Origin of the sequence: Stenotrophomonas sp. GD03777 (assembly GCF_029842485.1) — a bacterium.
Taxonomy (GTDB): domain Bacteria; phylum Pseudomonadota; class Gammaproteobacteria; order Xanthomonadales; family Xanthomonadaceae; genus Stenotrophomonas; species Stenotrophomonas sepilia.
The window spans coordinates 1-45,712 of record NZ_JAOCGL010000022.1; the positions used below are offsets into that span (position 1 = coordinate 1).

Below are 45,712 nucleotides of genomic sequence, written 5' to 3' on the forward strand. Positions count from 1 at the left end.
CCGTCAGGGTGCTCGGCCGGCAGGTCGAACACGCCGCGGAACTGCGGCTGCTGTTCGGCATGCAGCGCGTAGTCCGGCACTGCCACCTCGCCGGGGGCCGCCTGCGCGAGCAGCTCATCCTGCGCTGCGGCGGCCGGCGTGGGATCATCCTCCTGCGCGGGCACCGGCTCGTCCCAGCGCGGCAGGTCGGTCACTGCCTCGGGCAGCTCCACTACTTCGTCATCGCGCAGCGTCTGCGCCTGCCAGTCAGCCTGGGCGGCGACGTCGGCGACCGGTTCGGCAGCCACGTCATCCTGCCCCCCGGTTTCGCTCGCCCAAGCCGGCATCGCCGGCTCCTGGCGGCCCGCTTCGGGCACCACCGACGACCACGAGGACTGCTCGGCCAGGGTATCCAGCGCCGCGCCCGCCGGTACCGCAGCGGTCAGACCGGCGGCATCGTCTTCGTCGCGCAGCGGCGGCAGCGGCGATGGCTTGCGACGACGCAGCAGCCAGGCTGCACCGGCCGCCAGCAGCAGCACCGGCAGCCCCAGCCAGTACCACGGCGTTGCCGCATCGCGGGTATCCGGTACCTGTGCCAGGCGCTGCTGCGCGGCGGCCAGGTCGTTGTCCTTCATCGCGATCAGCGACTGCTGCTGTTCCTTGAGTTTTTCCAGGTCGGCGACGCGCTGCTTCAGCTCGCCAATCTCGGCATCGCGGGTCGCGATGTCCTCGCGTGCCTGGCGCAGTTGTTCGTTGCCCAGCATGTCACCCTCGCTGCCGGCTCCAGTGCCGGTGGTTGTGCCCGCGCGCGCGGCGTCGGAAGCCAGCGCCGGGGCGATTTCAAGTCGTGCCCCATTGGCCGCGGCCGGGGAAGAAGCGTTCGTGGTTGCCGCCGCGGCCACCGGGGCGACGGTACCCGCCGGTTGCGGCACGGTGCGCGCCTGCCGCCACTGCGCTGCATGCTCGCGCACCAGCGCTGCGGCCTCGGCGGCATCGACCGCCGCCAGTGCATCGCTGCCGGGCATGCGCAGTACGGCGCCTTGCTTGAGCAGGTTGACGTTGCCGCGGATGAAGGCCTCCGGGTTGGCCCGCAGCAGGGCGATCATCGCGCGGTCGCGGCTGACCTGGTTGCCGCGGGCCACCGCGCTGGCGATCTGCGACAGGGTCTGCCCACGCTGGACGATGACGCTGCCATCGGCTGCCTGCGCGGCAGCGGGTGCATCCCCTGCACGCGGGCGAGCCGATGCAGGTGCCGGCGCTGCCGCAGTGGACGGCGCAGGTGCGCTTGCGCTCTCCGCAGCGGCCGGCGCCGGTGCAACGTCTCGCACGATGGTGTTGGAGAGGGTACCGGCCGGCGCGACGATTTCCGGTTCGGCCACCGCCAGTGCGCTGGAGGGCGCATCGACCAGCGCCGAGTATTCGCGCACCAGGCGGCCCTGGCCCCAGTCGGCCTCGATCAGGAAGCTCAGCGACGGGGTTTCGACCGGCGTCTGCGAGGTCACCCGCACCACCGCCCTGCCCTGCGCATTGCGGGTCAGTTCGAACTGCAGCTCGCTGACCAGCCCGGCCGGCCGCTGCAGGCCAACGCGTTCGAAGGTGACCGCAGAGGCCAGCGCGACGCGCAGGTTCTCCAGTTCGGATGGATCGGCCGAGACTACCGGGATTTCGGCCAGCAGGGGCTGGCCTGGCTTGGACAGGACACGGATGTCACCCAAGCCCAGGGCAAGCGCCGAACTGCTGGCCAGGGCCAGCAGCGCGGTGGAAAGATAGAGGAGCGGGCGCTTTGCGCCCCTGGCCCGTTTATTCATGGGCGACACTATAAAGCGTGCGCACCGGGGTCCGCACCCACCGAGGGGACCTTCGGTAGCGCCGGCCACTGGCCGGCAGCACCACATGCCCATCACGGCAATGCCGGCCAGCGGCCGGCACTACCGGTCAGGCAACCACGGTGATCAACGCTGTTCGGCGGCGACCAGCTCGGCCAGCTGCACGGCGTTCAGGGCAGCGCCCTTGCGCACGTTGTCCGACACGATCCACAGGTTCAGGCCACGCGGGTGCGACAGGTCCTCGCGGATGCGGCCGACGTACACCGCGTCCGTGCCCGAGGCGTGGGTGACCGGGGTTGGGTAACCACCGGCCTCGTGACGATCCACCACTTCGATGCCCGGCGACTGCTCCAGCAGCGCGCGCGCTTCAGCGACGGTGACCTTGTCGCGGGTCTCGATCGCCACCGACTCGGAGTGGCCGTAGAACACCGGCACGCGCACCGCGGTCGGGTTCACCAGGATGCTGTCGTCACCGAGGATCTTGCGGGTCTCCCAGATCAGCTTCATCTCTTCCTTGGTGAAGCCATTGTCCTGGAAGTCATCGATGTGCGGGATCAGGTTGAAGGCGATCTGCACCGGGAAGCGCTGCGGATCGATCTCCTGGAAGCTGAGCAGCTGGCCGGTCTGCTTGCCCAGTTCCTCCATCGCCGAGCGGCCACCGCCGGACACCGACTGGTAGGTGGACACATTGATGCGCTCGATGCCGTACTTGCGGTGCAGCGGCGCCAGCGCCACCAGCATCTGCATGGTCGAGCAGTTCGGGTTGGCGATGATGCCGCGCGGACGGTTGGCGACCTGTTCCGGGTTGACCTCGGACACCACCAGCGGCACGTCATCGTCGTAACGGAACGCCGAGGAGTTGTCGATCACCACCGCACCGGCGGCGGCGAACCTCGGTGCGTATTCCTTGGACACGCTGCCGCCAGCCGAGAACAGCGCGATCTCGACACCGGTCGGATCGAAGGTGGCCAGGTCCTGGACCTTGACCTTCTGGCCGTTGAATTCAATCTCGCCACCAGCCGAACGCTCGGAGGCGAGGACGCTCAGGGTGCCGACCGGGAAATCACGCTCGGCCAGGATCGACAACATGGTCTCGCCAACGGCGCCGGTGGCACCGACGACGGCGACGTGGAAACTGCGCTGTGCATTGCTCATGGGGAACTCTCACGAAAACGGGAATGGGGGAAAACACGCACGACAGCTGGGTTCGGGGAACCTCCTCAAGCGGGGCGCGCGGAGGTTCCCTATCGTTTCCCGGTTTTTTTGCCCAGCATCACGCGCGCGGCCATCGCCGCGTCAGCGTTGATCGCGCTCGGCATGCGCGACGGGCCGCCGTCCAGGCCGAGCCCGGCAGCCAGATTATCCACGGCCAGCTGTACCATCGCCGTGCGCGTGGCCAGCGAGGCGCTGCCGATATGCGGCGTGAGCACCACGTTGCGCAGCGCCAGCAGCTCCGGGCGCACCTTCGGCTCGCCCTCGTACACATCCAGGCCAGCGGCCGCCAGGTGGCCGTTGGCCAGTGCGTCGGCCAGCGCCAGTTCGTCGACGATGCCGCCGCGGGCGATGTTCACCAGGGTTGCCGTCGGCTTCATCTTCCCCAGCGCAGCCGCATCGATGATGTGATGCGAGGCCGGCGTGTAGGGCAGCACCGTTACCAGATGGTCGGACTGTGCCAGCAGCGTATCCAGGTCCACGTAGGTCGCGCTGAGCGACGCCTCGGTATCGGCCGGCAACCGTGAACGGTTGTGGTACAGCACCTTCATGCCGAAACCGTGCGCGCCGCGGCGGGCGATGCCCTGGCCGATGCGGCCCATGCCAAGGATGCCCAGCGTGCTGCCATGGACATCCGCGCCCAGCATGGTCTGGAACGACCACTGCTGCCACTGCCCTTCACGCAGCCAGCGCTCGGACTCAGTGATCCGGCGCGCGGTTGCCATCAGCAGCGCGAAACCGAGATCGGCGGTGGTTTCGGTCAACACGTCCGGCGTGTTGCTGGCCAGGATGCCGGCCGCGCTGAGCGCGTCGACATCCAGGTTGTTGTAGCCGACGCCGACATTGGCGATCACCTGCAGCTGCGTGGCATCGGCTACCTGGGCCGCACCGATGCGCTCGTTGAGGGTGATGATCGCGCCGTCGGCGCTGGCCAGCTGTGCGGCGATCTGGTCCGGCGACCAGGCGGTGACGGTGTCGGTGCTGCGCAGCTGCACGCGATCGCGCAGCGGCGCGATGGCCGCCTCGATCAGCGGCTGGCTCACCCACACGGTCGGCCGCGTGTCAGCCATCGATCTGCCCGGGAATGCGCGGGGTGATCGTGCCGACATCGCCGCACTGCGCGCGATGACGCAGCGCCTGGTCCATCAGCACCAGCGCCACCATCGCCTCGGCGATGGGCGTGGCGCGGATGCCGACGCAGGGATCGTGGCGGCCGGTGGTGACCACCTCGACCACGTTGCCGGCCGTATCCAGCGACGGGCCCGGCAGGCGCAGGCTGGACGTCGGCTTCAGGGCGATCGACGCGACGACCGGCTGACCGGTGGAGATGCCACCGAGGATGCCGCCGGCATGGTTGCTGGCGAAGCCCTGCGGCGTCAGCAGGTCACGGTGCTCGGTGCCCTTCTGCGCGGCGCTGGCGAATCCGTCGCCGATCTCCACGCCCTTCACCGCATTGATGCTCATCAGCGCAGCGGCCAGTTCGCCGTCAAGCTTGCCGTAGATCGGCTCGCCCCAGCCCGGCGGCACGTTGTCGGCGACCACGTCCACGCGCGCACCGACCGAGTCGCCAGACTTGCGCAGCGCATCCATGTACGCCTCCAGCTCCGGCACCTGTGCGGCGTGCGGCCAGAAGAACGGATTGTCTTCCACCGCCGACCAGTCGAAACCGGCCGGGGTGATGTCGCCCAGCTGCGACAGGTAGCCACGCACGGTAACGCCGAAACGCTCGGCCAGCCACTTCTTGGCGACCACGCCGGCGGCCACGCGCATGGTGGTCTCGCGTGCCGAGGAACGGCCACCGCCACGCGGATCGCGGATGCCGTACTTGTGCCAGTAACTGTAGTCAGCATGGCCCGGGCGGAACTGCTGGCCGATATTGGCGTAATCCTTGCTGCGCTGGTCGGTGTTGCGGATCAGCAGCGCGATCGGGGTGCCGGTGGTCAGGCCCTCGTATACGCCGGACAGGATCTCGACCTCGTCGGCCTCGCGCCGCGCGGAAGTGTGCCGGCTCTTGCCAGTCGCACGGCGTTGCAGGTCGTGGGCGAATTCGGTCGCGTCCAGCGCCAGCCCCGGAGGGCAGCCATCAATCACGCAGCCGATGGCCGGCCCGTGCGACTCGCCGAACGTGGTGACGGTGAACAGCTTGCCGAACGAATTGGAGCTCACGGGCGCTGCGCCGCCAGTTCGGTGATGCGTGCGCTGTGGGCGATCAGCTCGCGGCATTCGACCGCGAAGATGCCCATCTGGCCGACCTTGAACTCGATCCAGGAAAAATCGACTTCCGGCAGCAGCTTGACCAGATGCTGTTCGGACTCACCCACTTCACAGATCAGCAGACCGTCTTCGCTCAGGTGCAGCGGGGCATCGCGCAGGATCTTCAGCACCAGGTCCAGGCCATCCTCACCGGCACGCAGGCCCATTTCCGGCTCGTAGGAATACTCCTGCGGGAGGGCATCAGTCTCGTCGTTGGTGACGTACGGCGGGTTGGTGACGATCAGGTCGTAGTGGCGGCCGGTCAGGCCATTGAACAGGTCCGACTTGATCAGGGTGACGTTGTGCGCCTGCAGGCGCTCCTTGTTCTCCTCGGCCAGCGACAGTGCGTCGTCACTCAGGTCGACGCCGTCCACTTCCCAGTTCGGGTAGTAGTGGCCCATGGCGATGGCGATGCAGCCCGAACCGGTGCAAAGATCCAGCGCGCGGCTGACATCGCGGCCGGCCAGCCACGGTTCGAAACCACATTCGATCAGTTCGGCGATCGGCGAGCGCGGCACCAGCGCGCGCGTGTCACTCTTGAAGCTCAGGCCGGCGAACCAGGCCTCACCGGTCAGGTAGGCAGCGGGGATGCGTTCGTCGATGCGACGCTGGAACAGTTCCAGCACGCGCAGCTTTTCGGCCTGCAGCAGGCGTGCCTGGCCGTAGGCCGGGCCGAGGTCGTGCGGCAGGTGCAGGCTGTGCAGCACCAGCTGGGTGGCCTCATCCAGCGCATTGTCGTAGCTGTGCCCGAAGGTCAGCCCGGCTTCGTTGAAACGGCTGGTGCCGTAGCGGATCAGATCGATGATCGTGTGGAGTTCGGCGGCCGTTTCAGCGGTCATGGCGGTACTGCTGGCAAAGTGGCCCCCGATTATAGGGGCTGGCGCCCGCGGCAGCATCCGTTGCGGCGGAAACGATCGGGCCGCAGCCGGTATGATGGAGCCCATTTCGCGTGGGAGCCCCCATGTTCAATCGCAATGCCGGCATCATCCTGCTGATCGCCCTGGCGGCGGGGCTTGGCCTGCTCGCCGCCCAGCAGGTGTTCGCGCCGAAGCCGCCGGCCAACGCCCCGGCCACCGAAGCGATCACCCTGTACCCGCAGCCGCGTGAACTGCCCGACTTCAACCTGGCCCAGTCCGACGGCACCCGCCTGATCCCGGGCGAACTGAAGGGCCACTGGACCCTGGTGTTCCTGGGCTTCACCTTCTGCCCGGACGTCTGCCCGACCACCCTGGCCGAGCTGGCCGGCGCGCAGAACCAGTGGGAGGCCCTGCCCGATGGCCTGCGCCCGCGCGTGCTGTTCATCTCGGTCGACCCGGACCGCGACAGCGCCACCCGCCTGGGCGAGTACGTGCACGGCTTCCATAAGGACACCCTGGCCGCCACCGCCGATATCCCCTCGCTGGAGCGCTTCGCCACCTCGCTGGGTTTCGTGTTCCAGAAAGTGCCGGGCAAGCATTTCGACGAAAACCCCGAGGATTACACCGTCGAGCATTCGGCCAGCCTGGCCGTGCTCGACCCGCAGGGCCGCCTTGCCGGCCTGGTGCGCCCCCCGTTCAATGCGCCGGCGATCGCCCGCGACCTGCAGAAGCTGACCGAGAAAACCGCCCCATGAGCCTCACCACCGCCCTGACGTACGCCCTGCCCCATCGCCTGCTGTCCTCGATGGCACGCTCGCTGGCGTACTCGGACGATCCGCGCGTGTCGCGCTGGCTGATCGACACCGTCACCCGCAAGTTCAACGTCAACCTGGACGAAGCGGCCAACCCGGACCCGCGCAGCTATGCGACCTTCAACCAGTTCTTCACCCGCGCGCTGAAGCCGGGCGCGCGCGTGGCCGATGCCGATCCGCGCAGCCTGGTGATGCCGGCCGACGGCCGCATCAGCCAGCTGGGGAAGATCGAGGCCGGCCGCATCTTCCAGGCCAAGGGCCAGTCGTTCACCGCCGCCGAGCTGCTGGGCAGCGACGAGGATGCCAAGCCGTACAACGACGGTCTGTACGCCACCGTGTACCTGTCGCCGCGCGACTACCACCGCGTGCACATGCCGTGGACCGGCACCCTGCGTGAAACCGTGCACGTGCCAGGACGCCTGTTCAGTGTCGGTCCTGCGGCCGTCAACGGGGTGCCGCGCCTGTTCGCCCGCAACGAGCGCCTGGTCTGCCACTTCGACACCAGCTTCGGCCCGATGGTCAGCGTGATGGTTGGCGCGCTGCTGGTATCCGGCGTGGAAACCGTGTGGAGCGGCGAGGAGATCCCGGCCTACGGCGATCGCATCACCCGCAAGGACTACCGCGGCCAGGGCATCAAGCTGGAGCGTTTCGCCGAGATGGCACGCTTCAATTACGGCTCGACCGTGGTGGTGCTGCTGCCGCCGGGCGTGGCCGAATTCGCACCGCAGCTGGGCGCCGAGAGCCCTGTGCAGCTGGGCCAGGCCCTGGCAAAGCTGCGCTGACCGTAGATCCACGCGACGCGTGGATGGATTCAACGGAATGCCGGCCAGCGGCCGGCACTACCGGGTCTGTAGAGCCGAGCACGGGCTCGGCTCTACAGTCAGAAGCGGATTACTGCAGGACCGGTGCTGGGCCGACGTCCATGCCGTCGTAGTCTTCCACGCCGTGCTCCGCGGCCAGCGCCGCGAATTCCTGGTTGCGGCGGTCCAGCGAGGCTTCGTCGTGGATTTCCACGCGCTCCACGTGCAGCACGTGGAACGGCGCGTCGCCCTCTTCCGGTTCCTGCTCGAACAGTTCCACGAACGTGTAGCCCTGCGCCTGCAGGTGCTGGGCCAGCGCCTGCAGCGGCTCGGCACTGGCGTGGACGAAGAAATACCCCCACAGCAACGGGCCGTTGATGTCCCAGTCGGTGTTTTCGCGGAGGTTGGCGAACAGGTTGCGGGTGTCTTCGAGATCCATGCGGGTTCCAGGGGTCGGGGGAATTACTTGTCGCAGCCCTGCAGCTTCAGCGTCTGGCCGTGGCGCAGGCTGTAGGCCGGTGCCTTCAGGCCGTTGGCGCGGGCCAGGGTCGGCACGTCGCACTGGAACTTCGCCGCGATGGCGCCCAGGGTCTCGCCCTTGCCCACCTTGTGGCTGCGCACCGGCTTCGGGCGCGCCGCCGGTGCCGGGCGTGGCGTCGACACCGGCGCCACCGGTGCGGTCGGCACGCTGGTGGATGCAGCCGCGTCGGCCACCGGCACCACGCCGCCCACCGCCACGCTGCCGGTATAGCTCGCCACGGCCGGGCGCTTGATCGCCGCGTTGAGATCAGCGGTGATCAACGTGCGGGCCAGGTCGGCACGCGGGCCACTGACGCAGTTGCGCTGGTACAGGCCGGCGATGCGGGTGGTGGCATTGATCAGCGTGCCGGCCGGGATCCAGCCATCGGCCTCATAGCGCGGGTTGAGGTTGCGCAGCGCGCGCATGTAGCCATCGCGGGTGCCGTGGCTGCCCAGGCAGATGGTCAGTTCGTAGATGGTGGTCGACTTGGCCAGGCGCAGCGTGGCCGGCTGCGCGCTGATCTTCGGGAACTCCACGCCGTACTGCTGCGGGTGCAGGAAGATCCAGGCCGCGGCGATCACCATCGGCACGTAGTCCTTGGTCTCGCCCGGGAACTGGTTGTAGACGCTGTCGGTCCAGAAGCTCTGCCCACCGCTCTGCTTGAACACGCGTGCGGCACGGCCTTCACCACCGTTGTAGGCGGCCACCGACATTTCCACGTTGTTGTTCAGTTCGCGCAGGCGTTCGTTGAGGTAGCTGGCGCTGGCCTCGGCGGCGCTGCGCGCGTCGAAGCGGGTATCGAAGCCGGTGCCGTCCGGGCCCAGGCCGAAACGGCGGCCGGTGGCCGGCATGAACTGCATCAGGCCGGCGGCACCGGCACGCGAGGAGGCATGCACACGGCCGTTGGATTCCTTGGCCATGATCCCGAACAGCAGCGCCTCGGGCAGCCCGCGCTTTTCCCACTCCGGCCACATCACCGCGCGCAGGTTCTGGTAGTTCTCGTAGCTGGTCAGCAGGGCCGGGCGCATGTCGGTCAGCCAGCGGCGGATGCCGGCCTGCACCGCCGGGTTGTACTCGACCATCGTGTCGAAGGCGTGCCGCTTGTCGTTCAGCAGCGCGGCAGCGCGCGCGGCCTCGGGCACGTCGGCGGTGAGCGGCCCGATGTGGTCCGGGTCGGCTTCCAGGCGATCACCGCCCTCGTCGGCCACGTCATCGCTGGCGGCGGCATCGGCGTCGTGCTTGAGCAGCCGCTTGTAGCTGGCCAGCAGGGTCCCCATCTGGCAGCCCTTCTGCTTCACGCAGTCGTTGAGGACATCTTCCATGTCCTCCAGCGCGGCATCGGCCTCGTTGCTGCCCTTGGGATCGGCATTGGCGACCAGCAGCAGGGCGTCGCTGTAGCGCTTCTCGGCGGCGGTCATGCGCTGCTGCAGCGCATCCACCTTCACCTTGTCCCGGGCCGAAACCCGCTGTGCGTGGGCGTCGGGCGCCAGGGAAACCAGGCCGGCCAGGGCCAGCAGCGGCCAACCGCGGGAAATCAGGACAGGAACGGGCATTGATGGCACTGTGTGCAAAACAGGCAGGCAGAGTAGCGGCGCCGCCAAGGTCCGGGCAAGCCGACCTTCGGACCGTCACTGCCGGCGGTTAACATTGGGCTATTCATCACAAGGGCTGGACCATGGATCCGATTCTGCTCGGCAAAGGTATTACCGACGATATTGCCGTCACCCTGCTGCCGAAACTCGGCAACCGCCACGGTCTGGTGGCCGGCGCCACCGGTACCGGCAAGACCGTGACCCTGATGACCCTGGCCGAGGGCTTCTCGCGACGGGGCGTGCCGGTGTTCCTGGCCGATGTGAAGGGCGATGTCTCCGGCCTGGCCGTGCCCGGCACCGGCGCAGAAAACCTGCTCCAGCGTGCCGCCGAGATCGGCGTGGCCGACTATGCGCCGGCCGCCAGCCCCACCATCTTCTGGGACCTGTACGGCAAGCTGGGCCACCCGGTGCGCACCACGGTCAGCGAGATGGGCCCGACCCTGCTGTCGCGCATCCTCGAATTGAACGACACCCAGGCCGGGGTACTCGACATCGTATTCAAGCTGGCCGACGACCGCGGCCTGCTGCTGGACATGGACGACCTGCGCGCCCTGCTCGGCCTGGTTGCCGAGGAGCGCAAGGACATTTCCACCGAGTACGGCCTGGTCAGTGCGCAGTCGATCGCGGCGATCCAGCGTTCGGTGCTGCGCCTGGCGCAGGACGGTGGCGAGAATTTCTTCGGCGAACCGGCACTTGAACTGGCCGACATCATGCGGGTCAACCACGACGGCCGCGGCATGATCGGCATCCTCGCCGCCGACCAGCTGGTGCTCAAGCCCAAGCTCTATTCCACCTTCCTGCTGTGGCTGCTGTCGGAACTGTTCGAGCAGCTGCCGGAAGTGGGCGACCTGGACAAGCCGAAGCTGGTCTTCATCTTCGACGAGGCGCACCTGCTGTTCGATGATGCACCGCCGTCGCTGGTGCAGCGCATCGAGCAGGTGGTGCGCCTGATCCGTTCCAAGGGCGTGGGCGTGTACTTCTGCTCGCAGTTCCCCGACGACGTGCCGGGCAACATTCTCGGCCAGCTGGGCAATCGCGTTCAGCACGCACTGCGTGCGTTCACCCCGCGCGACCAGAAGGCGGTGAAAACCGCGGCCGAGACGTTCGTGCCGAATCCGAAGCTGGACGTGGCCAAGGTGCTGAGCCAGCTCGGCACCGGCGAGGCACTGGTATCCACGCTGCAGGACAAGGGCGTGCCGATGCCCGTGCAGCAGACGTTGATCGCGCCGCCGCGCTGCCGGATGGGACCGATCACCGAGGCCGAGCGTGCACAGGTACGCGCCGGCAGCCCGGTCGGCAGCCGCTACGACACCGCGATCAACCGCGAATCGGCCGCCGAACTGCTGGCCCAGCGCGCGCAGAAGAGCATCGAGCAGGCACAGGCGCCGGCCGCGCGCAGCCGCGAGCAGGACGAAGCTCAGGAAGGTGGTTTCGGCCAGGCCATCAAGGATGCGATCTTCGGCACCAAGCGCCGCCAGGGCATGATCGAAACCATGGCCAAGCAGACCACGCGCACTGTCGGCACCAAGCTGGGCAACCAGATCGTGCGCGGCATCCTCGGTGGCATCTTCGGCGGCAAGCGCTAGCTGCCCCTGCTGGGGTCAGAGCCCTTTCCGCTGGAAAGGGCTCTGACCCTGCTCTCTCATTCGTCATCCAGAAAAGAAGTCGTATTGCATGTCCCGTTGGCGTCCCCCCGCAGAAAAAAGCACCGCCCTGATCACCGCTTCCGGGCATGCGCGACTGAAGGCCGAACTGGATGAGCTATGGCGCGTGCGCCGCCCGGATGTGGTGAAAGCGCTCGCCGCCGCTGCAGCAGAAGGCGACCGTTCCGAGAACGCCGAGTACACCTACCGCAAGAAGCAACTGGGCGAGATCGACCGCCGCGTGCGCTACCTGACCAAGCGGCTGGAATCGCTGCGCGTGGTCGATACGACGCCAACCGATCCGCTCGCAGTGTTCTTCGGCGCGTGGGTGGAACTGGAGAACGTGGACAGCGGCGACACCAGCCGCTATCGCATTGTCGGCCCGGATGAGACCGATGCGGGCCTGGGCTGGATCAGCATCGATTCCCCCCTGGCGCGTGCGCTGCTGAAGAAGCGGCTGGATGATGAGTTCTCGGTGGAGCTGCCCGGCGGGCAGTTCACCTTTGCAGTGATCGGCGTGGAGTACGAGCCTGTGTAGCGTCGAGCCATGCCCGACCTCGCCACCGTTGTAGAGCCGAGCCCATGCTCGGCTGCGTTACCCATCAGCCGAGCATGGGCTCGGCTCTACAACGGTGGCGGGTACGTGCGCCCTGCACGCAGCGGGCGGAAATAGTCGGCATTGCGGTAGAAGGCAGAATCCTGCACGTCATGCCAGCCGGGAACACCGGCCAATGGTAACGGCCGCAGCTGCAGCGGATCGGTCACTGCCCTGCCCTCGGCAATGGCAGCGCTCACCACGTCGACACAGGCGGCTTCGACATCGCCCTGCACCACCACGCACTTGCCGACCAGCAATCGCCCCGGCAGCAGGGCCTGTTCCATCAGCGCATGCCCGAATACCACAGTGATGGCGATGTCACCGCTCTGCCAGTTCACCGGGTCAAACAACGCGGGCCAGTCGTGTGCATCCCAGGCAGCCCGCAGTGAGTCATCGCGCACACGCACGATCACGCCGGTTTCGTCGAACTGGGTCAAGGCGGCCTGCGCGCGGTTGCGCTGGCCGGGTGGCATCGCCTCGATATGCAGGCACTGCCGCACGTTGAGCGCGCGCTTCAGCTGCGGCTGTGAGGCCCACACCAGCGCATTGAACAGGTCGTGCCAGTTGCCGGCACGGGTGGCGATGCGTCCCTGCGCGATACGCACTTCGTAGTGCAGGCCATCGGCCAGCAGCGCGGCGTCCTGTTCAACCAGGCGCTTGCCAGGCACGGCCAGGCGTGCATCGAGCGCCGCGATGGACGGCCATGCGATGCCGTCCAGCAGGTCACGGAAGTCCTGAAGCCCGGCAAACAGCGGGTGCTCGAACCGCCGTGCAGCTACCGCCGCACGTGGCGGCGGTACGAAGCGCCGTGAACCACCGCCGTTGCCGGTGGCGGCCGTCGCTGCGATCACAGCACCTTGAGGTCGAACGCCGGACGGGGGGCGGCCGCCAGCGCGTCACCGTACAGGTCATGCTCGTCGCTCTCGGTGATCTCCACGTCGACGAATTCACCCACGCGCAGCGGCACCTGGTCGGCATTCTGGATGTGCACCAGGCCGTCGATCTCCGGGGCATCGGCCTTGGAGCGGGCCACGGCGATGTCGCCTTCGATGGCGTCGACCAGGCACTGCTGCACGGTGCCGATCTTGGCTTCCAGGCGCGCGGCGGAAATCTGCGCCTGCTTCTCCATGAAACGGGCCAGGCGTTCCTGCTTCACCTCTTCCGGCACGGCGTCAGGCAGGTCGTTGGCGGTGGCACCCTCGACCGGCGAGTAGGCGAACGCACCGACGCGATCCAGCTGCGCTTCGTCAAGGAACGACAGCAGTTCCTCGAACTCGGCTTCGGTCTCGCCCGGGAAGCCGACGATAAAGGTCGAACGCACAGTGATGTCCGGCGCGATACGGCGCCAGTTCTGCACGCGCTCCAGGGTCTTCTCCACCGCGCCGGGGCGCTTCATCAGGCGCAGGATGCGCGGGCTGGCGTGCTGGAACGGGATATCCAGGTACGGCAGGATGCGGTTCTCGGCCATCAGCGGCACCACTTCGTCCACGTGCGGATACGGGTAGACGTAGTGCATGCGCACCCACGCATCCAGCTCCGACAGGCCTTCGCACAGCGCCTTCAAACGGGTCTGGTAGGCCTTGTCGCGCCACATCTTTTCGGCGTACTTCACGTCCACGCCGTAGGCCGAGGTGTCCTGCGAAACCACCAGCAGCTCGCGCACGCCGCCACGCACCAGGCGCTCGGCTTCACGCAGCACCTCGTCGACCGGGCGCGAAACCAGCTTGCCGCGCATCGACGGAATGATGCAGAAGCTGCATTTGTGGTTGCAGCCTTCGGAAATCTTCAGGTACGCGTAGTGGCGCGGGGTCAGCTTGATACCGTAGTCGGGCACCAGGTCCACGAACGGATCGTGCTTGGGCGGCAGTGCTTCATGCACCGCTTCCATCACGCTCTGGTAATCCTGCGGGCCGGACACCGCCAGCACGTTCGGGTACGCCTCGCGGATCTGCTCCGGGCGCTTGCCCAGGCAGCCGGTGACGATGACCTTGCCGTTCTGGTTCATCGCTTCGCCAATCGCGTCCAGCGACTCGGTCACCGCAGAATCGATGAAGCCGCAGGTGTTGACCACCACCACGTCGGCCGAATCGTAGGACGGGACGATGTCGTAGCCTTCCGAACGGAGCTGGGTGAGGATGCGCTCGGAATCGACGAGGGCCTTCGGGCAGCCAAGGCTGACGAAGCCGACTTTGGGGTTCAGCTGGGACATGGAATCGCGGGACTCTGGGGGCCTGGGCCCCTGCCGTCGTGGCAGGGGTTCCTGGGGGCCGGGGCCTGAAAGGGCGCCAGTATACCGGGGTTGGCGGCCGCGCTCTGAATGGCCAGCCGCCCGATCCCGCACAGCCGCTGACATCGCGCTAACCCATGCAGCACCGACAATGCCGTTCTGTTCCCCACAACAAGATGGAAACGATGGCCGAGTGGATCACCCTGGATACGCATCACGGCCCGGTACGTGCCTGGCAGGCCCTGCCGGAAGGCACCGCGCGCGGCGGCCTGGTGGTGGTGCAGGAAATCTTCGGCGCCAATCCGCATATCCGCAGCGTGGCCGAGCGCTTCGCGGCGGAAGGCTATGCGGTGCTGGCGCCCTCGTTCTTTGACCTGCTCGATGGCCCCGACGCCGATCCGGACGCGCTGCCCTACGACGCCGATGGCGTGAAGCAGGGCCTGGAACGGGTCGGCGCGCTGGGCATGGAGCGGGCACTGGAAGTGGTCCGCGCGGCGGCCACCCGGCTGGCCCCTTACGGCAAGGTGGGCACCGTCGGCTACTGCTGGGGCGGCACGGTGGCGATGCTGTCCGCAGTGCGCCTGGGGCTGCCGTCGGTCAGCTACTACGGCGCCCGCAACGTCCAGTTCCTCGATGAGACACCCAAGGCGCCGGTGATCTTCCATTTCGGCGCCCAGGACCGCAGCATCCCACCGGAAGCCGTGCAGGCCCACCGCGAGAAGCTGCCGCAGATGGCCACCTACGTCTATCCGGCCGATCATGCCTTCAACCGGGAGGTCGGACATGCGTATGATCCAGACAGCGCCGCCTTGGCGCTGCAACGCACCCTGGACTTCTTCTCGGAGCATCTTGGATGAGCGAATTCGAACTCGATTCACGCCTGGCCGCCGATAGCGTGCTGGTGGCGGAAGGACCGTTGTCGCAAGTGCGGCTGATGAACGACGAACGATTCCCCTGGCTGGTGCTGGTACCGCGCCTGGCCGGGGTCACCGAGTGGATCGAGCTGGACGGCGAGCAGCAGGACAAGCTCCGCACCGAGCTCAACCGCGCCTGCAAGGCCCTGAAGGGCTCCGACGGGGTGGAAAAGATCAACATCGGGGCGCTGGGCAATATCGTGCGCCAGCTGCATTTCCATGTGATCGGCCGCCACGACGGTGATCCGGCCTGGCCGGGCCCGGTCTGGGGCAGCGGCCCGGCGCACCGCTACGAGCCGGCGGCGCTGGACCAGCATGTCGCCTACTGGAAGGAACGGCTAGGATATCCGGCCCTGTCCTGAGCCTTCGCCGACCCGATGCGATTCAACCTCGTTGCCGCCGTCCTGCTGATCCTGATCGGCCTGTTCATGCTCGCCAGCAATCTCGGCTGGACGCACCTGAACCTGTCCAAGCTGCTGCTGACCTGGTGGCCGGTGGCCCTGGTGGGTGTCGGCATCGCGATGCTGTTCGGTCGCGGCAAATAAGGAAGGCGGCGCATTGCGCCGCCTTCCTTCATGTGGAGCCGGGCCATGCTCGGCTGCCCTGCATTGAAGCCGAGCATGGCTCGGCTCTACAGATCGCCTGCAATCTTCAGGTCCGCGGCAGGGTCACGCCGGTCTGGCCCTGGTACTTGCCGCCACGGTCGCGGTACGACGTCTCGCAGATGTCATCGGCGGCCGCCTGGAAGAACAGCATCTGCGCCACGCCTTCGTTGGCGTAGATGCGCGCCGGCAGCGGCGTGGTGTTGCTGAATTCCAGGGTGACGTGGCCTTCCCATTCCGGCTCCAGCGGCGTCACGTTGACGATGATGCCGCAGCGCGCGTAGGTGCTCTTGCCCAGGCACACCACCAGGGTATCGCGCGGAATGCGGAAGTATTCCACGGTACGCGCCAGCGCGAAGCTGTTCGGCGGGATGATGCACTCATCGCCGACGATATCCACGAAGCTGCCCGGATCGAAGTGCTTGGGATCGACGATCGTCGAGTTGATGTTGGTGAACACCTTGAACTCGCGCGAGCAGCGCACGTCATAGCCATAGCTGGACGTGCCGTAGCTGACGATGCGCTGGCCGTTGGCCTGCTTGACCTGCCCGGCCTCGAACGGCTCGATCATGCCGTGCTGCTCGGACATGCGGCGGATCCAACGGTCACTCTTGATGCTCATGCTTTGTCCTGGGGGGTACGAGGGGGCGCGAGGATTCTAGCAGGGGGCCGGCCTGCGCCGGCGGCCCCTGCCCCGGCACTTACAGCAGCGAGGACAGGATCGGGATCGAGGCCCGCGGGCGCTTGCCGACTTCCTCGATCAGGCGCTGCGCGGCATGGCGGTAGGCCTGGGCCGGTGCCGAATCCGGCTGGGCCACGGTGATCGGCGTGCCTGCATCGCCCTGCTCGCGGATGCCGATCTGCAGCGGCAGCGACCCCAGCAGCGGCACGCCGTACTGCGCGGCCATGCGCTCGCCGCCGCCCTCGCCGAACAGGTGCTCGATGTGCCCGCAGCTGCTGCACGTGTGCACCGCCATGTTCTCGACGATGCCCAGCACCGGCACCTCGACCTTCTCGAACATCTTCAGCGCCTTCTTCGCATCCAGCGTGGCGATGTCCTGCGGCGTGGTGACGATCACCGCACCGGCCAGCGGAATCTTCTGGGTCAGGGTCAGCTGGATGTCACCCGTGCCCGGCGGCAGGTCGATCAGCAGGAAATCCAGGTCGTCCCACAAGGTATCGTTGAACAGCTGGGTCATCGCCGAGGTGGCCATCGGGCCGCGCCAGATCATCGGGGTGTCTTCTTCGATCAGGTAGCCGATCGACATGGTGTCCACGCCGAACGCACGCAGCGGCTCGATGCTCTTGTTGTCCGGGCTTTCCGGGCGGCCGGACAGCCCCAGCATGGCCGGCACGCTGGGGCCGTAGATGTCGGCGTCGAGCACGCCCACCCGCGCACCGAGCTGCTGCAGCGCCACGGCCAGGTTCACCGAGGTGGTGGACTTGCCGACGCCGCCCTTGCCCGAACCGACCGCGATGACATTGCGGATGCGGGCATGCGGCGTAAGTCCCTTCTGGACCTGGCTGGCATGGGGACGGCGGGGAGAACTGTTCACAACGAGCACCGGCGGAGTCAGGGGGATAACCCAACATCATACAAGCTGGACGTAACCTGACTGAAATTCAGGATTGCGACGGATTCGTGCACAGATTGTTAAGTTCATGTTACGTTCGATCAGCACTGTTTTGAGCTGCGGAGCCCGCTGTTCCGGCCCGCGCGATGGCGCATGCGCAGTGCCGTTTTTGTTTTTTGCTCTCCATTGGAACTACATGAAACACGTCAGCAATACCGCACGTCGCAACACGCTCGCCGTCGCCCTGATTTCCGCTCTGATGGCCGCCGCCCCGGCAATGGCCCAGGACAAGGCGACCAACCTGGACAAGATCACCGTCACCGGTTCGCTGATCCCGCAGACCCAGGTCGAAACCCAGACCCCGGTGATGTCCATCACCGCCGAAGACATCCAGACCCGCGGCTTCAGCAGTGTTGCTGAAGTGCTGCAGCAGTCATCGCTGACCACCGGCGGCCTGCAGGGTGGCCAGACCTCGGGTGCGTTCACCCAGGGCGCCGAAGCCGCCGGCATGTTCGGCCTGAATCCGGGCTACACCAAGTACCTGATCAACGGCCGCCCGATGCTCTCGTATCCGGCGCTGTACAACGGCAGCGAGTCGTTCAACAACATCAGCGGCATTCCGATCGACATCGTCGAGCGCATCGAAGTCCTGCCGGGCGGCCAGTCGTCGCTGTATGGCTCGGACGCGATCGCCGGCGTGGTCAACATCATCCTGAAGGAACGCATGGACGGCGGCACGATGTCGATCCGTGGCGGCACCTACACCGAAGGTGGTGGCAGCAACATCCGCTTCAGCGCCGCCAAGGGCTTCAACGCGTTCGACGACCGCTTCCACGCCCTGGTCAACGTGCAGATCGAAAACGGCAGCCCGATCTGGGGCTACCAGCGTGACATCACCAAGCAGAACAACCCGGTCGGTTACACCGCGCAGCTGCCGTCGAACGACTTTGCTGTCATCGGCAACGCCGACAACAAGCTGTACATGATGGACCCGACCCGCTGCGCCAACGTGGCAGGCCTGTACGACGGCACCACCACCGTCGGCAAGCGTGCATCGGGCGAATCGTGCGGCTCGGTGTACAGCGCCGGCTACAAGACCCTGAAGAACGGCAAGAACAGCGGCCAGTTCTACTCGTCGATGACCTTCGACGTGAACGACAACTTCCAGCTGTTCGCCGACGTGCTGTACAGCAAGGAAAAGACCGAATTCACCTCCGGCTCCAGCGCCCTGTGGTGGGGCACCAAGTCGGTGATGGGCGGCTTCTACGACCAGGGCCTGGGCAAGGTCGTGAACCTGCAGCGCGCCTTCGCGCCGGAAGAAATCGGCCCGGGCCACTACAACAACATCCTGAACTCCGATGAGAGCCGTTCCTACCAGGTCACCCTGGGCGGCAAGGGCATGGTCGGCGACTGGGACTACAGCGCCAGCTTCACCCGCGGCGAATACCGTCTGGACCAGAACCGCTTCGCGCGCTGGAAGGACAAGATCGAAGGCTTCTTCGGCGACACCGTGCTGGGCCCGCGCCTGGGCACCACTGCTGATGGCTTCGGCATCTACAACCCGAACTACACCGCCTTCTACTCGCCGATCACCCCGGACCAGTTCGCCAGCTTCACCGGCTATGGCACCCACCGCAGCAAGACCTGGCAGAACCTCGGTCGCGTGCAGGTGACCAACGGTTCGCTGTTCTCCCTGCCGGGCGGCGACGCCGGCCTGGCCGTCGTGCTGGAAGGCGGCAGCGAGGGTTGGGATTACTCGCCCGACCAGGCCTTCGTCGATGGCAACGCGTGGGGCGCCAGCGCCGTGGCCGGTGCCGGCCACCGCAGCAACTACGCGGTGACCAGCGAACTGCGCATGCCGGTGTTCGAGTCGCTGACCATCAGCGCCTCGGGCCGCTATGACGCCTTCAAGATCGCCGACAAGACCGTCGACAAGGCCACCTACAGCATCGGCCTGGAATACCGTCCGGTGGAAAGCCTGCTGCTGCGCGGCAAGTACGGCACCGCGTTCCGCGCGCCGACCCTGTCCGATGCCTTCCAGGGCATGAGCGGCTCGTTCGCCTCCGGCCAGAACGACTACTACCGCTGCAGCCAGATGGGTTACGCGCTGCGTGACGAAGCCTGCTCGTTCTACAAGACCACCTCGGTGTACAGCGAAAAGTCCGGCAACCCGGACCTGAAGCCGATCACCGCCGACGTGTGGAGCGCAGGCGTGGTGTGGGCCCCGGTGAGCAACTTCTCGCTGTCGGTCGACTACTACAACTGGAAGATCAAGAACGAGGTCAAGACCCTGAGCACCGACCAGCTGCTGCTGGCCGAGTACCAGTGCCACAACGGCCTGCCGAACAACACCTCGGCCAGCTGCCAGAACGTGACCGACTGGGTGACCCGCGACGCCGGTGGCAACCTGACCCGCGTGTACACCCCGAAGCTCAACGTGGCCAGCCAAAACCTGGAAGCGGTGACCGTCGGTGCCAAGTACCAGCAGGACCTGGGCCGCTTCGGTTCGCTGATGTTCTCCGGCAACTACACCAACATGCTCAAGCGTGAAGTGGTGGCCCTGCCGGGTGCGCAGAAGCTGGACCTGCTGAGCGATCCGTACAACATGTGGTACTACGACAACTTCGCCAAGGTACGCGGCGACGTGTCGGTGGGCTGGGCCATCTCCAAGTTCACCACCACCGTGTACGCGAACTACGTCGGCAGCACCCCGAACTACCTGGCCTACACCGGCCGCAGCTACGACTACGTCCACTCCTCCGGCGCCAAGGCCGGCAAGTGGGGCTCGTACACCACGTACAACATGAGCCTGAACTACCAGGCACAGGACGATCTGACCCTGTCGCTGATGGTCAACAACGTGTTCAACAAGCTGCCGGAAGGCCAGCGCTACAACTACCCGGGCAACGAATCGACCCCGTTCAACGACGGCTTCTACAGCGTCTACGGCCGTCAGATCTCGGCCCAGGTCAAGTACGACTTCTAATCCCGTCGTATCCCGGACCGCGTGTCTGGACCAGGCCCCGCTTCGGCGGGGCCTTTTTTTTGCACCACTGCGCCCCACCCTCCCGTCCGGCCTGTAGCAGAAAGTGTGATCCACAGCGCACAAACATCCAGGTTCCCGGCAGCGCTGATCCAAGGCAACGCATTGATCTACAGGGCATATCCGCAATGCCGACATGCTCCCTTGCACGCCGCCATCTTTTGAAACATGCCAAAACAAATCGCCTTATCCATTGATTCGTAAGCGTTTTTTCATTTCCCAACGGCGCATTGATGTGACAGGCCTGTGTTGGCAGCGTTAACGACGTGTTACGGTCGACCTGAATGGAGTCACACTGAACGAATTGTTAATGCGCAGGGAATGCGCCGCCAAGACATTGCTCACTACGGGGATCCACCATGTCTCGCCAACGTTCCACGCTCTCGCGCCACCCTTTGACCCTCGCCCTGCTCGGCACCCTCCTGGCCTCCGGCACCGCCCTGGCCCAGGACGGCAATGCGCCGACCCAGCTTGATCGTGTGACCGTCACCGGGTCGCTGATTCCGCAGACCGAGATCGAGAACCACACGCCCGTCCTGACCGTCACCGCCGAGGATATCCAGACCCGCGGTTTCACCAGCGTCGCCGATGTCCTGCAGCAGTCCTCGCTGTCCACGGGCGGCCTGCAGGGTGGCCAGACCTCCGCATCCTTCACCCAGGGCGCCGAAGCGGCGGGCATGTTCGGCCTCAGCCCGGGCTATACCAAGTACCTGATCAACGGCCGCCCGATGCTCTCGTATCCGGCGCTGTACAACGGCGGCGATACCTTCAACAACATCAGCGGCATCCCGATCGACATCGTCGAGCGCATCGAGATCCTGCCGGGTGGCCAGTCGTCGCTGTACGGCTCGGACGCGATCGCCGGCGTGGTCAACATCATCCTCAAGGAGCGCATGGATGGCGGTGTGCTCAATGTGCGCGGCGGTGCCTACAGCGAAGGTGGCGGCAACAGCTTCCGCTTCAGCGGCGCACGCGGTTTCAACTCCAAGGATGACCGCTTCCATGCACTGGTCAACGTGCAGTACGAGAAGACCAGCCCGATCTGGGGTTACCAGCGCGACCTGACCAAGGTCAACAACCCCGACGGTTACAGCCCGCAGTACGTCTCCAACGATTTCCTGGTGCTGCTGCCGGCCGCCAACAACCGCTACGCGATGATGGACCCGAACCGGTGCGCCAACGTGGCGGGCCAGTTCGACGGCACCACCGTGCTCGGTACCCGTCCGACCGGCCAGGCCTGCGGCTCGGTCTACGGCACCGGTTACAAGACCATCAAGAACGGCAAGGAAAGCGGGCAGATCTACAGCTCGGCCACCTTCGACGTGAACGACAATTTCCAGCTGTTCGGCGACGCGCTGTACAGCCTGGAGGAGGTCAAGTACGCCACCGGTTCCGGCTACACCTGGTGGGGCACCTCCTCGGGCTGGGGCCGCTTCTACGACCAGGCCAGCGGCCAGTACATGAACCTGCAGCGCGTGTTCGCGCCGGAGGACATCGGCGGCGGCGGTTACCGCGACATCATGAACACCGACCGCAACAAGGCCTACCAGGTCACCCTTGGCGGCCGCGGCACCGCAGGCAACTGGGACTACAGCCTCAGCTTCACCCGTGGCGAGTACAAGCTGACCGAGCGCAATTTCGTGCGCTGGAACGATCCGATCAACGACTACTTCGAGCAGCGCGTGCTGGGCCCGGTGCTGGGTACCACCAGCACCGGCTACAACATCTACAGCCCGAACTGGGAAGCGTTCTACGCACCGCTGCCCGCTGGTGATTTCCAGAGCTTCACCGGCTACAGCTACAGCGAAAGCCGCACCTGGCAGAACCTGGCCCGCGCCCAGGTCACCAATGGCTCGCTGTTCAAGCTGCCGGGTGGCGATGCCGGCTTCGCCGTGGTTCTGGAAGGCGGCAGTGAAGGCTGGGATTACACGCCCGACCCGGGCCTGATGGACGGCAGCGTGTGGGGGACCACCGCCGTATCCGGTGCCGGCCATCGCAGCAACTACGCGGTGACCACCGAACTGCGCATGCCGCTGCTGGAAACGCTGACCGTCACCGGCTCCGGCCGCTATGACGCCTTCAAGATCGGCAGCAACACCGTGGACAAGGCCACCTACAGCGTCGGCATCGAGTTCCGCCCGATCGAAAGCCTGTTGTTCCGTGGCAAGTACGGTACGGCGTTCCGCGCACCGACCCTGTCCGATGCCTTCCAGGGCCGCAGTGGTTACTACGCCAACGGCTCCACCGACTACTATCGCTGCGGCCAGCTGGGCTACGACCCGGCCAACACCACCGGCTGCCCGTACGACAGCGTCTCGGTGTTCGGCACCCGCTCGGGCAACCCCGACCTGGAGCCGATCACCGCCGACGTCTGGAATGCAGGCGTCGTGTGGGCACCGATCAACAACCTGTCGCTGTCGGTCGACTACTACAACTGGAAGATCAAGAACGAGGTCGATACGCTCAGCTCCGACCAGCTGCTGCTGGCCGAGTACTACTGCCGCAACGGCCAGTCCAACAACACCTCGGCCAGCTGCCAGAACGTCGATGACTGGATCACCCGTGATGCATCGGGCGTGCTCGACGAGATCTACACGCCGAAGATGAACGTCGCGCGCCAGAACCTGGAAGCACTGACCGCCAGCTTCAAGTACGTGCAGGACATCGGTCGCTTCGGTTCGCTGCAGTTCTCGGCCAACTACACCGACATGCTCAAGCGCAAGCTGCAGCCGCAGCCGGGTGACGAGTTCCTGGACCTGCTGCACGACCCGTATGCGATGTGGGTGTATGACTCGTACGCCAAGGTACGCGCGGACGGCTCGATCGGCTGGGCCAAGGACAACTGGACCACCACCCTGTATGCCAACTACATCGGCAAGACGCCGAACTACATGGCTTACGTGGGCAACGGCTATGACTACGTCCACAGCTCCGGCTACAAGGCAGGCAAGTGGGGTTCCTACACCACCTACAACCTGAGCGTGAACTACCGCGCGATGGAAAACCTGACCCTGTCGCTGATGGTCAACAACGTGTTCAACAAGATGCCGGACAACCAGCGCTACAGCTTCGCCGGCACCAGCGGCCAGCCGTACAACAACTACCTGTACAACGCCTACGGGCGCGCGATCTACGTGCAGGCCAAGTACGCGTTCGGCGTGAAGTAATCCCGCAACCGCAGCAACGGAAAAGCCCCGCCATGGCGGGGCTTTTTCGTGTCCGGCCTGAGCGGATGGAAGAACAGGCCCTGGTGGAACAGGGCCTGCCCATTCCCGGCCCCAGCGGAGCTGGCACTTGGGCTCATCGAACGCATCCACGCGCTCCACGAACGGCACAAGCGCGTTTGCCGCCTGACCACTATTCTTCGGCATGTAGCCGTAGAAACCGAGTGCAACTTGGCCGAATCGGCCCATACCCCGGTTGTAGAAACTTGTCGATCTCGGCCGACTGCTACAACTGCAAGATCGAGAACGAAGTTGATGCAGCCAGCATAGACCCGCTGCTGCTGGCCGAGTACTGCTGCCGCAACGACTTGCCGAAGAGCTCCTCATCCACCCGTCAGAACGTGGCCGACTGGGTCGTACGCGATTCGGCCAGCAACCTGAGCTCGCTGTGCCCCCCCCGAAGATGAGCCTGCCAGAACCTGCAGGCCCTTACCGTCGGCTTCACGTACTTGCAAGACATCGGCCGCTTCGGTTCGCTGCAGTTCTCGGACAACTACACCAACATGCTGAAGCATGAAGTGCAGGTGCAGCCGGGTGAGGACTTCCAGGACCTGCTGGGCAACCCGAAGTCGATTTGGAACTACGAAAGCTACGCAAAGGCAGTTCCGACACATCGACGGCCTAGTCGCCAGGCAAGGGGATCGCCACGCGGCAGGCCAATTACGGCAGCTTCCTCCGCCCCTCTGATGAACACCGCTCCTGGACGGATGATGAAACGCCTATTTGCGCAAAGTGGCCCATCTCACCACGTTCAGCTTCGCGTCATCAAGTTGTCGCCGGCAGATCACAATTGATATTAAACGATTGTATTTGTTGCACTTTCAGCCAACTCCGAAGTGCACCCAGGTACCATTTTGTGACATTTGTATGCATTTCTCGTTAAGGCCGTGTTAGGTTCCATGAACGACGCCCGTTATATGAACTTAGATGTAACGAACGGACGGAACAGCACGCTTCAATTCATTAGGGGACCCATAACGATGACGTACAACCGCCCACCTGGCCGTCACCCGCTCAGCAGCGCCCTGCTCGTCGGTCTGCTCGCCGTGGCCGCAGCACCTGCCTTCGCGCAGGAAGCCTCCTCCAACCCGATCGACCTCGATCGCGTCAGTGTGACCGGCTCGCGCATTGCGCGTACGGGCTTTGTGACCCCCTCGCCGGTCACGGCCATCACCGCCGAGGAGATTCGTGCCACCGGTGCGAACAACATCGGCGATCTGATGACGCGCCTGCCAGCACTGACACCGACCTACACGCTGGGCAACTCGACCCGCTTCATCGGCACCGCCGGCGTGGGTCTGATGGACCTGCGTGGCATGGGCACCTCGCGCACTCTCGTGCTGGTCAATGGCCGCCGCCACGTCGGCGCGACCTCGGGTTCCTCGGCCGTGGACGTCAACACCATCCCGGTGGAATGGATCGAGCGCGTGGAAGTGATCACCGGTGGTGCCTCGGCTGTGTACGGCGCCGACGCCGTGGCTGGCGTGGTCAACTTCATCATGAAGAAGTCCTTCGACGGCGCCGAAGTGCGCGGTCAGACCGGCATGGCCAGCGAAGGCGGCTTCAACCGCTCCTTCATCAGCGCCTCGGCCGGCACCGACTTCGCTGGTGGCCGCGGCAACGCCGCCGTCGCCCTTGAGTACAGCAAGCAGGACCGCTTCGTCCGCACCGACCGCGCCATCGGCAACGAGTTCCTGGTGTCGGTGCGCAACCCGAACTACGACAGCAGCAAGCCGTCCAGCGAAAGCAACCCGGAAACCGTGCTTGCAGGCCCGGGCGGCAACCACTCGATCTCCTTCGGCGGTACCTTCAACATTGGTACCTTCAACCCGAACAATCCGGCTACCTGGGGCAACCGCTATCAGTTCAACCCGGATGGCACCTTCCGCAAGCAGCGCTACGACGGCACCGTGGTCAGCGCAACCAGTTGCGTGAACTGTGATTTCGCCGACCTGAACTCGGTTGCCGACCTGCAGCCGAAGTTCGACCGCAAGAGCATCAACACGGTCGTCAACTTCGACCTGACCGACAACCACCGCCTGTACTTCGAGGGCAAGTACACCGAAACGGTGTCCGACTTCCTGGCACAGCCGTCGTTCGACCAGACCCTGCGCATCCAGCGCGATAACGCTTACGTGTCGCCGGAATTGCGTGCACTGATGACCAGCGCCGGCCTGAGCCAGCTAACCCTGAGCCGCTTCAACGTCGACGCCGGCCAGCGTGGTGAGCACGTGGAGCGCAACACCCAGCGCTTTGTGCTGGGCATGGAAGGCAACCTGACCGAGAACTGGACCTACGACGTTTACGGCAACTGGGGCCAGAGCGAAGTCAAGCGCTGGAACCTCAACAACCGTATCAACGAGCGTTGGCAGGCTGGCCTGGATACCGTGGTCAACCCGGCCACTGGCCAGATCGTCTGCCGCACCACGCTGAACCCGAACGCGACCAACCCCAACAACGGCAACCGCGTGTACTCGCAGTTCGCCCGCGAAGGCTGCGTGCCGTTCTCGGTGTTCGGCAACGGCGCGGTGACCCAAGCTGCACGTGACTGGATGAACGTCAATTCGTTCAACTACTCGCGCCTGCAGCAGTCGGTGTTCAGCGCATCGCTGGCCAACGGCTCGCTCTTCAGCCTGCCGGCCGGTGACGTCGGCGTGGCTGGTGGCGTTGAATACCGCCGCGAAAAGAGCCGCGAAATCACCGATCCGCTGGCCGCGCAGGGCCTGACCTTCCTCAACGCCATTCCCAACCGCATGGGCAAGTACGACGTGCGCGAGGCCTTCGTTGAAACCACCGTGCCGCTGCTGGCCGACATCCCGGGCATCTACAACCTGACCCTGGACGCCGCAGGCCGCTGGTCGGACTACAGCAGCATCGGCAAGACCACCACCTGGAAGGTGGGCCTGGACTGGACCATCATCCCGTCGCTGCGTGCCCGCGGCACCCTGTCGCAGGCGGTGCGCGCACCGAGCATCGGTGAGCTGTACAACCCGCAGAGCGAAAACTTCGCCACGGTCAACGACCCCTGCAACTACCTGGCCACCAACCCGAACCGCCCGAACACCGCGGCGGACCCGGCACTGCGCCAGGCCAACTGCTCGGCGCTGGGCGTGCCGGTCGGCTGGGTCGACACCTACACTGCCACCCGCCCGGGCGTCAGCGGCGGCAATCCGGACCTGAAGCCGGAACGCGCACGCAGCTTCACCTATGGCCTGGTCTGGCAGCCTGATTTCCTGCAGGGCTTCGGCATGTCCGTCGACTACTGGTGGATCAGCCTGAAGGACGCCATTGGTGCGGTGACCGCGCAGACCAATGCAACCCGTTGCGTGGATTCGCCGGGGGGGATCAACAACAGCTTCTGCGGCTTCATCGAACGCGCACCGGTGGGCGGCAAGACCGATGCTGGCGGCCGCACCTTCCCGGAATACTCGATCAGCCGCTGGGTTGCGCTGAACGAAAACCTCGCCCGCTCGCGTCGCGTCGGCGTCGATCTGGAAATGGACTACCGCTTCAAGCTGGCCGAGGGTGACACCGTCATCCGCCTGGTGGGCACCCGTCTGCTGCAGTCGCGCGAGTGGGCCTTCCAGGCCTTCCCGAACGAGTACGACGAGAACGTCACCTGGGTGACCGATCCGCGCTGGCGTGGCCAGCTGCAGACCAAGTACTCGCTGGGCCAGTGGCGCGCGTCGTGGGACATGACCTACGTCGGCCCGAACCTGCGTGTGCAGCCGAAGAGCTACCAGGCCAACCCGGGACAGACCAGCCCGATCCGCAACGGCTCGTACACGTACCACAACTTCCAGTTCGGCTACCGCTTCCCGGGTGACAAGATCGACGTCTACCTGGGCATCGACAATGCCTTCGACAAGGATCCGCCGGTGAACTACTTCGGCTCCGACGTCGGTTCGGCGATGTACGACAACATCGGCCGTTACATGTACATGGGCGCCACCTACAAGTTCTGATCCATCCAGAACCGCAACACCCGACAGACCCGGCTTTTGCCGGGTCTGCCTTTTCCGGGCCCGGCAAAAGCCCTTGCGCCCGACCATGACCTTCGACACCCTTGCAGGTCTGGCCGGCGGCGTATCGTTCGGCCCACGGTCGCACCTGCGGCCACTCCCTGACTCACTCGGCCCGGAGGCCATTCAAGTGACCCGTACTCCCAAGATCGTGCTGCTGACCCTGGCCGTTTCGGCCGCGCTGGTCGGCTGCGGCAAGACTGAAACCCCGGCCAAGGACGCCGCCGCCTCCGCCCCGGCCACCGCCGAAGCCACCACCTATAAGCTGGACGAGAGCAAGCTGCCGGCCTACAACGCCTTCCAGCCGAGCGACCTGGACACCACCAAGGACGCCTGCACCGCCTTTGGCGACTACGTCAACAGCAAGTGGCTGGCCGCCAATGAAATCCCGGGCGACCGCACCAGCTGGGGCGCGTTCACCATCCTCGACGAGCGCTCGGTGGCCGTGCAGCACCAGCTGGCCGAACAGGTCGCGCAGGTCAAGAACCCGAACCACATCGAGAAGATCGTCGGCGACCTGTGGGCGACCGGCATGGACGAAGCGAAGATCAACGCGCAGGGCATCGAGCCGCTGAAGGCCGACCTGGCGGCGATCGACGGCCTGCAGGACAAGGCGGCGATCGCCAACTACCTGCGCACCAGCGCCGCCAAGGGTGACAACGTCCTGTTCGGCTTCGGCGCCGAAGCGGACTTCAAGAACTCGACCATGAACATGGCCTACGCCAGCCAGGGCGGCCTGGGCCTGCCGGATACCACCTATTACACCGATGCCAAGAACGCCGACAAGCTGAAGGCCTACCAGGCACACGTCGCCAAGGTGCTGGAGCTGTCCGGCGTCGCCGCGGCCGACGCGGCCAAGCAGGCCGAGGACGTGGTCAAGTTCGAAACCCGCCTGGCCAAGGCCTCCAAGTCGCGCGTCGAGCTGTCGCGCAACGTCGAGCTGTACTACAACCCGGTCACCCTGGCCGACGCCGACAAGCTGACCCCGAACTTCAGCTGGACCGAGTTCTTCAAGTCGCAGGGCGTGGCCGCGCCGGAGAAGTTCTCGCTGGCCATGCCGGCGTTCCATGAGGAAGTGAGCAAGGCGCTGGGCGATACCGATCCGTCGGTGTGGCGCGCCTACCTGCGCTTCCACACCGTGGACAGTGCCTCGCCGTACCTGGCTGACGCCTTCGTGCAGGAGAACTACGAGTTCTACGGCAAGACCCTCAACGGCCAGAAGGAACAGAAGCCGCGCTGGAAGCGCGTGCTGGGCACCATCGAGAATGATGCCGGTGAAGCCTTCGGCCAGCTGTACGTGAAGGTTGCCTTCTCGCCGGAAGCCAAGGCGAAGATGGAAGAACTGGTGAAGAACCTGGCCGCCGCGCTGAAGGACCGCATCCAGGGCCTGAGCTGGATGAGCGAGGAAACCAAGGCCAAGGCCATCGCCAAGTGGGAGACCTTCACCCCGAAGATCGGTTACCCGGACAAGTGGCGCGACTGGTCGGGCCTGCAGACCCAGCGCGACAGCTTCCTCGGCAACGTGCGCGCGGCCAACGAGTTCAACTACAAGTTCAACCTGTCCAAGATCGGCAAGCCGGTGGACAAGACCGAGTGGGGCATGACCCCGCAGACCGTCAACGCCTACTACAACCCGCTGCAGAACGAGATCGTGTTCCCGGCCGCCATCCTGCAGCCGCCGTTCTTCGATCCGAAGGCCGACGACGCGCTGAACTACGGCGGCATCGGTGCGGTGATCGGTCATGAGATGACCCACGGCTACGACGACCAGGGTGCGCGCTTCGGGCCGACCGGCAACATGGAAGACTGGTGGACCCCGGCCGACAAGAAGAACTTCGAAGGCCTCACCGGCAAGCTGGTCAAGCAGTTCGACCAGTACAAGGTCGACGGCCAGGCGGTGAACGGCCACCTGACCCTGGGCGAGAACATCGCCGACCTGGGTGGCCTGGCCACCGCCTACGACGCGCTGCAGAAGGCCACCGCCGGCAAGGAAGATGCAAAGGTCGATGGCTTCACCCGCGACCAGCGCTTCTTCTTCAACTGGGCCACCGTGTGGCGCACCAAGTACACCCCGGAAAACGCCAAGGTCCGCCTGGCCACCGATCCGCACGCCCCGGCGCAGTTCCGCGCCATGGGTGCGCCGTCGAACCTGCCGACCTTCGCCGCCGCGTTCCAGTGCAAGGCCGGTTCGCCGATGGCCCGCACCGGCGAGCAGCAGGTGGTGATCTGGTAAGCAACGGCTGACGTTGCGGCGTACCTGCAAGGGCCCGGGAATTCCCGGGCCCTTGCTTTTCACAGCGCCCGTCATCCACGCATGGCCCACGCCGTTGGAAGATGCCGACCTTGGTCGGCGCACGGCTCGGCGGAGCCACCGTGATGCGTGCATGCCGCGCCCATGCCCGGCTTGCTATAGTGCGCGCGCCCTCAATCCATCACGGATTCGTTCCACATGCCCAACTTCCGTCCGCTTGCCATCGCCCTGGGCATCAGCCTGGCGACTCTGGTCCCGACCCACGATGCGTTTGCCGCCGCCAAGAAGAAGGCCGCACGCGCCCCGGCCGTCAGCGCCCAGTGCAGCGACTTCTACAACACCACCAATGCAGGCTGGCTGAAGGCCAACCCGGTTCCGCAGACCGGCGCCACTACCGCACTGGGCCAGCTGGTCGACCGCAGCCGCCAGCAGCAGCGCGACCTGCTCGATGCCGCGATGAAGTCGCCGCAGGGCAACGTGCAGAAGCTGCTGGGTGACTTCTGGGCCAGCGGCCTTGACGAAGCCGCCGTGGAAGCGGACGGTTCCAATCCAATCGCCCCGCTGCTGACCCGCATCAACGCCATCAAGAAGGCCAAGGATGTGCCGGCCTCGATCGCCGCGCTGCACCAGGTGGGCATCCCGGTCGCCTTCAACTTCGGCCCTGACGTCGACCTGAAGGCACTGGACCGCCACATCGGTTACTTCATGCAGGGCGGCATGGGCCTGCCGGATCCGGCGTTCTATACCCGCACCGACGCCGATACCGTGGCGCTGATGGGCCGCTACCGCAACTACGTCAAGCAGATCCTGGCGCTGACCGGCACCCCGGCGGCCAAGCTGGATGCCGAATCGCAGGCGGTGATCGCGCTGGAGACCGAGCTGGCGCGCAACGCGCAGTCGCTGGCCGGCATCAACAACCCGTTCAACAACTACGCGCCGATCTCCACCAAGGAGCTCAACAGCCGCTACCGCAACCTGCAGCTGGACGCGTTCCTGAAGGCACAGGGCGTGGACGATGACCTGGTCTCGCTGGCCGACCCAGGCCTGTTCAAGCAGCTCGATGGCATGGTCACCAAGCTCAAGCCGGACCAGTGGAAAGCCTACCTGCGCTGGCGCGTGGGCGACTCGATGGCGCCGTACCTGTCCAAGGCCTACCGCGACGCCGAGTTCGAATTCCGCGGCCGCGTGCTGCGCGGCGAAACCCTGCCACCGCAGCGCTGGGAAAGCGTGCTCGATGCGATCAACGTGGCCGCCGGCCCGATGGTCGGCCGCGAATACGCCGCGCGCTACCTGTCCGCCGAAGATCGTCGCCAGGCGGCGTGGATCGTCGACAAGGTGCGCGAAGTACAGATCGAGGCGGTAAAGAACAGCAGCTGGATGAGTGCCGAAGCCAAGACCGAAGCGCAGGCCAAGCTGGCTGCGCTGAAGATCGAGATCGGCACTCCACTGCGCGACCTGGACTACAGCGTGCAGCCGATGGGGCGCGGCTCGTTTGGTGGCAACATGCTGATTGCATCGACCTGGCGCCACCGCGAGGAAATGAAGCGCATCGGCAAGGGCAATGCCGACCGCCGCTGGGACGTGCTGCCGCAGCAGCCGTCGCTGGCCTACGACCTGGCGCAGAACCGCCTGATCGTCACCGCCGCGATCCTGCAGGGCCCGGTGTTCAACGCCAAGGCCGACGCCGCCGACAAGTTCGGCAGCTTCGGGGGCCTGGTCGGCCACGAGCTGACCCGTGCGATCGATGCCAAGGGCGCTCTGGTCGATGCCAAGGGTGAGCTGCGCAGCTGGTGGACCCCGGCCGACAAGACCGCCTGGACCCTGCTCGGCAATCGCGTGGCCGCGCAGTACAGCGCCTACGACTTCCCGGGCGTGAAGGGTGCCAAGGTCAACGGCACGCTCACCCAGGAAGAAAACCTGGCCGACATCGCCGGCCTGGAACTGGCATGGGCGGCGTATGCCGCGCAGGAGCCGAAGGCCAAGCAGGCACAGCAGCAGGGCTTCTTCCGCGCCTGGTCGACGCTGTGGGCACAGCAGCTGTCGCCGAACGAGGCCGCGCGCCGCCTGACTGCCGACATCCGCGCACCGGGCCTGTGGCGCAGCAACGGCACGCTGGCCAACCTGCCGGCGTTCGGTGCCACCTTCAGTTGCACGGCCGGGCAGCCGATGCAGCGCAGCGAAGCCGACCAGATCAAGGTCTGGCGCTGAGCCCGCGGCCGCACTGTTAGTACAAAGGGCGCCTTCGGGCGCTCTTTTTTTGCGGGTGCAGCACGATCCCGGGTTAACACTGCGCGTGCTATCGCTGCGGCTTCGTCCAACGTGGAGCCGGACATGGCACACAAGAACACGATCTGTATCTGGTACGACAACGGCGCGCTCGAGGCCGCCACCTTCTATGCCAACACCTTTCCCGACAGCGCGGTGACCGCTGTCCACCACGCCCCGGGCGACTACCCGGACGGCAGGGAGGGCAACATACTGACCGTCGAATTCACGGTCTGCGGCATCCCCTGCGTCGGCCTCAACGGCGGCACCGCGTTCAAGCACAGCGAAGCCTTCTCCTTCCAGATCCAGACCGAGGACCAGGCCGAGACTGACCGCTTGTGGGACGCCATCGTCAGCAACGGCGGGCAGGAGAGCCAGTGCGGTTGGTGCAGGGACCGATGGGGCGTTTCCTGGCAGATCAGCCCACGCATGCTGATCGAAGCGGTGACCAGCCAGGACAAGGCACTGGCCAAGCGCGCCTTCAACGCGATGATGCCGATGAAGAAGATCGACATCGCCACCATCGAAGCGGCAATCAAAAAAGGGGACGGAGGGGATTAAGTCGTTTCTTCCCCCCTGTGCGCAGATGCGGATTGCGACTTAATTCCCTCCGTCCCCTTTTTCCGAGGTGCTGATGTCCTGGGATGCGATCATCATCGGTGGCGGCCACAACGGCCTGGTCTGCGCGGCCTATCTCGCACGCGCTGGCAAGAAGGTGCTGGTGCTGGAACGTCGTGGCGTTCTCGGCGGCGCGGCAGTCACCGAGGAATTCCACCCCGGGTTCCGCAACTCGGTGGCGTCCTACACGGTGTCATTGCTGCAGCCGAAGGTGATCGACGACCTGCAGCTGCATGCGCATGGGCTGCGCATCGTCAATCGCCCGGCCAACAACTTCCTGCCATTGCCGGACGGCCGCTACCTGCTGTCCGCACCGGGCCGCACCCAGGCCGAGGTCGCGAAGTTCTCCGAGCGGGATGCGCAGCGGCTACCCGAATACGAAGCGCGCCTGGAGATCTTCGCCGATGTGCTGCGCGCGTGGGCCCTGCGCACGCCACCGGATGCCGGCGTTGCGGGTGGTTGGCGCGCGTTGCCTGCGCTGTGGCAGATGGGTCGTCTTGGTCGTGAACTGGCCACGCTGGATGCCTCGCTGCGGCAGGAGCTGCTGGACCTGTTCACGCTGTCGGCAGCCGAGTATCTGGATCGCTGGTTCGAAAGCGAACCGATCAAGGCGCTGTTCGGCTTCGATGGCATCGTCGGCAACTACGCAAGCCCCTATACACCGGGCAGTGCCTACGTACTGCTGCACCACGTGTTCGGCCAGTGCAATGGCATGAAAGGTGCGTGGGGCCATGCGATCGGTGGCATGGGCGCGATCAGCCAGGCCATCGCCACTGCCGCGCGGGAGGCCGGGGCTGAGCTGCGCGTGGATGCCGGTGTGCAACGCCTGCTGATCGAGCAGGGTCGTGTCGTGGGCGTGGCGCTGGCCAACGGCGAAATCCTGCGCGCACGCGCGATGATCGCCAACGTCAATCCAAAGCTGCTGTACGAGCAGATGCTGGCACCGGAGCAGGTACCGGACGCAACGCGCGAACGCATGGCGAACTGGCGCTGCGGTTCGGGCACGTTCCGGATGAATGTCGCGCTGTCGCAGCTGCCGGACTTCCGCGCTCTGCCCGGTCCCGGCGATCACCTCAGCGCCGGGATCATCATGGCCCCCAGCCTGGATTACATGGACCGTGCCTGGCTGGATGCGCGTCGCAATGGCTGGTCACGCGAACCGATCGTGGAAATGCTCATTCCCAGTACGCTGGACGATTCACTGGCACCGCCCGGACAGCATGTGGCCAGCCTGTTCTGCCAGCACGTGGCGCCGGTACTTCCTGATGGGCGTCACTGGGATGACCACCGCGAGACGGTAGCCGACCTGATGATCGCTACCGTTGAACGCTATGCGCCCGGCTTCGCTGACAGCGTGCTCGGTCGTCAGGTGCTGTCCCCGCTCGATCTGGAACGCACCTTCGGTCTGGTCGGCGGCGACATCTTCCACGGCGCACTGAGCGCCAACCAGTTGTTCTCGGCGCGGCCGATGGTCGGCCAGGCCGGCTATCGCGGCGCCCTTCCCGGCCTGTATCTGTGTGGGTCGGGTACCCATCCCGGCGGTGGTGTTACCGGTGCACCGGGGCACAATGCGGCGCAGGTGGTGCTGCGGGACCTGTAGTGGTGTGCCGACCAACGGTCGGCACCTACGGCGTCAAATGATCCTTCGGATCATTTGACGCTGCGCAGATGGTTCGGGCGCTTCGGGGGGCCGGGCGGGCGTCGCTTGTTGAACGGCGGCTGCCCGCGCCAGTAACGGATCAGCAACCAGCCGAACAGCATGCCGCCCAGGTGCGCGAAATGGGCCACGCCCGGCTGCCAGCCGGTCATTCCCAGCACCAGTTCGCCCACGCCGAACAGGATCACGAAGGTCCGCGCCTTCATCGGGATCGGCGGGAACAGCAGCATCACCCGCTGGTTGGGGAACAGCATGCCGTAGGCCAGCAGCAGGCCAAACACGCCACCGGAGGCGCCCAGCACCGTCGCCGGGTTTTCCAGCAGCGTGCCCACCAGCAGCTGGCAGACGCCTGCACCAGCCACGCACACCAGGTAATACAGCAGGAAGCGCTTCTCGCCCCAGGTCTGCTCCAGCGGCGCGCCGAACATGAAGACCGCCAGCATGTTGAAGAACAGGTGGCCGAAGCTGCCATGCAGGAAGCCATAGGTCAGCAGCTGCCACGGCTGGAAGTTGCCGCCCGGCGAGAACGCATCGAAGCCCTGCTGCAGCGGTTGCAGCATGAACGGCTCGAAGGTCTGCATGCCGAGCAGGAACTGCTGCTGCAGCAGGAACAGGATCGCATTGGCGATCAGCAGGGCCTTGGTGACGGTTGGCAGTCGCGGGAACATGGGAGTACCGGCATGGAACGGCCTCCATCATAGCCGCAGCACCGTGTCTTGTTGGCGGCCCTCAGGTCCGGCCTGTTCAGTCGCCAGCGGTGCTCAGACCGGGCCCCACACAGCGGCATCCAGTGCCGCTGCCGGATCAGCCGCCGGCATCCGCACCCGGCCGTTCTCCACCACCACGCCCTCCGCGCGCAACCGCTGTGACTGCTCGCGCCATCCGGCCGACCCTTCTTCCATGGCAATTCGCCCATCCGAGCGCAGCACGCGGTGCCAAGGCAGGTCCGGGTCGTCGTTCTGGCCCAGGATGCGCGCGGTCAGCCGCGCACGCCCGGGCAGGCCCGCGCGCATCGCTACCTGCCCATAACCCATCACCTGCCCTACGGGGATCGCGCGGATCACCGCCAGGATGCGCGCACGCGCCTGCTCCGGTGTCAGCGCCGCAGGCGGGTCACCAGCAGTACGCCGATCAGTACCAGCACGGTGCCGGCGATCTGCGCCGGCCCCATCGGTTCGTCGAGCAGCCATAGGCTCATCACGATGGTGGAAACAGGGCCCAGCATACCGACCTGCGCGGCCAGCGACGAACCCACGCGCTGCACCGCCAGCATGATCGCCAGCACCGGCAGCACCGTGCACACGGTGGCATTGACCAGCGACAGCCATTGCACTGGCGCCGGTGCCTGCCACAGCAACGGCAGCGGATGGGTCACCGCGAAATGCAGCAGCACCAGCACGCTGGCCACGCAGCTGGCATAGGCGGTCAACCGCACCGCGCCGATGCGTGCGACCACCTGCCCACTGCCGAACAGGTACAGCGCGTAGCTGAGCGCACTGCCCAGTACCAGCAGGCTGCCGACGATGATCTGCCCGCCCTCGCGCTGCAGATCGTGGCCGAAGGCGAGCAGCACGCCCAGATAGCTCAGCACCAGCGCGCCGATCTGCCACCGACCGGGCCGCTGGCGCGCCAGCAGCACGTTGATCAGCAGCACCAGGGTCGGGTTCAAGTAAAGAATCAGGCGCTCAAGGGTCACGCTGATGTACTGCAGGCCCTGGAAGTCGAGCAGACTGGACAGGTAGTAGCCGGTGAAGCCCAGCCACAACACGCGGGCACGGTCGGCCCAGGACAGCGGCTCGGCCCGGCGCGCGGACCACAGTGCCATCAGTACGAACAGCGGTAGCGCCATCAGCATGCGCAGGGCGAGCAGCGTGGTGGCATCCACGCCGTGACGCAGGCCGAGCTTGACGATGATGGCCTTGCCGGAGGCGGCGATGGCGCCGATCGCGGCCAGGCCGATGCCTCCCAGCGCGATGCGTGGGGAAGCGGTGGCGATACGGGAAGCGGGGCTGGACATCAGGACGACGGCGGGCCGCACGGGGCGGCCAGGGAAGGCGTAAGGGCTTCCATTGTCGCATGGGTGCGCCTGGTGACCTGGAGAGCCGAGCCTGCGCTCGGCTGCCCCTGTCTGCACAGAACGCAGCCGAGCATAGGATCGGCTCTAAAACCGTCCAGCTCAGCGCATCAGCACCACTTCCTCGGCCGAGGTCGGGTGGATCGCCACGGTGTCGTCGAACTGGGCCTTGGTCGCGCCCATCTTCACCGCCACCGCAAAGCCCTGCAGGATCTCGTCGGCCGCTTCGCCCAGCAGGTGGATGCCCACCACCCGTTCTTCCGGACCGGCACAGACCATCTTGAACAGGCTGCGCTGGGTGCCATTGGCCAGCGCCTGCAGCATCGGACGGAAACGGCTGTGGTAGACGCTCACCTGATCGAACCGCGCGCGCGCCTCTTCTTCGCTCATGCCCACCGCGCCCAGCGGTGGATGCGAGAACACCACGCTGGCCACGTTCTCGTAATCCATCTTCGACTGCGGGCGGCCACCGAACAGGCGGTCCATCAGCCGCCGCGAAGCGGCCACCGCCACCGGGGTCAGGCCGACCTTGCCAGCGATGTCGCCCACCGCGTGCACGCTCGGCACACACGTGGTCTGCCATTCGTCCACCTGCACCTGCTGGTGTTCGCCGATACCGATGCCGAGCGCTTCCAGGCCCAGATCGCGGCTGTTGCCACGGCGGCCGGTGGCAAAGAACACCGCGTCGAACACGCTGTCGAGCGGGCCATCATGGCCGAATGCACGTACGCGTTCGCCATCGCGCTGCAGCTCGCGCAGGCGATAGCCGAAATGGATGCGCACGCCCTGCTGCTTCAGGTTCTCGGCCAGCTGATCGGTCAGCTCGTAATCGAAGCGATCCAGCAGCCGCTGGCCACGCACCAGCAGGCTCACCTTGCTGCCCAGTGCCTGCAGCAGGCCGGCCAGCTCCACCGCGATGTAACCGCCACCGATGATCGCCACCTCGGCCGGTGCCGCGCGCAGATCGAAGAAATCATCGGAGACCAGGCCCAGTTCGGCACCGGGGATGTCAGGCCGCAGCGGGTGCGCGCCGGTGGCGATCAGGATGTGTTCAGCGCTGTAACGCACGCCATCGCTGCAGGCCACGGTATGCGCATCGAGCAGATGACCGCGCGCCGGAATGCGCACCACGCCGGTTTCGTCCAGGCGCTTGTGGTAGCTGGTGTGGATGTTGCTGATGTAGGCCTGGCGATGGATCACCAGCTCCTGCCACGACAATGCCGGGCGTACCTTGACATCGAAACCCATCGCACTGGCCAGGCCGATGCGCTCGTGCAGGTCGGCCGCCAGCCACATGGCCTTCTTCGGCACGCAGCCGACGTTGACGCAGGTCCCGCCCAGTTCACCAGGCTCCAGCAGCGCCACGCGCTTGCCTTGCTGCGCGGCGCGGATCGCGCCAGCCAGGCCGGCGGAACCACCGCCAAGGACGATCAGGTCGTAATCATAGGGTGCAGTGCTCATCGGAATCGCTCGGGTCGGTAAGGGGCAGGATCGATCGCTGGCGTGCGGCCGCAGACGAGATCGGCGATCAGCTGGCCGGTGCCGGCGCTCATGCTGATGCCGAGCATGCCATGCCCCGCTGCAAGCCAGACGTGAGGGTGCGCGGGCGCGCGGCCGATCGGCACAGCGCATGCGTGCCCATCGCTCACCCCTGCTCCGTCCCGCGCCGCATCGATGGCCACTGCCGATAGGTCATCGCACGCCATATCCACTCGATCGGGCCGAAGCGGAAATGGCGCAGCCACAGGTGCGAGAAGACCACCTGCGCGGCAAACAGCAGCAGCGCGAACAACAGCTGCACGCTGCGCGGCATCGTCTCGAACCTGCCCAGGCCATACTGGTAGAAGGTCCAGGTACACAGCAGCGACTGGCCAAGATAGTGGGTCAGCGCCATGCGCCCGACCGGTGCCAGCCAGGCCAACCGCGCACGCCAATGCACGATCCACGCGAGGTAACCCAGGCACATCGGCAGGCCACCGATCGTCACCAGCGCCATCGCCGCCGTCGCCGGCAGGCCGTAGGCACCCGGCGCCAGATAGGGCTTCCAGGCAACACCCAGCAGCGTGACCACAAGGCCCAGCGGCAGTGCCCCCCAACGCAGCACTGCGTACAGCCGCGGAAAGCGCTCCGGCGTCGCCAACGCGCCACTGCCGGCGAACCAGCTGCCGATCAGGAACATGCCCAGCACTTCCGGGCCGGTGATCAGCAGCGCGCCCATCGAGGTGCCGAACTCGCTCAGGCGCTGCACAGTGGCCTGCGCCCAGCTGCCCTGCCCGTACACCTGCCGCTGCAGGTCGATGCTCTGCTGCGCCTCGGCAAGCATGCCCCGCACCTCTTCGGTCGAAGCCATCGACACCATCGCGCCCACCAGCAGCATCAGCGCAACGCCGCCCAGATAGACGGTCACGCCCATCCACGGCAGCCAGCTGCGCGGCGCCTCCCGGCAGGCCAGCAACGGCAACGAGACCAACGCGTACATCACAAGGATGTCGCCGGACCAGACCAGCAGCGCGTGGCACAGGCCGATCAGCAGCAAGCCAGCGCTGCGGCGCAGATAGAACGGGGTGAAGTCGCGCCCGGCGGCCTCAGCGCGCTGCGCCATCACCGCGAAGCCGGCGCCGAACAGCAGCGAGAACAGGGTGAAGAACTTGCCCTGCACGAACACGTACACAAAGGCATCGGCCCAGTAGTCGATGCCCTGCCAATGCACGTCGATGCCGGTGAAGGCCAGGTCCAGCGGTCCGCTGAAGGCCTCGATGTTCATCAGCAGGATGCCCAGCAGCGCGGCACCGCGCAGCACGTCCAGCACGGCGATGCGTTCGCCGGAAGCGACCGGCTGCAGGGAAGGAGAAGCGGCGTTCACGGGGCGTCCGTCAGGCAGGTCCGCCATTATGCCGCCGGCCCGTACGCCATGGATGGCCGCGCCGTGTTCCAGAAACGCAACGGCCCGCCGAAGCGGGCCGCTGCATCCATCACGATCGCGCTGCGATCAGTGCTGGTGACCACCGTCGCCGTGGACGTGGCCGTGGTCGATCTCTTCCTTGCCGGCTTCGCGCACGTCGACGATCTCGACGTCGAAGTGCAGGTCCTTGCCGGCCATCGGGTGGTTCAGGTCGACGTCGACGACGCTCATGCCGACCTTCTGCACGGTCACCGCACGCGGGCCGAAGTTGGTCTGCAGCACCACCTGCTGGCCCGGGGCCAGCTTGGTGTTGCCGAAGTGCTTCTTCGGCACGCGCTGGGACAGGCCTTCACGACGCTCGCCGTAGGCATCGGCCGCCTTGACGTCGACGTTGAAGGTCGCGCCGGCTTCCTTGTCCATCATGGCGTTTTCCAGGCCCGGGATGATGTTGCCGTGGCCGATCAGGATCGCCAGCGGCTCGCCGCGGTCCTTGGACGACTCGATCGGCTCCTGGCCGACTTCGGAAACGGTGTAGTGGAAGCGGACAACGCGGTCTTTTTCGATCTTCATGCGCAACTCTGTCTGGATCTGCCGGAGGCAGGCGGGTTGGGGCGGGTTGTCGCCCGGCGGGGACGCCGCCATCATGACGGCCAATCCAAGGTGGCGCATTATCCGGAGATCATGCACATCACGCCAGTTTCGTCCGGCCCGCGCCGGTTCCTCGCCCCGGCCCTGTTGCTGGCCCTGCCCGTGTTGATGACCGCCTGTGGAGGCAGCAAGGCCACCCGCCCGGCGCCGCCGCCGCCGACGGCGAACTGGCCGAAGACCGTGCCGGACAACCCCGAGGCCGCCAACTCGGTGCTGATGCGGGCCATCAGCCTGGTCGGCACGCCCTACCGCTATGGCGGCAATACCCCGGATTCGGGCTTCGACTGCAGCGGCCTGGTCGCCTATGTCTATCGGGAAATGCTGGACCTGCGACTGCCGCGCACCTCGCGCGACCTGGCCGCGGTACAGGGCCCGAAGATCGATCCGCAGCGCCTGGCCACCGGCGATCTGGTGTTCTTCGGCAGCCGCGGCAGCGTCACCCATGTCGGCATCTATGTAGGTGAGGGGCGTTTCGTGCACGCGCCGAGTACCGGCGGAACGGTACGCCTCGACTCGCTCAGCGGCCCCTACTGGAAAGACCACTACACGGGGGCGAAACGCGTCCTTCGCTAAAATGAACAGGCGATATGTTCAAAAATGTGACGAAAATCACTACCGCAATAACGTTTTACTAACGGAATTTTTAACTTATCGGCGCTTTTACAGGGCATGATGCCCCATCGTTTTTTTCCTGTGACCGACGCGTGACGACTGACGACCTGAAAAGCGAAGGCCAGACTTCCGTATCTTCACGCAGTGCCCGCCCGTTGTTGCTTGGCCTGGCACTGTGCCTGACCAGCCTTCCGGCCTGGTCGCAGACCGCTCCGAACCGTTCCGATGTGCCCCCGGCCCCGGTGGCCGAGAGCGCCGCCCGACCGGCCGCCAAGGCCGAGGCTGCCGCTCCGCAGCGCAGCCGCGTCGATGCCGCCGCCAGTGCCACACTGGCCGCCCTGCTGCCGCACCTGGCCGCCAACGACACCATTCCGCTGATGGACCGCTCGGCCGTGGTGGCCGGCGACCTCAGCCGCCTGCTCGCCAATTACGACACCAGCAGCGCCGCCAATGGCAGCGTTGTCGGTACCGCCGCCGACAACGGCAAGGTGCAGTCGCTGCTGCGCCGCGCGATGACCCTGCTGGGCACCCCGTACCGTTGGGGTGGCAGCAACCCGGACAGCGGTTTCGACTGCAGCGGCCTGGTCGGTTATGTGTTCCGTTCGGCCCTGGGCATCGAGCTGCCGCGCGTCTCGCGCGAGATGGCCCACGATGACAACGCCGAACTGATCAACGATCGCACCGCGCTGGCCGCAGGTGACCTGGTCTTCTTCGGCCGCAAGGGCCGCGTCGACCACGTCGGCATCTATGTCGGCGACGGCCGCTTCCTGCACGCACCGAGCTCCGGCAAGGACGTCCGCGTGGACACCCTGCTCAGTGGCTACTGGGGCAACAAGTTCATGCAGGCCCGCCGGGTCGACCTCTGACCCGCTGGCGCTACGGCGCCGCCTGATGCGAGAAGCCGCTGCCCCGCAGCGGCTTTTTTGTTTGCGCCCCCGGTAGGTGCCGACCTTGGTCGGCATCGCGCCGCCTGCCCTGGTGGGTGCCGACCGTTGGTCGGCACTGCCTCCATCCACGCATGGCGTGGATCTACCAGGACCCGCCTTGGCCGCCACCGCGCCAACCAGCTCCCAAACAAAAGGCCCGCCGGTCAGGCGGGCCTTTCATCTCCACGCAACCTCAGCTGCGTGGCGGGGTCGGGTCAGGATCGTCCACGCCCACATTGCTGGACGGATTGTCATACACCGCCTGGTCGAGCAACCCGGTCTCCTTGGCCACGAGCACCGGCACCAGCATCTGGCCGGTCACATTCGTCATCGTGCGCATCATGTCCAGGATGCGGTCGATGGCATACAGGTAGCCGATGGTCTCCAGCGGCAGATTGGCTGCGCTCAGCACCACCGTGGCCATGATCACCGCAGTACCCGGCACGCCGGCGGTGCCGAAGCTGCCCAGCACCGAGGCGATCAGCACCACCACGTACTGCTCCGGGGTCAGCGGCACGCCGCTGTACTGCGAAATGAACACCGCGCACAGCGCCGGATAGATCGCGCCGCAGCCGTCCATCTTGATGCTGGCGCCCAGCGGCACCGCGAACGAACCGTAGTCCTTGTTCACGCCCAGGTTGTGAGTGATCGAACGCAGCGCCACCGGCATCGCAGCGAAGCTGGACGAGCTGACGAACGCAACCTGCATGCCCGGTGCGGCGCCACGGAAGAACTTCAGCGGGTTCAGGCCATGCGCCAGCAGCAGCGCGCTGTAGACCACCACGATGTGCAGCGCACAGGCCACGTACAACGCCAGCACGAAATGGCCCAGCGGCAGCAGCTTCTCGAACCCATAGCTGCCGACCAGGCCTGCGATCAGGCCGAAGGTGCCGATCGGGGTGACTTCCAGTACGAAGCGGGTCACCTGGATCATGATGTCGCTCATCTGGCCAACCAGCTTGCGCGCCTCGGTCACCTTCTCGCCCAGCTTGACGATGGCAAAGCCCACCAGGCCGGCGAAGAAGATCACCGGCAGGATCGAGCCGCGACCCGCAGCCAGCACGGTCTCACCGGCCGCGTTGACCTTGGTGCCGATGCCGGACAGTGCATAGAAGACATTGGCAGGCACCACGTCCAGCAGCACCTGCACCACGCTGGGCACTTCGCGCGGCACGTAGTTGCTGGCCATCGACAACTGCAGGCCACCCGCGCCGGGCTGCAGCACCGTACCCACGGCCAGGCCGACACACACTGCCAGCGCAGCGGTAATCACGAACCACAGGAAGGTGCGCCCACTGAGCGCGGCCACGGACTTCTGCCCGTGCAGCGACGAGATCGCGTTGATGACCGCGAAGAACACCAGCGGCACGGCGATCATCTTGATCAGGGTGACGTACAGCTCACCGAGCGGGCCAAACCACGTTTCCGCGGCCGGGCCGAGCGCCCAGCCGGCCAGCGCGCCGAGCACGAAGCCACCGACCACGCGCTGCCAGAACGGAATCCGCAGCCAGGCAGAGACCAGCTTCATAGGCAATCCAGAGGGGAAGGAAGGGATGCTGGCACGATAGCCCAAGGCAGCCCGCAGAACGACCGCCCGGCCGGCAAATCAGTGTGTCATCGGCGTGCCTTGCTGGGGCGGGCATAATGAATGTCCCGTTACAGTTTGTGAGATCCCAGCGTCCATGCGTCGTTCCGTCTCCCTGTTGGCCGCCTGCGCCACCACCTTTCTGCTGGGCGCCTGCGCCAGCTCCGCCCCCGCGTCCGCCCCGGCCGGCCTGAAGGTCGCCGTCGATCCCGTCGCCCATCCGGCCGGCGAGACCCCGCAGTGGTGGTACCGCAGCGGGGCCGCCCAGGCTGCGGCCAATGGTGCGATGTCCGGCAAGGCCAAGAACGTCATCCTGTTCCTCGGTGACGGCATGAGCCTGACCACTGTGGCCGCCTCGCGCATCTACGAGGGCCAGCGCAAGGGCGGCTCCGGCGAGGAGAACCTGCTGTCCTGGGAACGCTTCCCGGCCACGGCGTTCAGCAAGACCTACAACACCGATTCGCAGACGCCTGATTCGGCCGGCACCATGACCGCCATCACCACCGGCGTGAAGACCCACATGGGCGCGATCGGCGTCAGTGCCGGAAGCCGCACCGACTGTGCCGACAGCCTGTCCAAGGGCCTGCTGACCTGGCTGCAGCTGGCCGACAGCGCCGGCCTGGCCACCGGCGTGGTCTCCACCGCACGCCTGACCCATGCCACCCCGGCTGCCACCTACGCGCACTCGCCCGAGCGCAACTGGGAAAACGACACCGACCTGACTGAAGCGGCCAAGGCGGCCGGCTGCAAGGACATCGCCCAGCAGCTGCTGTCGACCTCGCGCTATGGGCGCGGCCCGCTTGTCGCCCTTGGTGGCGGCCGTGGTGAGTTCACCACCGTGGAAGAGCGCGACCCGGAATACGACGACAAGGTTGGCCAGCGCCTGGACGGCCGCAGCCTGGTCCAGGAATGGCAGCAGGCGCATCCGCAGGGTGCCTATGTCTGGAACAGCAAGCAGCTGGCCGCGGCCGCCAATGCGCCGGCCATCCTTGGCCTGTTCGAACCGGACCACATGCGCTACGAGTACGAGCGCCCGCAGGATCCGGGCGGTGAGCCGAGCCTGGCCGAACTGACGGCTGCAGCGATCAAGAACCTTTCCAGGCACCCGGAAGGCTACGTGCTGATGATCGAAGGCGCGCGCATCGACCACGCCAACCACAGCGGCAATGCCTACCGTGCACTGACCGAGACCGTGGCGCTGTCCGATGCGGTGCGCGTGGCCAACGAGCTGACCTCGGCCGACGACACCCTGATCATCGTCACCGCCGACCACTCGCACACGCTGAACTTCGTCGGCTACCCGGCACGCGGCAACCCGATCCTGGGCAAGGTGAAGGACAAGGGCGGCGAAGACGGCGCCGGCAAGCTGGACTACGCCCTGGACGGCACCGGCCAGCCGTACACCACGCTGAGCTACGCCAACGGCCCAGGCCACACCGGCAGCAGCAACCAGCAGCCGGCCGGGCCGAAGCGCTACCCGCACAACCCAAGCAGCTTCGAACCGGCCAACGGTCGCCCGAACCTGCGCGAGGTCGACACCGAGCATCCGGACTACATGCAGGAAGCGCTGGTGCCGATGAAGTCCGAATCGCATGGTGGTGAGGACGTCGGCATCTGGGCACGTGGCCCGGGCAGCAAGGCGATCCGCGGCACGCTGGAACAGAACGCGATCTACCACATGATCGTGCAGGCCACCCCAGCCCTGCGCGAGCGCCTGTGCCAGGCCGGCACCTGCGATGACAAGGGCGTCCCTGTGCAGTTGCCGGCACCGACGGCCTTCGAACGCAAGGCCGAGGCCAAGTGATCGCGCGGCAGGCCCGCCCTGCCCCTGCCAGCGGCCGCTTTGCGCGGTCGCTGGCAATGCTTGGCGTGCTGGTCAGTGCCAATGCACAGGCACAGGCATGCAAGCTGCTGACCGACGAACACGGGTTGTGGCCGCTCCCCAACTGCGAGGTGGTCGATCACCGGCTGAAGATCAGCGCCGATACGCTGAAGGACCTGAACTACGACGACCACGGCCTGGCCGTGGTGTATGCCGACCAGGGCTTCCACTACGTCGACCGCACGGGCCACAGCCTGCCGGTGCTTACCTGGGACAACGGCCCGGAAACGCCGCAGGAAGGCCTGCTGCGCGGCCGCGTCGGCAATCGCGTGAGCTACTTCGATCTGGAATTCCGCCAGGTGGTGCCGGGCACCTTCGATTTCGCCTGGCCGTTCCAGGATGGCGTGGCCGAGGTCTGCAACGGGTGCCGGCGTGGCATGCCGGATGCCGATGGCCACACGCCGATGGAAGGCGGAGAGCGGTTCCGCATCGACCGCTCGGGCCGCCGGGTGAAGTAGGGTTTCGGCAGGGCTGCGCCCTGCACCTGCCGAAGCCGAAGCCGAAGCCAAATCAAGATCAAAAGCGGCTCTGGTTTTCTGTGAGTTGGGCGGGGCGGTGTGGCTGGTCAGGACACGCCGTAAACCCGTCCTTGGG

38 protein-coding genes and 1 pseudogene are annotated in these 45,712 nt (G+C 66.1%); 20 read left to right on the top strand and 19 right to left on the bottom strand.

Annotated elements, in window-relative coordinates:
* The 5 genes from N5E02_RS07355 to prmB form a co-directional block, all read right to left on the bottom strand.
* A partial coding sequence (locus tag N5E02_RS07355; protein ID WP_279946128.1) for a FimV/HubP family polar landmark protein occupies positions 1 to 1,787 on the bottom strand: 1,787 nt, incomplete at its 3' end.
* Between the two features lie 144 nt (positions 1,788 to 1,931).
* Positions 1,932 to 2,960 (bottom strand): aspartate-semialdehyde dehydrogenase, encoded by a 1,029-nt coding sequence (locus N5E02_RS07360; protein ID WP_005417977.1) that lies wholly within the window; start codon positions 2,958 to 2,960, stop codon positions 1,932 to 1,934.
* Positions 2,961 to 3,049: 89 nt separating this feature from the next.
* A complete protein-coding gene (locus N5E02_RS07365) occupies positions 3,050 to 4,087 on the bottom strand; it encodes a D-glycerate dehydrogenase (protein WP_279946129.1) in 1,038 nt (345 codons plus the stop codon).
* Positions 4,080 to 5,183 (bottom strand): chorismate synthase, encoded by a 1,104-nt coding sequence (aroC, locus tag N5E02_RS07370; protein ID WP_005417989.1) that lies wholly within the window; start codon positions 5,181 to 5,183, stop codon positions 4,080 to 4,082. Before aroC ends, N5E02_RS07365 begins: the two co-directional genes overlap by 8 nt.
* Positions 5,180 to 6,109: a 50S ribosomal protein L3 N(5)-glutamine methyltransferase gene (prmB, locus tag N5E02_RS07375; protein ID WP_279946130.1), complete on the bottom strand. Its 930-nt coding sequence runs from the start codon at positions 6,107 to 6,109 to the stop codon at positions 5,180 to 5,182. Before prmB ends, aroC begins: the two co-directional genes overlap by 4 nt.
* Before the next feature lie 122 nt (positions 6,110 to 6,231).
* Here prmB and N5E02_RS07380 point away from each other — a divergent pair, with 122 nt between their 5' ends.
* Together N5E02_RS07380 and asd are read left to right on the top strand one after the other, a co-directional pair.
* Positions 6,232 to 6,882, top strand: coding sequence for an SCO family protein (locus tag N5E02_RS07380; RefSeq protein WP_005417991.1), 651 nt, complete (start codon positions 6,232 to 6,234; stop codon positions 6,880 to 6,882).
* Positions 6,879 to 7,721 carry an archaetidylserine decarboxylase gene (asd, locus tag N5E02_RS07385; protein ID WP_053501139.1) on the top strand — a complete coding sequence of 281 codons (843 nt, stop codon included), beginning with the start codon at positions 6,879 to 6,881 and terminating at the stop codon, positions 7,719 to 7,721. The genes N5E02_RS07380 and asd overlap by 4 nt, the downstream gene beginning before the upstream one ends.
* A 109-nt stretch (positions 7,722 to 7,830) precedes the next feature.
* Here the strand turns inward: asd and N5E02_RS07390 are convergent, their stop codons facing one another.
* Together N5E02_RS07390 and N5E02_RS07395 are read right to left on the bottom strand one after the other, a co-directional pair.
* Entirely contained in the window at positions 7,831 to 8,178 is a 348-nt protein-coding gene (locus N5E02_RS07390) for a ribonuclease E inhibitor RraB (RefSeq protein ID WP_262220157.1), read from the bottom strand.
* 23 nt (positions 8,179 to 8,201) lie between these two features.
* Complete coding sequence (locus N5E02_RS07395) at positions 8,202 to 9,812, bottom strand: transglycosylase SLT domain-containing protein (protein WP_279946131.1); 1,611 nt, start codon at positions 9,810 to 9,812, stop codon at positions 8,202 to 8,204.
* A 122-nt stretch (positions 9,813 to 9,934) separates the two neighbouring features.
* On the opposite strand from N5E02_RS07395, the gene N5E02_RS07400 reads away from it, so the two are divergent.
* Both N5E02_RS07400 and greB read left to right on the top strand, forming a co-directional pair.
* Positions 9,935 to 11,437, top strand: a complete 1,503-nt coding sequence (locus N5E02_RS07400; protein WP_279946132.1) for a helicase HerA-like domain-containing protein — start codon at positions 9,935 to 9,937, stop codon at positions 11,435 to 11,437.
* A gap of 88 nt (positions 11,438 to 11,525) precedes the next feature.
* Positions 11,526 to 12,032, top strand: a complete 507-nt coding sequence (greB, locus tag N5E02_RS07405) for a transcription elongation factor GreB (protein WP_279946133.1) — start codon at positions 11,526 to 11,528, stop codon at positions 12,030 to 12,032.
* An 86-nt stretch (positions 12,033 to 12,118) separates the two neighbouring features.
* Here greB and N5E02_RS07410 read toward each other — a convergent pair whose 3' ends face one another.
* Both N5E02_RS07410 and rimO read right to left on the bottom strand, forming a co-directional pair.
* Positions 12,119 to 12,943 (bottom strand): DUF3025 domain-containing protein, encoded by an 825-nt coding sequence (locus tag N5E02_RS07410; RefSeq protein WP_279946134.1) that lies wholly within the window; start codon positions 12,941 to 12,943, stop codon positions 12,119 to 12,121.
* Positions 12,940 to 14,301 (bottom strand): 30S ribosomal protein S12 methylthiotransferase RimO, encoded by a 1,362-nt coding sequence (rimO, locus tag N5E02_RS07415; RefSeq protein WP_134968068.1) that lies wholly within the window; start codon positions 14,299 to 14,301, stop codon positions 12,940 to 12,942. The genes N5E02_RS07410 and rimO overlap by 4 nt, the downstream gene beginning before the upstream one ends.
* A gap of 203 nt (positions 14,302 to 14,504) precedes the next feature.
* On the opposite strand from rimO, the gene N5E02_RS07420 reads away from it, so the two are divergent.
* Genes N5E02_RS07420 through N5E02_RS07430 form a run of 3 tightly spaced genes read left to right on the top strand, consistent with a single transcriptional unit; the run spans position 14,505 to position 15,778 of the window.
* Positions 14,505 to 15,176: a dienelactone hydrolase family protein gene (locus N5E02_RS07420; RefSeq protein WP_065179170.1), complete on the top strand. Its 672-nt coding sequence runs from the start codon at positions 14,505 to 14,507 to the stop codon at positions 15,174 to 15,176.
* Positions 15,173 to 15,595: an HIT family protein gene (locus tag N5E02_RS07425; RefSeq protein ID WP_005418010.1), complete on the top strand. Its 423-nt coding sequence runs from the start codon at positions 15,173 to 15,175 to the stop codon at positions 15,593 to 15,595. Before N5E02_RS07420 ends, N5E02_RS07425 begins: the two co-directional genes overlap by 4 nt.
* 15 nt (positions 15,596 to 15,610) lie before the next feature.
* Positions 15,611 to 15,778: a DUF5668 domain-containing protein gene (locus N5E02_RS07430; protein ID WP_005418011.1), complete on the top strand. Its 168-nt coding sequence runs from the start codon at positions 15,611 to 15,613 to the stop codon at positions 15,776 to 15,778.
* 106 nt (positions 15,779 to 15,884) lie between these two features.
* Here N5E02_RS07430 and dcd read toward each other — a convergent pair whose 3' ends face one another.
* On the bottom strand, positions 15,885 to 16,457 hold the full coding sequence (gene dcd / locus N5E02_RS07435) for a dCTP deaminase (protein ID WP_005418012.1): 573 nt from the start codon (positions 16,455 to 16,457) through the stop codon (positions 15,885 to 15,887).
* A gap of 79 nt (positions 16,458 to 16,536) precedes the next feature.
* Positions 16,537 to 17,391, bottom strand: a complete 855-nt coding sequence (apbC, locus tag N5E02_RS07440; RefSeq protein ID WP_005418013.1) for an iron-sulfur cluster carrier protein ApbC — start codon at positions 17,389 to 17,391, stop codon at positions 16,537 to 16,539.
* A 214-nt stretch (positions 17,392 to 17,605) separates the two neighbouring features.
* Between apbC and N5E02_RS07445 the strand changes: the two genes are divergently transcribed.
* From N5E02_RS07445 to N5E02_RS07485, 9 genes are all read left to right on the top strand, one after another.
* Positions 17,606 to 20,395, top strand: a complete 2,790-nt coding sequence (locus tag N5E02_RS07445; protein WP_072168514.1) for a TonB-dependent receptor — start codon at positions 17,606 to 17,608, stop codon at positions 20,393 to 20,395.
* Between the two features lie 416 nt (positions 20,396 to 20,811).
* Positions 20,812 to 23,619, top strand: a complete 2,808-nt coding sequence (locus N5E02_RS07450) for a TonB-dependent receptor (RefSeq protein ID WP_065179173.1) — start codon at positions 20,812 to 20,814, stop codon at positions 23,617 to 23,619.
* Positions 23,620 to 23,882: 263 nt separating this feature from the next.
* Entirely contained in the window at positions 23,883 to 24,083 is a 201-nt protein-coding gene (locus N5E02_RS07455; RefSeq protein WP_235646264.1) for a hypothetical protein, read from the top strand.
* Positions 24,084 to 24,125: 42 nt separating this feature from the next.
* Positions 24,126 to 24,470, top strand: coding sequence for a hypothetical protein (locus N5E02_RS07460; RefSeq protein WP_235642161.1), 345 nt, complete (start codon positions 24,126 to 24,128; stop codon positions 24,468 to 24,470).
* A 186-nt stretch (positions 24,471 to 24,656) separates the two neighbouring features.
* The gene (locus tag N5E02_RS07465) at positions 24,657 to 27,641 is read left to right on the top strand and encodes a TonB-dependent receptor (protein WP_139727434.1); all 2,985 of its coding nucleotides are present in this window, start codon (positions 24,657 to 24,659) and stop codon (positions 27,639 to 27,641) included.
* 187 nt (positions 27,642 to 27,828) lie between these two features.
* Positions 27,829 to 29,931 (top strand): M13-type metalloendopeptidase, encoded by a 2,103-nt coding sequence (locus N5E02_RS07470; RefSeq protein WP_279946135.1) that lies wholly within the window; start codon positions 27,829 to 27,831, stop codon positions 29,929 to 29,931.
* 216 nt (positions 29,932 to 30,147) lie between these two features.
* Positions 30,148 to 32,157 (top strand): M13 family metallopeptidase, encoded by a 2,010-nt coding sequence (locus N5E02_RS07475; protein ID WP_279946136.1) that lies wholly within the window; start codon positions 30,148 to 30,150, stop codon positions 32,155 to 32,157.
* 123 nt (positions 32,158 to 32,280) lie between these two features.
* Positions 32,281 to 32,775: a VOC family protein gene (locus N5E02_RS07480; protein WP_139727437.1), complete on the top strand. Its 495-nt coding sequence runs from the start codon at positions 32,281 to 32,283 to the stop codon at positions 32,773 to 32,775.
* Between the two features lie 73 nt (positions 32,776 to 32,848).
* A complete protein-coding gene (locus tag N5E02_RS07485) occupies positions 32,849 to 34,432 on the top strand; it encodes an NAD(P)/FAD-dependent oxidoreductase (RefSeq protein ID WP_279946137.1) in 1,584 nt (527 codons plus the stop codon).
* A 50-nt stretch (positions 34,433 to 34,482) separates the two neighbouring features.
* On the opposite strand, the gene N5E02_RS07490 is transcribed toward N5E02_RS07485, so the two are convergent.
* The 7 genes and pseudogenes from N5E02_RS07490 to N5E02_RS07520 form a co-directional block, all read right to left on the bottom strand.
* Positions 34,483 to 35,157: a rhomboid family intramembrane serine protease gene (locus N5E02_RS07490; RefSeq protein ID WP_111188171.1), complete on the bottom strand. Its 675-nt coding sequence runs from the start codon at positions 35,155 to 35,157 to the stop codon at positions 34,483 to 34,485.
* Positions 35,158 to 35,250: 93 nt separating this feature from the next.
* Positions 35,251 to 35,589, bottom strand: coding sequence for an MGMT family protein (locus N5E02_RS07495; protein WP_231522382.1), 339 nt, complete (start codon positions 35,587 to 35,589; stop codon positions 35,251 to 35,253).
* Entirely contained in the window at positions 35,586 to 36,506 is a 921-nt protein-coding gene (locus N5E02_RS07500) for a DMT family transporter (protein WP_111188172.1), read from the bottom strand. The genes N5E02_RS07495 and N5E02_RS07500 overlap by 4 nt, the downstream gene beginning before the upstream one ends.
* Positions 36,507 to 36,665: 159 nt before the next feature.
* Complete coding sequence (gene gorA, locus N5E02_RS07505) at positions 36,666 to 38,024, bottom strand: glutathione-disulfide reductase (RefSeq protein WP_279946138.1); 1,359 nt, start codon at positions 38,022 to 38,024, stop codon at positions 36,666 to 36,668.
* A pseudogene (locus N5E02_RS07510) lies at positions 38,021 to 38,182 on the bottom strand (amino acid dehydrogenase); the annotation flags it as partial. The pseudogene N5E02_RS07510 and the gene gorA, both read right to left, overlap by 4 nt.
* Before the next feature lie 26 nt (positions 38,183 to 38,208).
* A complete protein-coding gene (locus tag N5E02_RS07515; RefSeq protein WP_005418032.1) occupies positions 38,209 to 39,453 on the bottom strand; it encodes a DUF418 domain-containing protein in 1,245 nt (414 codons plus the stop codon).
* A 99-nt stretch (positions 39,454 to 39,552) separates the two neighbouring features.
* Positions 39,553 to 40,035: a peptidylprolyl isomerase gene (locus N5E02_RS07520; RefSeq protein ID WP_005418041.1), complete on the bottom strand. Its 483-nt coding sequence runs from the start codon at positions 40,033 to 40,035 to the stop codon at positions 39,553 to 39,555.
* A gap of 111 nt (positions 40,036 to 40,146) precedes the next feature.
* On the opposite strand from N5E02_RS07520, the gene N5E02_RS07525 reads away from it, so the two are divergent.
* Together N5E02_RS07525 and N5E02_RS07530 are read left to right on the top strand one after the other, a co-directional pair.
* A complete protein-coding gene (locus N5E02_RS07525) occupies positions 40,147 to 40,686 on the top strand; it encodes a C40 family peptidase (RefSeq protein WP_171957222.1) in 540 nt (179 codons plus the stop codon).
* 197 nt (positions 40,687 to 40,883) lie between these two features.
* Positions 40,884 to 41,591: a C40 family peptidase gene (locus N5E02_RS07530; RefSeq protein ID WP_227836959.1), complete on the top strand. Its 708-nt coding sequence runs from the start codon at positions 40,884 to 40,886 to the stop codon at positions 41,589 to 41,591.
* Between the two features lie 253 nt (positions 41,592 to 41,844).
* Here N5E02_RS07530 and N5E02_RS07535 read toward each other — a convergent pair whose 3' ends face one another.
* Positions 41,845 to 43,179, bottom strand: a complete 1,335-nt coding sequence (locus tag N5E02_RS07535) for a dicarboxylate/amino acid:cation symporter (protein ID WP_065179181.1) — start codon at positions 43,177 to 43,179, stop codon at positions 41,845 to 41,847.
* A gap of 154 nt (positions 43,180 to 43,333) precedes the next feature.
* Between N5E02_RS07535 and N5E02_RS07540 the strand changes: the two genes are divergently transcribed.
* Both N5E02_RS07540 and N5E02_RS07545 read left to right on the top strand, forming a co-directional pair.
* Positions 43,334 to 45,040, top strand: coding sequence for an alkaline phosphatase (locus tag N5E02_RS07540; RefSeq protein ID WP_032954372.1), 1,707 nt, complete (start codon positions 43,334 to 43,336; stop codon positions 45,038 to 45,040).
* Positions 45,037 to 45,576: a WG repeat-containing protein gene (locus N5E02_RS07545; protein WP_134955768.1), complete on the top strand. Its 540-nt coding sequence runs from the start codon at positions 45,037 to 45,039 to the stop codon at positions 45,574 to 45,576. The genes N5E02_RS07540 and N5E02_RS07545 overlap by 4 nt, the downstream gene beginning before the upstream one ends.
* Positions 45,577 to 45,712: the final 136 nt, after the last annotated feature.

Bases quoted from the DNA above. Each gene is read 5' to 3' on its own strand.
- N5E02_RS07540 (WP_032954372.1), top strand. From the start codon at position 43,334: ATGCGTCGTTCCGTCTCCCTGTTGGCCGCCTGCGCCACCACCTTTCTG.
- N5E02_RS07380 (WP_005417991.1), top strand. From the start codon at position 6,232: ATGTTCAATCGCAATGCCGGCATCATCCTGCTGATCGCCCTGGCGGCG.
- N5E02_RS07535 (WP_065179181.1), bottom strand. From the start codon at position 43,179: ATGAAGCTGGTCTCTGCCTGGCTGCGGATTCCGTTCTGGCAGCGCGTG.
- prmB (WP_279946130.1), bottom strand. From the start codon at position 6,109: ATGACCGCTGAAACGGCCGCCGAACTCCACACGATCATCGATCTGATC.
- N5E02_RS07445 (WP_072168514.1), top strand. From the start codon at position 17,606: ATGAAACACGTCAGCAATACCGCACGTCGCAACACGCTCGCCGTCGCC.
- N5E02_RS07420 (WP_065179170.1), top strand. From the start codon at position 14,505: ATGGCCGAGTGGATCACCCTGGATACGCATCACGGCCCGGTACGTGCC.
- N5E02_RS07400 (WP_279946132.1), top strand. From the start codon at position 9,935: ATGGATCCGATTCTGCTCGGCAAAGGTATTACCGACGATATTGCCGTC.
- N5E02_RS07465 (WP_139727434.1), top strand. From the start codon at position 24,657: ATGACGTACAACCGCCCACCTGGCCGTCACCCGCTCAGCAGCGCCCTG.
- N5E02_RS07485 (WP_279946137.1), top strand. From the start codon at position 32,849: ATGTCCTGGGATGCGATCATCATCGGTGGCGGCCACAACGGCCTGGTC.
- N5E02_RS07360 (WP_005417977.1), bottom strand. From the start codon at position 2,960: ATGAGCAATGCACAGCGCAGTTTCCACGTCGCCGTCGTCGGTGCCACC.
- N5E02_RS07490 (WP_111188171.1), bottom strand. From the start codon at position 35,157: ATGTTCCCGCGACTGCCAACCGTCACCAAGGCCCTGCTGATCGCCAAT.
- N5E02_RS07430 (WP_005418011.1), top strand. From the start codon at position 15,611: ATGCGATTCAACCTCGTTGCCGCCGTCCTGCTGATCCTGATCGGCCTG.
- gorA (WP_279946138.1), bottom strand. From the start codon at position 38,024: ATGAGCACTGCACCCTATGATTACGACCTGATCGTCCTTGGCGGTGGT.
- N5E02_RS07515 (WP_005418032.1), bottom strand. From the start codon at position 39,453: ATGGCGGACCTGCCTGACGGACGCCCCGTGAACGCCGCTTCTCCTTCC.
- asd (WP_053501139.1), top strand. From the start codon at position 6,879: ATGAGCCTCACCACCGCCCTGACGTACGCCCTGCCCCATCGCCTGCTG.
- N5E02_RS07450 (WP_065179173.1), top strand. From the start codon at position 20,812: ATGTCTCGCCAACGTTCCACGCTCTCGCGCCACCCTTTGACCCTCGCC.
- dcd (WP_005418012.1), bottom strand. From the start codon at position 16,457: ATGAGCATCAAGAGTGACCGTTGGATCCGCCGCATGTCCGAGCAGCAC.
- N5E02_RS07520 (WP_005418041.1), bottom strand. From the start codon at position 40,035: ATGAAGATCGAAAAAGACCGCGTTGTCCGCTTCCACTACACCGTTTCC.
- N5E02_RS07500 (WP_111188172.1), bottom strand. From the start codon at position 36,506: ATGTCCAGCCCCGCTTCCCGTATCGCCACCGCTTCCCCACGCATCGCG.
- N5E02_RS07425 (WP_005418010.1), top strand. From the start codon at position 15,173: ATGAGCGAATTCGAACTCGATTCACGCCTGGCCGCCGATAGCGTGCTG.
- N5E02_RS07480 (WP_139727437.1), top strand. From the start codon at position 32,281: ATGGCACACAAGAACACGATCTGTATCTGGTACGACAACGGCGCGCTC.
- N5E02_RS07395 (WP_279946131.1), bottom strand. From the start codon at position 9,812: ATGCCCGTTCCTGTCCTGATTTCCCGCGGTTGGCCGCTGCTGGCCCTG.
- N5E02_RS07475 (WP_279946136.1), top strand. From the start codon at position 30,148: ATGCCCAACTTCCGTCCGCTTGCCATCGCCCTGGGCATCAGCCTGGCG.
- N5E02_RS07365 (WP_279946129.1), bottom strand. From the start codon at position 4,087: ATGGCTGACACGCGGCCGACCGTGTGGGTGAGCCAGCCGCTGATCGAG.
- rimO (WP_134968068.1), bottom strand. From the start codon at position 14,301: ATGTCCCAGCTGAACCCCAAAGTCGGCTTCGTCAGCCTTGGCTGCCCG.
- greB (WP_279946133.1), top strand. From the start codon at position 11,526: ATGTCCCGTTGGCGTCCCCCCGCAGAAAAAAGCACCGCCCTGATCACC.
- N5E02_RS07390 (WP_262220157.1), bottom strand. From the start codon at position 8,178: ATGGATCTCGAAGACACCCGCAACCTGTTCGCCAACCTCCGCGAAAAC.
- N5E02_RS07525 (WP_171957222.1), top strand. From the start codon at position 40,147: ATGCACATCACGCCAGTTTCGTCCGGCCCGCGCCGGTTCCTCGCCCCG.